The following is a 57,671-nucleotide window of genomic DNA, read 5'->3' on the forward strand; positions in this document are numbered from 1 at the left end:
GAAGGGTTGATGGAATCGGCGAAGATTGATGGCGCAGGCGAGTGGCGCATTTTGTTCCAGATCGTGGTTCCTCTGTCCATGCCGGTTATTGCCGTCATGGTGCTCTACTACGGTGTTGCGCACTGGAATTCCTGGTTTAACGCCATGCTGTTCCTTCATGATCGGGAGAAATTCCCGCTGCAGTTGATTCTTCGCGAGATTCTCGTCCAGAACAGCACGGATTCGATGACCACAGGTACGGGGAACGCGAACGATACGCAAGCGATTGGAGAAAGCATTAAATATGCAACGATCATGGTTGCGACGTTACCGATCCTCATTGCTTATCCATTTTTACAAAAATATTTCGTAAAAGGTGTTATGGTCGGAGCGATTAAAGAATAATACAACCAGAACCTGTTCTCTTTTTGGATGTTCGAAAAGAGGGCGGGCTATTTGGGTTTTCGGCTTAAGGGCAGGAAAACAATAAAAAATGATGATGCTGCAAGAATCGTAGATGTACATTGGGGGAAGAAGATGGGATAATGCGCATACAGCATGAGTAGGGGAGGGGCTTCTTTCATGAAGCGGAGCGTATTTCTTTTTTGGCTTTATTCGAACTTAACCATACTTTGTATCCCCATTGTCATCACGATGTTGGTACTGTTTCAATCGCAGCATTTGTTGAACTCAGAGGTCATCCGCTCCAATAAAGCGCTGTTGAACCAGGTGAAGCAATCTCTGGATAATCAATTTAAGGATATTAAACGGATGGGTCTGCAGCTCTCTCTGGACCCGAAAGTGATTAAATATGTGAATCAAACGGAATTCAACAGCTCGCAAGTGAAAATCGACACGCTCGACCTCATCACATCTCTTCGTTCCTATGCGGCATCCAACGGGGATATCAACGATTTGTATGTGTATATGAAAAAGCAGCATTTCGGTGTGACCACCTCGACGATGAATCAAGACGATCTTCTGTTCCAATTGCTTCACGAGCCTAATAAAGGGATTACCTTTAAAAAGTGGAGCGACAGCATGGAAAAGATCTACTTCGGTAATTTTCTGCAATTAGCCGAAGATGACATGGTGTATATGCAGTCTCTGCCTATTCAGAATGCGGATGAAGCACCGGCGACGCTTGTGGTCATGCTCAATGCGGAGCGTCTGAAATCAGCCATCTCCAACATTCAGCTAGCCCAGGCCGGCATTGTGCTGATTCTGGACTCCAGCAACAAGCCGATTATGATCGCTGGTGAGCCGGGACATGTTTCCGATCTTGATTTGGCGCAGATTTCGTCCTCAGCAGAAGGTTCGTTTAGCCAGCAATGGGACAAGGAAGAAGTAACGGTTTCTTACGTTTCCTCCGTCGAAAATGAGTGGAAATATGTCTCGATCGTGCCTACAAAAATATACGCGGCGAAAGTCAGCCAATTGCGCAGCTGGATTTATGCAGGCTTATTCCTGTGTATTTTCGTCGGCGGTCCGATGTCCATTTGGTTGACGCGAAGGCACTATATGCCGATTCGCCGCATGGTGGACTTGGTGTCTCCCAAGGTTAAATCGAACATGCAAGACAGCAAAGACGAGTTTCTGCTGCTGCAATCTTTCATGTCGGAAAATGCCGCCTTCCAGGATACGGCGAATACGACCATTCGGAAGCAGCAAGACGTGCTGCGCAGTCACTTTCTGGCGCGGCTCCTCAAAGGTAGAGTTGAGAGCGGCTCAGCCCTCGCGCAATCAATGGCCTCGTTTGACCTGCGGTTTGAGACGAACCGTTTCGCGGTCTTGCTTTTTCATATCGGCGATTACTCCGCTTTGTTCAATGACAACGGCTCACGGGATGCGGAATCCAAGCTGCAATATGTGTACTACATTGTGACAAACATTACGGAGGAACTGCTTGGCCGCAAGCATACGGTGTTTACGACCGAAGTGGACGGCATGATTGCCTTCCTCGTTAATATCCAACATGAGGATGAAGCTCAGGCGAAGCAGGATTTAATCGACGCTGCACAAGTGGCGCAGGAAGTTATTCAGGGGAAATTTTACATCCAGCTGACGATTGGCATCAGTGACATTCATCCGACGCTGACTGGAATTCCGCACGGGTTTGATGAGGCGCTAGAGGCGCTAGAGTACAAATTCGTCATTGGCCCGAGCCAAATCATTCCGTTTGACCGGATTAAACGGCCGAAGAATGAGCTGTATTATCCGCTCGATATGGAGCGTCAGCTCATCAATCATATCCGCACGGGGCAATACGAGGAGGCCATGGAGGCGGTCAGCGAGCTGATTGTCACGAATGTGTCAGACGGTACGCTGTCGCTGCAGCTAGGCAAACTTCTTATGTTCGAACTGATCGGTACGATTCTGAAAGCGATAGAGCATCTGGATCAGGGACCGAATGAGCTGGCCGTGGAGAAGCATGCGTTAATTAAACAATTGACCCAGTGTGAATCATTTGCGGAAATTGAAGATGAAATTTATAAATTTTTGAAAACCGTCTGCGATTATGTGGACTCCAAGAAGAAAAGCCATAATACGAATCTGAAGGATCATGTGCTGAGTTATATCGACGAGCATTTGGCAGATATGGATCTGAGTCTGACTTCGCTGTCGTTAAAATTCGAAGTGAATGCGCCCTACTTGTCACGCTTCATCAAAGAGCAGTCGGGTGAAACCTTCATTGATTACGTCAACAAGCAGCGCGTCCAATTGGCTAAGAAATTAATGATGGACACGGATGACACGATTACGGATATTACCCAGAAAGTCGGGTTCTCGAACAGCAATACTTTTATTCGCGTGTTCAAACGGTATGAGGGGATTACACCAGGGCAGTTTAGAAAAGGCGATCAGCTATGATCGTCTTGTTTCTATTGGATAAAATGAAGAAATTGGCAAATACTAACCGCATGGTAAACGGGCGGGAGGGAGAAGCATGGAATTGCCACAAGATTCATTCCAAATCTCTACAGAGATTAAGACGAATATGCGTAAGCTTTTCGATTGCTTCCATTCTTCCGACGATATTCGCACCAGGGAATTTCGCCTGCAGGGCGTTCAAGGTGCGATTCTTTATCTTAACGCTGCCACCAATCGGGACAAGCTGCAGTCGGATGTTTTGAGGCCTTTGCTCGAATCCAAAGAGGGGCTTCTGGAGGACATTCTTCCCATCCTTGATATCGAAATCGTCACCGATTTGGAAATGGCGGCTGCGGGAATGCTGCAGGGGAAATGCGCGATTCTGCTTGATCAGCGAGTGGACATCATTCTGGCTGATGTCAGCGCCAGTATTGAACGCAGCATCGCGGAATCGCAGAATGAACAAGTCATTCGCGGTTCCCATGAAGGCTTTGTCGATGACGCAGAAGTTAATGTGCAGTTGATTCACAGACGGCTCAAGAATCCGAATCTGATTGAGCGAGACTTCACCTTAGGTGCGCAAAGCCCGACGGTCGTTAAGCTGTTATATATGAGCGAGCTTGCAGATCTCCGTGTAGTTGACGAAGTGATTGCCAAACTTCTGATTAATGAAGATGAGTATATTAAATCACCAGGCCAGATTTTGAATCGTCTGGAGAACAGTTGGTGGTCACCTTTTCCGCAAATGTTGTACACCGAAAGACCCGACACCACCGTTTCCCATCTGATGGAGGGTAGAGTCATCCTGCTGGTAGATGGCAGTTCGTTTGCGGTCGTTCTTCCGGTAACGTTTTTTATGTTTTTTCAAATTGCAGACGATTTCAATGTCCGGTGGTGGAACGGGACTTTTTTTCGCTTTCTCCGGTTTATTAGCGTCATGATCGGTTTGGCCCTTCCTTCGGTTTATATTGCCATCGTCTCGAATCATTTCGAAGTGCTGCCGATTGATTTGCTTTTTTCCTTGAAGGCTTCTTTAGAAAATATTCCTTTCAATCCCCTCATTGAAGCACTGTTTATGATTACTGTGCTCGAACTGCTGCGAGAAGCGGCGATCCGGCTTCCGAAGTCTATTGCGTCTACCCTTTCCATTGTCGGCGGTTTGGTTATTGGCAGTGAAGTGGTCAACGCCGGATTAGTGTCCACAACGATGATCGTCGTTATTTCATTGACCGCTGTTGCTTCTTTCAGTCTGCCATCTCATGAAATGCGCCTCGCGGTTCGGTTGGTCAGCTTCCCGATCATGATTGCTTCTTTGCTGCTTGGCTTTGCCGGGATAGCCTTCAGCTTTTCACTGTTGTTCATGCATTTAAGTAAGCTTGAAACGTACGGGGTCCCTTACTTTTACCCATTTACGCCATTCCAACCGCGTAGAATCTTGACTACGCTCGTACAGCTCCCCAAGCGAATCTTTCGCAGGAAAGCTTCGGATAGGAGGGTGTCATGAGCAGAATGCAATTATTTGCTTTCATCCTGCAAACTCAGGTAGGCATCGGCGTGTTGTCTTTCCCTTATGTCTTGCATCAAGCTGCCGGTGAAGACGGCTGGATTTCCGTCATACTAGCAGGGGGATGCGTCAATGTGCTTCTAATCATTTATGCCGCTCTGTGCCGACGATTTCCAAAGAAAAACTTCTATGAGTTTATGCCGCTTATTCTAGGCAAATGGCTGGGGAATGTGGTCAACGCCTTTTACACCTTCCATTTTCTATTTCTTTCCTGTCTGATTTTGCTGATGGAAATGATGTTTGTCGAGCTCTGGATATTGCCGTTTACGAATCCATGGCTCGTTATTGCAGCCAACTTTGTCATATTGATCTATTTTGCTAAAGAACGATTGGCCATCATTGCGCGTTATCACACGATGGTTACCTTTCTGCTCATCTTAATGGTGGCGATGATGCTTACCAGCTTTTATACAATGGATTATCGCTATCTGCTGCCTATCGGACAGAAGGGCTGGACAGCCATCATGGCGGGAGTGAAAAGTTCCGTGATCACTTTCCTCGGTTTTGAGCTTTTCTTGGTGCTTTCCTCCGATGTGCAATCCAAAGAGAAGGGTATATTGGCCCCTGTACTGTGGGCGAACACGATGGCGACCTTGTTCTTTTTGGTTGTCGTTCTGCTGTGCTTCCTGAATTTCAGTCCCGAGTCGATTCCCTTCATCCCGCAGCCTGTTCCTTACTTTTTAAACGGGATTTCCTTGCCTTTTCTGGAACGGATGGATTTGATTTTCCTTTCCGTCTGGTTGGTCAAAGTGACCGCATCGCTCATTAGCTACATGTATGCCGCAGGCAAAGGGTTCGGATATTGGTTTCATAACAATGAACACAGAAAAGCCATATACTATTTAGTTCCCTTAGTCTGTCTGGTCGGTTTCGCGTGGCGTTCGGAAAAAAGGATTGCCCTCTTACAGAAGGTTACGGAATTCGAGAGCTTCATCGCGATCGGCCTACCCGTTCTACTCTTGTTGTTTGTTTGGCTAAAAGGCAAAAAAGGGGGACAGCAGCTGTGATTCGCTTAGCTCTATTCTGGCTGATCGTTGGTTTGTTGTTGTCAGGGTGCAGTTATCATTCCGATTTGAAAAATTTGCAGCTTATTTATGCAACCTCTCTGGATACGAACGAGAAAAATGAAATCGTCACCACCGTCACGATCCAATCTCCCGGAGGCAAGGAAAGAACCGTGCCCATTCATGAGGTATTGACGGCAACAGGTCCGACGCTGCAAGAATCCTTGTATAAAAAAATCGGCCTGCAAATTGCAGGGCCCATCGGCACTTCCAAAAATCAAGTTATGCTCATCTGCGATAAATTGGCGAAATCGGATATTCTGAATCTTCTGGACGCCACATTCCGCAACTCTAACGATCCTATGCTAGCCAAAGTGGCTATCGTCCACGGTGAAGCGGCGAACTTGATTCGCTTGAACCGTATCGGGTCCGCGACATCCGGAGAGTACTTGCGCAAAATCATTAAAAGCGCCCAGTATGAAACGGTCATTCCGTTTGTAACTGTACATTCCATTTACCCTCTTCTTCATGATCGGGGAAAAGATGGTGTCATTCCAATTCTAAGGAGAGAAAACGCCAAAGATGGCGAAACGGACAAAGATAAAGCTGTCATCGAAGGGGTAGGGCTTCTTAGTAAGAGAAAGTATACGGGATATCTGCTCACTCCTGAGCAATCTTCCTTGTTCCTTTTGATGAACGGCAAGAAAGCAGAGGTCTGTATCGTCACGAGAAAGGTGGAAGAAACGAAGGGCAAAAACGATGTGTCGCAGCACGTATCGCTGAACATCATCCAGTCGAGCCGCAGCAAAAAGGTTGCGGTTAGTTCATCCGGACAAGTTCAGGTTCAATTGCATCTGAAGTTGAAAGCGATCATCACCGAACATGCCAAAAACAATCGTATTGACAAGCAGCTTATTGAGCAGTTAAACAAACGATTTTCTGAGCTGCTCACACAAGAGGCGCAAGGGATCTGCAAGCAGCTCCAGAAGGCGCATTCCGATGCACTGGGCATCGGAAGGGATATGATCGCTTTCCATCCGAAGGAGTGGAAAGAGCTTGATTGGGATCACACATACCCCGAAGTGGATTTCAAAGTTTCGGTCAGTATGGATATTGTTTCTCATGGCATTATTAACTAGTTCGTCGAATGATGTCTCGGCTTGAATTCGCTCGGTGACTGGCCGGTCCAACGTCGGAATTGGCGGGAGAAGTGACTGGCCGAGTGGAAACCCAGCTTCTCCGCTATGTCCGTCATCGGCAGATGGGTCGTAACGAGCAGTTCTTTGGCCAGCTTCAGCTTCTGCTGACTGACATACTGGCGGGGGGAAAGGCCGTACACCTTAGAGAACAGCTTGCTGCATTGGCTGCGGCTTAGGTTCATCTCCTTGGCGATCCCCGCTACTGTCGCTTCTTCGCATAGACCGAGCGCGAGCTTCTCTTCAATCATGTGTGCGATATCGGCGGTGAAAAGCGAAGGATCTTTCTCGGCAGCGGTTCCTTGTCCGCGAGAGGAGCCGTGTTCACGAAAAAGCTGGAGCACAACGTGTATGATGAGCAGCGTATACGACTGTAGGAGCAGCTTATCCTCGAAACGCAAAGATGAGGGCTCGGCATCAGTGTGGTTGCGCTGCATTACACCCTCCAGTTCGCCGACGTAGAAGCGGAGCTTGCTTTGTTCCGCTTCTTTGTGCCGGATGAGCCGATAGGGTGCCTGGGAGAGCAGGCTGCGAATCTCGGGGTCATCGAGATCGAAATGTACATTAAAGAAACCGTAATCCGCCTGAGTGGTGTTGGAGGATTGATGCCTGACGCCGGACTTGATCAGCAGCCAGTCTCCTGCTTGCATCGTCACCCTATCACGGTTAATTTCATGCGCGACTTCACCTTCCACGCAGTACAGCAGCTCGAACAAATGGTGATGATGTCTGGGGTAATGCCACCCTGGAGGCTTCAAGCCAAAATGGCAGCCGGTCACCTGAAGCGTATTGATAATATTAGGGAATCGATACAAATCCTCCAACTGTTGTTCCATCCGCCATTCCTCCCATTAGTCCTCTTAGTTGTTCCATCATACCACGCCATTTGGCACATTTGGTATAGAAAATGATCCATTTGGCGATGGAGATTCACGATCCTTTCAGCGAAGATGAGAGTAGGTAAATTTATAAAAATATCCGACAGCACTCATCATCCGGAGGGATCATTGTGGCCATTTTACATGCCAGAGATAAACAATTTTTTTTAGATGGGGAACCCTTTCAAATTTTGTCCGGAGCCATCCATTATTTCCGTGTAGTCCCTGAGTATTGGGAAGATCGGCTGTTGAAGCTCAAAGCGTGCGGCTTTAATACCGTAGAGACGTATGTACCCTGGAATTTGCATGAGCCGCAGGAAAATGCCTATAACTTTGAAGGCATTGCGGACCTTGAGCGATTCATCACACTCGCAGGCGAGCTAGGACTTCACGTGATCGTTCGGCCAAGTCCGTACATCTGTGCGGAGTGGGAATTCGGCGGGTTGCCGGCTTGGCTGCTGCAATACACGTATATGAAGCTTCGCTGCATGGATGCTACATATTTGATGAAAGTAGATCGTTATTATGATGAATTAATTCCTAGGTTAACCCGGTTACAAAGCACCAATGGCGGACCGATCATTGCGATGCAAATCGAAAATGAGTATGGCAGCTACGGCAACGACACGGCATACCTTACGTATTTACGTGATGGTCTGATGAAGCGCGGCGTTGATGTTTTGTTATTTACATCGGATGGTCCGGAAGACGGGATGCTTCAAGGAGGGACGGTTCCCGGCACGCTTGCGACCGTTAACTTCGGCTCCAGACCAGAGGAAGCGTTCGAGAAGTTTCGTGAATACCGTGCGGATGAGCCGCTCATGTGCATGGAGTATTGGAACGGTTGGTTCGATCACTGGCTGAAGCCGCACCACACGCGAGATGCGGGTGAGGTCGCGGATGTCTTTGATCGCATGCTGCGCGCAGGGGCCTCTGTGAATTTCTACATGTTCCATGGCGGAACGAACTTTGGCTTCTACAACGGAGCGAACTTTGGGGAGAAGTACGAGGCGACGATTACCAGCTATGACTACGATTCACCTCTTTCAGAGTGCGGAGATGAAACGGAGAAATTTCGTGCCGTCCGCAGCGTGATTGCTCGCTATCTCGAGATGGATGAAAAAGAGTTCCCTGCATTCCCGGCGCCTATTCCGAAGAAAAGCTACGGCCGCGTAGCCTTAACAGAGAAAGCAGATCTGTTGGGGCAGCTAGCCCAGCTTTCCACACCTGTTAAACGTACGTGCCCGGAGCCGATGGAGATGTTGGGCCAAAGCTATGGCTTCATCGTTTATTCAACACAGGTATCCGGTCCGCGGACCGGAGAAAAGCTGCACCTACAAGAGGTGCACGATCGCGCACAAGTTTTCCTGGACGGTGTCTACCAAGACACAATTGAGCGTTGGGACCCGCGTCCTCTCTCGCTGGACATTCCTGCCGAAGGCGCGAGGCTGGACATCGTGGTTGAGAACATGGGCCGCGTTAATTACGGACCGAAACTGAAGGACTACAAAGGGATTACAGAAGGCGTACGCTTCAACAATCAATTCTTGTTTGATTGGACGATTTATCCACTGCCACTGGACAAAGTAGATGCAATTCCATTTGTGAGTTCAGAGAAAAACGTAAAGCAGGATGACGCGCGGGATCAGGAGCGCCCGACTTTCTATCGTGGGGAATTTCACGTTGAAGAGGCTGGAGACACCTTCGTCCGTTTGGACGGATGGTCCAAAGGCGTTGTGTGGATCAACGGTTTTAATCTTGGACGTTACTGGGAAAAAGGTCCACAGCGTACGTTATATGTACCGGCGCCGTTACTGCGGAAGGGCAGCAATGAAATCATCGTCTTCGAGCTGCATCGTACAGAAGAACCGATAGTTGCACTGACGGATTCACCTGATTTAGGGTAAAGCGGGGAGCGTGAGAACGATGGTATCAAAAAAGGATATCAAACGTGTCATTATTCTAGGTATTGATGGTGCAGGAACATTCATCCGTGAAGCACAGACCCCTTATCTGGATATTTTGCTAGCTGGAGGCGTGCAAACACACCTGGCTCGCACCGTCTATCCTTCCAACAGCGGGGAGTGCTGGGGATCGCTTTTGCATGGTGTAGTGCCGAATCGGCATGAATCTCATGTACATATTCAAAAGAATCGAAGCTTTCCGGTGGATTCTATGGCGCCCTCTATTTTCCGGATATTGCGAAAAGCAAGACCTGACAGTACAATGGCCGCATTCGTTTCATGGAAACCCATTATTACCGGCGTAATTGAAGACATTGATGGCATGAATAAATATGCCGCTCCGGATGAAGAACTGGTTCCCGCCATCGGGGCGTACCTGCGTTCAAATCCGGGGGTAGAGCTCATGTTCGTTCAACTGGATGATGTGGATGCTGCTGGCCATCGCCATGGGTACGGGGAAGGTTCCACGGAATACCTGAAGGCCATTACGCGTGCTGACAAGCAGATCGGCGAGATCAGCAAAGCGCTGCTGGAGGCGGGGATGCTGGAAGACAGCTTGCTGATCATCACAACCGACCACGGTGGCGGTGGTTTGGATGCTTTCAATCATGGGAGTGACGCGCCGCGGGATATAACCATTTTCTGGGGATGCCGGGGTCCTGGTGTTAATCCCGAGGCCAATTTGCTGGGCTTGTCGATTATGGACACGGCGGCGGTCGCGATTCATGCGCTTGGCCTGCCGATTCCGAGAGATTGGGATGCCAAACTGCCGGCGGGATTGCTGAATTAGGGTTGGAATTGGGGACAGTTCGATGGGGAGCATCGGACTGTCTTTTTGCGCTTGTTGCTGTGCCGCCTATTTTACAAGCGTCATCTCCTTTTCTTGAATATTGTGCTCAAGAGAGGAGTGAGGGCGTTGATCCAAGTTACGATTGCCGCTGTCGGAGATTTATTGATGAAAAGTGAAATTATTGCTGCGGCCAAAAGGCCGGAAGGGCATGTGTTTGACCCTATTTTCGAAGAAGTTGCTCCCATTTTGAAAGCGCATGATTTGGCATTAGGCAATTTGGAGACGACCTTCTCCGGCAAAAGACTGCTGGGCTCTCCCGGCGTCCGCCCCAAATGCAACTGTCCCAGAGAACGGAGAAATCCAAGAACAGGGCTTCCTGTTTTCAATTGTCCGGATGAGCTGGCAGGTTCGCTGAAAAAGGTGGGGTTCCATGTTCTGACGACAGCCAACAACCATTGCATGGACGGCGGGCGCAGCGGGGTGAAACGAACGTTGCAGGTGCTGGATGCGCACAAGCTTCAGCATACGGGAACTGCGCGTTCTGCGAAAGAAGCGAAAGGGCCGCTGATCGTGGATGTGAAAGGCGTGCGTATCGGCATAGTAGCCTATACCGAGAAAACCAATGCCATACCGGTACCGCAGAGGTGGCTTGTTAATCGGTTCAATGCGAATCAGATGAAGGCGGATATTCGGGCAATGAAGAATAAAGCAGACTTTATCATAGCTTGTCTTCATTTCGGCAAAGAGTATAGGAACTACCCGGACAGTGGTCAGAAAAAGTGGATGGACTTCCTGTTCAGGCAAGGTGTGAACGTCGTCTTAGGGGCACATCCGCATGTGCTTCATCCGGTCACTCAGGCCGTGATGAAAGATAAATACGGCGTAGAACGAACGCGCGTCGCTGCTTCTTCTTTAGGGAATTTCGTATCTTCGAAATTGACGAAGGGGACGAACACGGTTCGGGGCATGATTCTGTCGCTCACCCTGACGAAGCATGACAATGGTCGAACAGACATCAGCGGCGTTGAACACATCCCTACCCTTGTGGAGCGGAGAAAAGGGGAGACGACTGCGTACACCGTCGTTCCGGAGAGGTGACGCTTGATGCGCCTCGTGTCTGCGTTAACGTCGTAAAACAAGCTTAAACCAGCGGGGAGGGGGCAAAAATCCCCAGCGCCGAGTCATTAACGTTATTTTCATCGCTAACGTATGCTGAATGCGTCTTGTGTCTGCGTTAACGTCGTAAAACAAGCTTAAACCAGCGGGGGTATGGCAAAATACCCCCGGGCTGAGTCATTAACGTTGTTTTTCGTCGCTAACGTATGCTGAATGCGTCTCGTGTCTGCGTTAACGTCGTAAAACAAGCTTAAACCAGCGGGGGTATGGCAAAATACCCCCGGGTCGAGTCATTAACGTTGTTTTTCGTCGCTAACGTTTGCTGAAAGCGTCTCGTGTCTGCGTTAACGTCGTAAAACAAGCTTAACGCAGCGGGGATGGGCAAAAAGTCCCCGCGCCAAGTCTGTAACGTTGCTTTTCCTTTCTAACGTATGCTGAATGCGTCTCGTGTCTGCGTTAACGTCGTAAAACAAGCTTAACCAGCGGGGATGGGGTAAAAAGCCCACGCGCCAAGTCCGTAACGTTGTTTTTCGTCGCTAACGTTTGCTGAAAGCGTCTCGTGTCTGCGTTAACGTCGTAAAACAAGCTTAAACCAGCGGGGATGGGGTAAAAAGCCCCCGCGCCAAGTCGGTAACGTTGTTTTTCGTCGCTAACGTTTGCTGAAAGCGTCTCGTGTCTGCGTTAACGTCGTAAAACAAGCTTAACGCAGCGGGGATGGTCAAAAAGTCCCCGCGCCAAGTCCGTAACGTTGTTTTTCGTCGCTAACGTTTGCTGAAAGCGTCTCGTGTCTGCGTTAACGTCGTAAAACAAGCTTAAACCAGCGGGGATGGGGTAAAAAGCCCCCGCGCCGAGTCAGTAACGCTGTTTTTCATAGCTAACGTATGCCGAGTGCGCCCCTTCACCCCTCTTACATTGCACTTTGTGCAACACAAGAGGTGCTCCGTTCCTTTAATCTCGCAGTTCATTGTACAAAGTACAACGAACTTACCCCAACTGGCTGAATTAATCGACATTTCAGCCCATAACATTGTACTTTGTACAATATAGAGGGGCGCCGGAGTCAAATTCAGCCCATATTGTTGTACTTTGTACAACATAGATAGACCGTCAGGCTGAATGCCTAACGGTCTTTTCTGCCTTTTGCTATAGCTCCCCAGCATAAGGGAACTAAAAGACGATATTTGTTCCAAATCGACTGTTTTTAGCATTTGAGCGGAACTACAGGGTCTTGTCCGCCGCCCCGTCGAATCGCCCGCCCGCGGTTGTCTCGCTCGCCACCCAAGCGGAGCCCCTCGCCCAGTGCCCGCTGCTGTCTCGTTCACCGCCTAGGCGAATTCCTCGCCTTCCGTGTCTCATTCGCCCTCACCCCAAACCCCATGGTTTCACCCGCAGGTGAGACGGTTAAGCATACTATAGGCCAGCACCCCGCCTTAACAAAAATTTCAAATCTTTTTTCTACCTCATGTCGGATTGTATAAGATTCCATAGTTTGACATTAAGATTTAAAGACATCAAGTGTAAGTTAACATGACAAATAGTTTACATGGTTAAGCTTTTAAGTGAAGGGGGGGTTCCATTGATCTCATTCCAGCAAGTAGAGAAGCATTACGGCGATTTTCATGTGCTCAAAGGAATTGATCTTCAGGTCCAGCAGGGGGAAGTTGTCGTTGTCGTCGGTCCGTCAGGTTCAGGCAAAAGTACGCTGCTCAGATGCATCAATCGACTGGAGACGATCACCAGCGGAGAACTAACCGTGAACGAGCGTAAAGTCAGCGACAGAAAGACGGATATCAACAAGCTGCGCCGTGATATTGGGATGGTTTTCCAACATTTTAATCTGTATCCGCATAAAAAAGTCATCGATAACATCACGCTTGCGCCAATGAAAGTACTTGGCCTGCCGAAGAAGGAAGCGGAAGAAACGGCGATGTACTACCTTGAGAAGGTAGGCATTCAGGACAAAGCCGGAAGCTATCCCTCGCAATTATCAGGCGGTCAGCAGCAGCGGGTAGCGATAGCCAGAGGGCTGGCGATGAAGCCGAAAATTATGCTCTTCGACGAACCAACATCGGCGCTGGACCCAGAGATGGTGGGTGAGGTGCTGGACGTCATGAAGGCGCTGGCTCATGAGGGAATGACGATGGTTGTGGTCACGCACGAGATGGGCTTTGCCCGGGAAGTGGCGGATCGGGTTGTTTTTATGGATAAAGGGCAAATCGTCGAAGAATCGCCTCCGGAGGAATTTTTCGTCAATCCGAAAGAAGAGCGGGCACGACTGTTTCTAAACCGCGTTCTGAATCACTAATATTCGTTCTGCATCACTAATCCCGCGATCTGAACCATTAAAAATAAGGAGATGAACTTATATGATAGCTAGAAAGTGGAATTTTATCGTCTTATTAACAGCCGTATTCGCATTGGCAGGGTGTGCTTCAACATCCACAACAGGAGGGGCATCCAGTACGCCAGCAGGTTCACCAGCAGCAAGTGCGAGCGCACCAAGCACAGCCAAGCCGGCAGGCGGGGCATCGGTTCTCGACGAAATCAAGAGCAGAGGCAAGCTGGTCGTTGGCGTCAAATACGATACGAAGCTGTTCGGCTTGAAAAATCCGACAGGCGGCGAAGTCGAAGGCTTCGACGTGGACATCGCCAAAGCGCTGGCCAAGGAAATTCTCGGCGATGAGAAGAAAATCGAGCTGAAAGAAGTAACGTCCAAAACGCGCATCCCGATGCTCGACAACAAGGAGATCGACATGATTGTTGCCACGATGACGATCACGGACGAGCGCAAGAAGCAGGTTGAATTCTCCGATGTTTATTTTAAAGCGGGACAGTCCCTGCTAGTGAAGAAAGGCAGCCCAATCAAATCGGTTGCCGATATTAAAAAGGGCACCAAAGTACTGGCGGTAAAAGGCGCTACGTCCGTTGGAAACATTAAAGCCAAAGCACCGGAGGCAACGGTACTGGAGTTCGATAACTACCAAGATGCCTTCAGCGCCCTAAAAGCGGGGCAAGGGGACACGCTGACCACGGATAATGCGATCCTCTACGGCATGGTGGCACAGGATCCGAACTTTGCCGTTGTCGGTGAACCATTCACGGATGAGCCTTACGGCATCGCGATGAAGAAAGGCGAAACAGCGCTTCAAACCGTGGTTAACGACAGCCTGAAGAAGCTGCAATCAAACGGCGAATACGACAAGCTTTATAAGAAGTGGATCGGCGAGGCGCCATCCAAATAACCAAGATCAGATGGGTGGCCGCAAGCTGCCCATCTTCTGTCTATGAGGGGGGCACAAGCCGATGCCGGATTTCTCAATTTTCACCGACCACATTGATATCTTTATGAAGGGCTTTGTTAACACCATCTGGGCTAGTCTCATTGCCTTAATCGGCAGCTTTATTCTGGGGACGTTAATCGCCATATGCCGGATCTCTTCGGTAAAACCCCTGCAGTGGGTAGGTACGGCTTACGTGGAGTTCATTCGGAACATTCCGCTATTGCTCGTCGTTTTTGTCTTCTTTTATGGTTTGCCTTCCCTTGGCGTTACCTTGAGCGGCTTCGTATGCGGAACATTGGGGCTGACGGTGTACACGGCAGCTTTCATCGCTGAGGCGATCCGCGCCGGCATCATGTCAGTTCCGCTTGGCCAATCGGAAGCCGCAAGGTCCTCCGGGCTGACCTATGGGCAAGCGATGTGGCATGTCGTCCTTCCGCAAGCGATCAAAATTGTTATACCGCCACTGAGCAACCAGTTTATTAACTTGGTTAAGAATTCGTCGGTACTAGGGGTGTTTGCGGGACTTGATCTTATGTATTTTGGGGATATGATAGCAAGCGAGACGTACGCCACATTTGATACGTATATTTTCGTCGCTGTGCTTTATTTGCTCTTAACGCTGCCGCTGAGCTACGGCGCTTTGTATCTAGAACGTAAGCTGGCGAGGGGGTGAATGAATGGATATTTTGCATGCTTTCTCTGTGGATAACATGAGGTTTATTCTTGAAGGATTTTACATGACGCTAAAAGTTGCCCTGATTTCCATCATTCTCAGCTTTCTTGTAGGCTGCGTCGTGGGAACGGTTCGTTATACGAAAATACCCATCGTTTCACCTATTTTAGGTGTAGCTGTAGAGTTGCTGCGTAACTTGCCTTTACTTTTGATCATTTTTTTCGCGCGGTTTGCCCTGCCGGATGTCGGTATTAAGCTGGGCCCGATGAATGCGACGATTGTGGCGCTAACGCTTTTTGAAGGGGCGATGATTGCAGAAATTGTGCGAAGCGGGCTCATTTCCATCGAAAAAGGGCAGATCGAAGCCGCCCGTTCTTCTGGGTTAAGCTATGTCCAAACCCTTTGGCATATCGTGATTCCACAGGGGCTTCGCCGTATGGTTCCTCCGCTGGTCAGCCAGTTTATCTCCTTGCTCAAAGATACATCTCTTGCCATTGTTATTTCCTTGCCTGAACTGATGCATCATGCGAAAATAGTAATTGGACAAAGTTATAGCTATACCTTACCAATTCTGTTTGTCGTGGCTGTGCTTTATTTTGCAGTCAATTATGCATTATCGTTAGCGGCGCGAAGATTTGAAGCGAGAATGGTGTAGAGAATTTGAGCGGAAAGAGGAGTTATTGACATCATGTTACACTTGAGTTGGGAAATGTTATTGTTCGTCATCATTGGAGGGTTTCTGGCCGCCTATGTCGATTCGGTCGTGGGAGGCGGGGGATTGATCGCCTTGCCTGTTCTTCTGGCAACAGGATTGCCACCGGCCATCGCGCTGGGAACGAATAAACTGGCTGGCACGATGTCGTCCCTGACGAGTACCATTTCCTTCATGCGTTCAGGCAATATCGATTTCAAAGCAGTAAAAGGCTTATTTCTTTTATCTTTAACAGGAGCCGTTTGCGGAACGATGGTACTTAGGCAAATTCCTTCGGATTTTCTTAAGCCGTTGGTCGTCGTCATGTTGATCCTGATCACTATCTACACACTTTTTCGGAAAAATTGGGGAAACAACTCGACATTCCGCCAGTACTCGACCAGGACAGCCCTTCTAATGGGAGGCGCCGCTTTCGGCTTAGGCTTCTATGACGGCTTTTTTGGACCGGGCACGGGTTCCTTTCTTATATTCGTTTTTCTTATGTTAGGTTTTGATTTTGTGAAAGCGGCCGGGAACGCCAAAATGCTCAATTTTGGAAGCAATATAGCTAGCTTGGCTACGTTCATGGTGCTGGGGTCCATTAACTACGGAATCGGGATTCCGATGGGGATCGCGATGATTTGCGGCTCCTTATTAGGGTCGCGTATGGCCATTCGCAAAGGTTCAGCGTATGTGCGCCCTTTATTTCTTACCGTATGTATACTTCTAATTAGCAAGCAGATATGGGATTTAATCTAGGGGGTGATCGGCTGGGACGCTTGAAAAATGAAGGGCTACAAATGATTCTCATCGCCATTGTGACGGCCATTGCCGGCGAGTTCAAAATAACGCCCTTCAGCGGCGAAGTGTTTCGGATCGGTCTGGGGAGCAGCACCTTTCTTCTGTGCCTGCTCTTGCTCAAACATTTGCCTTATATCTATACAGGTATTATTACCGGCATTACCGTTTTACTGTTTCGTTCCATCGAGGCGGGGATCATGACACACGGAGCTGTATCGCTTGGCTGGAGCGTGCAGACCCATTTGCCTGCGATGCTGTACTATATGGCTTTTGCGGTGGGCATGAGCTTGATGAAAGAGAAAATGGGGAGATTCCATCCCCTCGTGCTTGGTCTATTCTTATCGCTCATTGATCTCATGTCCAATGAGATTGAGCTGCTGGCGCGCAGCGTCATTTTCGATACCCCCTACAAGTTTTCACAGCAATTAGTGTATATTTCCGTAACTGCCCTTGTAAGAAGCTACTTTGTAGTAGGCATCTACAGCAGCGTGACCATTCATCAGATGAGGGTCCTCCACAGTGAGCAGCAGAAGCGGATGGAGCAAATGCTGAATACGAACAGCGGACTATATGGCGAGGTTTTCTACCTGCGTAAGTCCATGGAAACGATTGAGCAGTTGACGGCCAAAAGCCACAATTTATATGAAAGAGTGAATGGCTCGGGGCTAAAGAGTTATGCCCGCACGATTTTGGAAATCACGCAACAAATCCATGAGGTAAAAAAGGACTCGCAGCGCATCCTTGCCGGCTTATTAAAGCTGTTTGACCGGGAATTCGCCTCGAATATGAGGCTGGCGGAAATCATCGAGTTCGCGATAAAATCCAATCTGGGGTACAGCGCAATGATCGGCAAACGGATTCAATTCACCACTGATCTGCGCATCAATTATGATTCGGATCACTATCTTCCTCTGCTGACGGTTATGAATAATTTGTTGTCCAACAGTGTGGAGGCGATCGAAGATCAGGGTACGATTCACGTAAGTGCATACGGGCGTGGTGCTGAAACGATTTTGATGGTCTCGGATACGGGAACGGGGATTGCTGATCTGGAGAAAGAGATGATTTTCGAGCCTGGCTTCACGACGAAATTCAATCAGGAAGGCTTTGCTGCAACCGGCATCGGGCTTTCTCACGTACGGGATATTGTTCATTCCTTAGGCGGAGATATTCATTTGCGTTCTGATGAGCTTGGCTCTCAGACAACTTTTGTGATCACCTTATTGACCGATACGTTGAAAAAAGGAGCGTAGAGATCATGCTGTCTTTCGGAATTGTGGACGATGATGCGGTAAGCAGGCTGATGCTGCACAAGATTATTGAAAAAGGCGGATTAGGTGAAGTCGTAGGAACGGCAGGCAGCGGGAGCGAAGGGGAAAGAGTGCTGCTCGAAACGACTCCGGACGTCGTTGTCATCGATCTGCTGATGCCGGATCAGGATGGCATTGAGACCATTATTCGGCTCAAGGAGCAAGGTTTTCAGGGCAAGTACGTCATGATTTCGCAGATAGAAAATAAAGAGATGATCGGCAAGGCTTACCAGGCCGGCGTCGAATACTATATCCAAAAGCCGATTAACAAAATCGAAGTGGAAGCGGTGCTTTCCAAGGTTAACGAACAATGGAAGATCAGTCGTTCCTTGAAGGAGATTCAGGACTCTTTGACGAAGCTGAGCCTCTTGAACCTCAGTCCGGAGAGCCCTCGTAAAAAGCGCAGTGTACGCGAAATCGTCCAGCCCATTCTCATGGACATGGGGATTGTCGGGGAGAGCGGAAGCAGGGACGTGACGGACATTATTGAGCATCTGACGAAGCATCATAGAGGTGACGGAATACCGCCACTGAAGGAGCTGTATGAGACGGCGGCACGTTGCCACAAACTGCAAGAAGCTGATGTGGAAAAGGAAGGGAAAGCCGTCGAGCAGCGAATTCGCCGCGCCGTTATGGCTGCTCTGGCCCATATAGCTAGCATAGGTTTGACGGATTACAGCAATCCGAAATTTGAACATTATGCGCCGCTCTATTTTGAGTTTCAGGATGTCCGTTTGAAGATGAAAGAAATCGATGAGAATTTGAAGTCGGAGAAAAGTAAAATTAACATCAAAAAGTTTCTCCAGGTCCTTTATTTGGAAGTCACGGACAAGATGCGAAGCGAGCATTAGGCCCGGAAGGTGGGCGTTTCGCGGTTGCGAATTGACCGACGGTTATGATATGATTTTGTACATAGTGAAGAAAAGGAGGTGAAGGTAGGATGAATCGAGAGTTTGTGAACAACCGTGTGAGCCAGTTACCTATCGCGATGGCTGGCATCGTTCATGCATCTGCATACAACGGGAGAAGTCTGTCCAAATTTGCTCATACGGCATCACAACTCACGAGAAGACACCTACCTTAACCTCAATCGGATGATCCGCTGAAGGTCGTAGGAATATTCCTGCGGCCTTTTTTGCTGCGTTCAGGATGTTCAGGATAGGGTCTTCCATAACCAAGGAGGATCCTTCACGATGTTAATTATAAATGGTCAAAATATAAAGAAATACCATGGCGCTCAGTTGGTGCTGGCGGACGTGACGTTTGAGGTTCACGAAGGCGAACGAATCGGATTGGTCGGACGAAACGGGAGCGGTAAATCGACGCTGCTGCGTCTCATTTCCAAAATGGAAAAGCCGGACGAAGGGCTGTTAACGGTGCGCAAAGATACACGAATCGGCTACTTAGCCCAGATTCCGACGGAGTGGGAGAACGGCACCGTGTACGATGTGCTCGCGGCTAGCTTTGCGGAGCTGTTGGAGTGCCGGGCTGCGATGACGGAGCTGGAACAGCGCATGTCAGAGCCTGCTGCGGACGGTCAGCTTGATCAGCTGCTGGGGCGGTATGCGCAGCTGCAGGAGCGTTTTGAGCGGGAAGGCGGATACGAGCTGGACGCCAGAATCGACCAGGTGGCAAGCGGACTCCGCATTGCCCGCGAGGTATACGAGCGAAGCTTCGCCTCGCTGTCCGGTGGGGAGAAGACGAAGATTGCACTCGCATCCCAACTGATCGGCAAGCCGGATGTACTGCTGCTCGATGAGCCGACGAATCATCTCGATTTATTTGGCGTTGAATGGCTGGAAGAGTACTTGACCCATTATGAAGGCGCGTGCTTCATCGTGTCTCATGATCGCTACTTTTTGGATCGGGTCGTCACCAAAATTGTGGAGTTGGAGGACGGGGAGTCTTCGACGTATCTGACATCTTATACGGGCTACATGAAAGAGAAAGAAGTCCGATTGCTGCAGCAATTCGCGGATTATCAGGAACAGCAGAAGGTCATCAAGAAAATGAAAGAGACGATCAAGCAGCTCATGGAGTGGGGGCGTATCGGAGGGAACGATAAGTTTTTCCGCAGAGCGGCATCGATGCAGAAGGCATTGGACCGCATGGAGAAGCTGAAGCGCCCCGTACTTGATCCGAAGGCCGCTGAATTCGGGCTGAAGGTGGATGATCGCTCCGGCAAGCGAGTTATTGTGTTTGATGACGTAAGCAAGCAGTACGGGGATAAAGTGCTGCTGCGGAAGGCAAGCGGCTTGCTCGAGTATGGCGAGAAAGTGATGCTTCTGGGGCATAACGGTTCAGGGAAAACGACACTGTTGAAAATGCTTTTGGGCGAAGTGCAGCCGGATGGCGGCGACCTGCAAATCGGCGCGCGCGTGGACATCGGTTACTTGGCGCAGCAGGAGTATCCTGAGGACCAGAAGAAGACGGTGCTGGCATACTTTTGCGAGGAAGCGAAGCTGGAAGAAGGGGAAGCTAGAAGCCGACTCGCCGCTTATCTGTTCTATGGCGCAGATGTTTTCAAGCCGGTTTGCTCCCTCTCAGGCGGAGAGTGGACGCGGCTGCGGCTGGCGCTGCTCGTGCTGCGCAAGCCGAATCTGCTCATTTTGGATGAGCCGACGAATCATATGGACATAACCTCAAGGGAGGCGCTGGAGGAAGCGCTTGAGGAGTTTCCGGGCACAGTGCTTGCGGTGACGCACGACCGTTACTTCATAAACCGGCTGTCCCAGAAAATCTGGGAGCTGGATCAAGGGCGCATCACCGTTTATTTGGGCAGCTTTGATGACTACAAAGCGAAAAGCGCACAGCTGCGCGCGGCGCAGGCGCGCAAGGCGGATGCCGCTCCGGTGACGAAGTCCGCCGGAGCAGGGTCCAAGGCAGCGGCGGCCAAGGCGGAGCCGCACGTGGCATCTGCTCCGCGTGGGAAGTCACGCAGCACGGCTGCGTTCGCGCGCGAGCGGCTGGAGCGGGACATCGCGGAAGCGGAGGCACGGCTCGGCGGGCTCGACCAGGCGCTGGAGAATCCGGCGCCTGAGGAGCTGAGCCGCCTCTGGGCAGAGCGCGAAGCGGCCCAGGGGGATCTGGATCGGCTGTATGCGGAGTGGATACAGCTTGAAGAATAGGAGGAGGGGAGCCTGCGGGCTCCTCTTTTTTTGGTGGCGGCGGAGAGACGGAACTACGATACGCTATTTTGATGTAAAGCGCCCCCTAGCCCTGTTAAAGGGAACCAGGGGGCGCTATTTCGCTTGTTTGGGTCGATTTGCAGGTGACTGCTCGCGGATAGGGCCATGTAGTTCCGCTAGGTCAGGGATATCGGCTGATTTAACCGAAATAGGTGATCACTGTTCCGCTAAAGCAAGCTCAAAGTCGCAGCATGGACCTGCAGCCCCACCCCTAAACCTGCACCCAACGCACAGGGATTTCCATGCGATGCGGCGTATACTGGCCGCTGCACTGCTCAAGCAGCAAGCTTACGGCAGAAAGCGCCATTTGCTCCTCATCCTGCAGCACGTGCGAGATTCCCGGGATTTCCGGATCATCGAAGGACACAAGCTCGGTATTAGGATTCAGTCCTTCTTCCTCATGGAGGGCATGATGCGCAAGCCTCGCCATCTCGGCTGTCAGAGCAAAGACAGCTGTAAGGTTGGGATGTTGATGCAGAAATTTAGTGACATAAGCTGAGGTGTCGCCTGTTCTCAGGATGTCGATGGGCACGTGGCACCATAAGTTTTTATCAATGGGAATGTTGCTGTCAATATAAGCCTTTTCGAAGCCGTGGGTGCGGTCCTCAATGCTCGTATTCGTATTATCCGGGGAGATGAGAGCAATTTGTCGATGCCCCACCTTGAGCAGACGGTCTACGGTTTCATAGGCGCCACCCCAATTATCGGATGTAATCCGGTACGTATCGATATTACGCAAGTAGCGGTCGATGAAGACAAAAGGGTACTTGTCTAAAGACAAACGCAGCAGTGATTCGTTATAGCTCTCATCTTCCGTAGGGAAAACAATGATGCCGCGAACGCCCTGCGTGTTCGTAAGCTGTTGGACGGCACGGGACTCTTCGTGAGAAGATTCCCGAGTGATATGCAGGACAAGCTGATAACCAGCTTCCTTAACATAAAACTCGACATAATCAACTAGTCGTTGAATGACCTTTGTTTTCATCGTAGGGATAATCAGACCAATGTAATTGTAATCGTGTGCAGTTGGCGAGATAGGGACAGACCGCGTCGCCGCCGTTTCCATGGTCACGGATACCGGATTTGTCGATACGAAGGTTCCCTTCCCTTGAATGCGCGTGACGAGCCCCTCGTCCACGAGGGCGGCCAGGGCATTTTTCACTGTAATTTTACTGACCCTAAATTCATCCATGAATTCCTGCTCGGAAGGTACGCGATCTTTGGGACGGAGCTCTCCTGAAATAATCTTGTCTTTGATGGATTGGTAAATTTGTCGATAGAGAGGAACTTTATTCATTCGAGCATCACCTGATTCTGTTTAATCTAGCTAGCCTCATTGTACTTAGTAAATCAATAAAAGGGAATATGTTTAATATAATAAATATGATTTTATACTGAATTGGTTATATAAATATGGGATTTTATGTACTATAATTCGATATGTAAAGCGCTTACACGTTGTTAATTCCAATCTAGGGGGAATCATTGTTATGAAAAGGAAGCTTCAAATAACTTCAGCTGTGGTGCTGGCATCGATGCTTTTACTATCTGCTTGCACATCAAGCCCGAGCTCCACGCAAAGTGATAGCGCAACCAAGCCAGGCGAGCCAGTCAAGCTGAGCTTCTGGACGTTTAATGAACTGCATCAGAAATTTTTTGAAAGCATGGCCGAGTCATGGAATAAAAATCATCCTGATCAGTCAATCAAACTAGAAGCGACGACGTTCCCTTATGATGATAACCACAATAAACTGCTTGTTGCGCTGCAATCCGGTACAGGTGCTCCTGATATGGCTGACATTGAAATCAGCAAGATTGGGAATTTCCTGAAAGGTGATGTGCAACTTACCCCTCTAAACGATATTGTTGAGCCGGAAAAAGCAAATCTGGTCATGTCTCGACTCGATAATTATGCCAAAGACGGCAAATATTACGGCATAGACTACCACGTTGGCGCTCAAGTCATCTACTATAACAAGGAAATTCTCGATAAAGCAGGCGTGAATGCGGACAACATTAAGACGTGGGACGATTATGAAAATGCAGGCAAACAGGTTCTCGCAAAGACCGGAAAGCCGATGACGACCGTCGAAACGCAGGATCAGTGGAGCTTTTGGCCACTCGTTGTTCAACATGGTTCAGATTTTCTGGATAAAAGCGGTAACGTGACATTGGGAGATCAGGCGAACACGGATGTGCTGTCTTACCTTCAAAAGCTGGTGAAGGAAAAAGTAGCTATTGTGGCTCCGGGCGGCTTTCACCATGCGGAAGAATACTATGGCTTTATGAATAAAGGCGGAGCGGCTTCGGTCTGGATGCCAATGTGGTATATGGGGCGCTTCACGGACTACATGCCTGACCTCAAAGGCAAAATTATCATTAAACCGATGCCGGTATTTAAGCAAGGCGAAATGCGTTCTTCCGGAATGGGCGGCACGGGTACGGTCATTACGAAGCAGTCGAAGAATCAAGACATTGCGAAGAAATTCCTTTCCTATGCCAAGTTGTCCAAAGAGGGGAACATCCAGATCTGGTCGCAGCTCGGATTTGACCCGATTCGCTCGGATGTTTGGAACGATCCTGCGCTCAAAGCGGATAACAAATTCACCGCATATTTTGGCAAGAATCTGTGGGACGTTCTCATTTCTGTAAAAGGTGAAATTGCGCCTACGAATATTAAGGAGAAGACGCCGGCTGTATCTGATTACCTCAAGACGAAAGCGATTTTCCAAGCGCTGAATGATTTGAAGGATCCGAAACAAGTCCTGGACGATGCCGTGAAAAATATCAAGTAGTTCGAACGCCTCGCGTTCCGTTGCTGGCTTTGCCTGAGCTGAATGATACGGCTTAGATGAAGCCGGCAGCGCTTCTAGAGAGGAGTAGCGATAGTAGATATGAGTAAATTTCTGTATTCCTCCCGGGTAGCTCCCTACGTATTTGTTTTGCCTTTTGTATTGTCTTTCCTCATATTTTTCGCCTATCCGGTAGTGACGACGGTGGTCATGAGTTTCCAAGAGGTGCTTCCGGGTCAAACGCATTTCATTGGGCTGGCCAATTATAAAAATTTATGGAGCGAGTCTTTTTTTACGGCATTGAAAAATAGCAGCAGGTATACATTCTGGACCATTCTGGTGTTAATCCCGCTGCCTCTTGTGCTGGCTGTATTCCTGAACGCTAAGCTCACCAAAGCGAGCGCTTTTTTCCGTTCTGCTTTGTTTATTCCATCGCTCACTTCGGTAGTTGTGGCGGGGACGATATTCCGGCTTGTTTTCGGCAGTTTGGACGAAGCTGTGATGAACGGTTTCCGACATTTGCTAGGCTTGCCGAGCATTAACTGGCTTGCGGGCTCAACGTCCGGCATGCTTGTCATGGTCATCCTGGCGACTTGGCGTTTTACCGGCGTCAATATCATTTATTTCTTGTCAGCGCTGCAAAGCATTCCGCATGAACTATATGAGTCGGCGGAGATTGACGGCGCGAACAAGTGGGACCGCTTCTGGCGCATTACACTGCCTTTATTGAAGCCGGTTGCGATTTATGTCATTACGATTTCCATCTATGGCGGCTATTCCATGTTTACCGAGAGCTTCATTCTGTGGAATGGCAATCGCTCCCCCAATGACATTGGTTTGACGATGATTGGCCTGCTCTACAGGGAAGGTATCGAGCGGAATAATTTGGGATTCGGTTCAGCCATTGGCATTACTTTGTTAGCGATTACGATGGTATTGAATGTCATTCAGTTAAAATTTTTCGGATTATTTAAAAAGGAGGACTAGGACATGCAAATGGAACGAAACAAATTCCTTCAATCCTCCTTATTGTTCTTGCTGTTTGCCGTACTTGCGATTCTCGCTTTGTTCCCGTTCTACAGTCTGGCTTTGGCCTCGTTAAAACCATCGAAAGAGATGCTGCGTTATGGGCTTAATGTGAAGCTGCAACTGGAACTGTTATCTTTACATAACTATTCGTTTCTGTTTTCTGCCTCCGCCAAGAAGTACTTGATATGGTATAAGAACAGTATTGTGATCTCGGTTGTATATACCCTATGTTGTTTACTTTTATCCTCTATGGTGGGTTACGGGCTGGCGATGTACCGTTTTGTCGGGAGAAATCTCATTTTCCTCTTCGTGCTCTTGGTCATGATGGTGCCCGTTGAAATTATTATGCTCCCGCTTTATAAGCAGATGATCAGCTTCCGTTTAATTGATACGTATGCCGGGGTTATTCTGCCATTTGTCGTAGCACCGCTGCCAATCTTCTTCTTCCGGCAATATGCGGCTGGGCTGCCAAAGGATTTCCTCGATGCGGGAAGAATTGACGGCTGCTCGGAGTACGGAATCTTTTTCAAAATTATGATGCCTTTGATGGCTCCGGCCTTTGGGGCAATGGCTATTCTGCAGGCTCTTGCCAGCTGGAACAGCTTTGTTTGGCCGCTCATTGTGCTCAAAACGGGTGAGAAGCTGACACTGCCCATCGGTCTATCTAGCTTAGTCACGCCTTACGGCAACAACTACGATATTCTCATTGCCGGGTCCGTGCTGGCGATCGTACCGATCCTGATTGTTTTTATTTTCTTCCAGCGGTTTTTCGTGTCGGGGCTTACGGTTGGCGGCGTGAAAGGCTGATGAACTGACAAATTGACAAATTGACAAACACAGATAGCGTTAAAGGAGACTAACTTATGAAAAACTTGGAAACCAACGTAATCAAACCTCTTTTGGAGCAGCGTGCTGATCCTTGGGTATATAAGCATACAGATGAATTTTATTACTTTACAGCGTCGGTTCCTGAGTATGATCGCATTGAGCTGCGTCGCTCAGCGACGATTGATGGTTTAAGGGAGGCGAAGCCGGTCGTAGCATGGCGGAAATATAGCGAAGGTCCGCTGAGTGCCAATATTTGGGCGCCGGAGATTCATTTTGTAGCGGGCAAATGGTATATCTATTTTGCTGCGGCTAGAACGACTGAAACGAACGAGGGTCTCTTTGACCACCGAATGTTTGTTCTTGAAAATGATGCAGCCAATCCGCTGGAAGGGGAGTGGGTGGAGAAGGGGCAGCTCCGCACCGAGTGGGAGAGTTTTGCGCTGGACGCGACTTCCTTCGAACATCGCGGAATTCGGTATTTGGTCTGGGCGCAGAAGGATCCTGACATTGTAGGTAATTCGAATCTCTACATCTCCGAAATGAGTAGTCCTTGGACACTCCAAGGTAAGCAGGTGATGATAACGACACCTGAGTATGATTGGGAAATTATCGGTTTTAAGGTCAATGAGGGTGCGGCGGTATTGAAGGCCAATGGACGAATTTTCATCTCTTTTTCCGCAAGCGCAACAGACTTCAATTACTGTATGGGGCTGTTAACGGCAGACGAAGACGCGGATTTGTTGGACCCGCAGTCGTGGTCAAAATCCCAATCGCCGGTTCTCTCAACCGACGAGCACATCGCCCTTTATGGGCCTGGGCATAACAGCTTCACCGTGTCGGAAGATGGTTCACAGGACATTCTCGTGTTCCACGCGAGGAATTACAAAGAGATCGAAGGCGATCCGCTCTACGATCCCAACCGCCATACATTTGTCCGTGTGCTGAAGTGGCATGAGGACGGCACGCCGGACTTTGCAGGTTCCGTGCTTGGCGATTAGTAAGCAGATAAGGGCTGTTCCGAAAGGTCTAAAAAGGCCGGGGGATGGCCTTTTTTGTTCCTTCGGCGCCTCGCCTCTATTTTGCAACCGTTCCGCCACGGTTCCGACATGGAAGTCGATTATCACAATATGATAAGCTTAGAGTACTACATAAAGGAGGCGATAGCTGTGATTCAAGTCTTTCCTGCACATACGCGTAACAGTTCGGATTTAGGCTGGCTTAAGGGGTATAAGAGCTTTTCGTTTGGTGATTATTTTGATGAAAATAATACGGGGTTCGGGGTTATGCGCGTTTGCAATTATGATGAAATTGCCGCGGGTCGCGGTTTTGGACCTCATCCGCATAGTGACATGGAAATTGTCAGCGTCGTTCTCAGCGGAGCGATTAAGCACGAGGATAGTTTAGGAAATGTGGCGATTACGGCAGCAGGCGGCGTTCAGCGCATGTCAGCGGGCAGCGGTGTGATTCATGCTGAGTACAATGCCTCGGATTCGGAGCCGCTTAGCTTGTTCCAACTCTGGTTCATGCCGGCAAAGCGGGGCACAGAGCCGTCCTTCGAGAACGTGACCTATGTGCCAGAAGCCATGACGAATGCCCTGCTGCCGGTCGTAACACCTGAAGGCGGCGAACACAAAGCGAAAATTTACCAGGATATGAGCATCTATCTCAGCAAGTTGGAAGCAGGTAAAGAGCTTGTCTTCAATCAGGGTGAGAATCGACGTATTTTTCTTATGGTCATTAACGGGAAATTAGAGGCCAATCAGGCACAGCTGGAAACCATGGACAGCGCGCGGATGGAGGCGGAGTCAACGCTTGCGCTTCGAGCGACGGAAGATGCGCATTTCATGTTAATCGATCTGCCATAACAAGGAGGCTGCGGAGATGAAGGAACAATTTTTGGTGAAGCATGCGGTAGGCGGCCGGGCATTTATCGATACAGGCAAGCAGCCGGTTGAGTATATGTATAAGCAAGTAGAAGACCGATGGGTTTTTACCGTGAGGATCGATAAGGAGCGTATTGCTGAGCTTTTAAAATGGAAAGATGAACTTAATGTCTTTATTTTTCAAGAGTTTGAGTATCAGCCGACACGGAAAGTATGGTTTTATGTTGGCGATGACGCCGTTCATTATTCAGAGGAGCAGGGCGAGTTGACGATTATTGCCGGCTCTCAGATAGCCTATGTACCGGAGCAATTTAGCGCACAATTGTAAGAGATAAGGAGCCCTGGCGGCTTGAATGGCCGAGGGAGCTTCTATGAATCGGAGTGGAGTTACACCTATGAAAGAAGTTCAGGATTTGCAGGATGTGCAAGATCAACTGTTAGATAAGGCTGTTCCTTTTATTAGAGAATGTTACGCTGAGTTAGGAAAAAGCGAGGGCGAAATGGAAGCTCGCATTGCTGAAATTACCCGTTCCATCGGGTATAAGGGTTCCTATGAGCACACGCTGCAAGAGCTGGAGCATGGGGCCAAAATGGCTTGGCGCAACAGTAATCGCTGCATCGGGCGATTGTTCTGGGAGACGTTGACCGTGCAGGATGCCCGTCATGCGACAACGGAAGATGAGATGGCGGAAGCCCTCTTCCGGCATATTGAGACGGCGACGAATGACGGGAAAATTCGCCCGATGATTACGGTATTTTCACCTATGCAGGGGGCAGAGGCGACGGCAGCTCCGGGGGCCTTTATTCATAATGCACAGCTAATTCGATATGCAGGTTATGAGACGGAGGATGGCATTGTAGGCGATCCTGCTTCTTTGCAGATCACAGCCATGTGTCAATCACTCGGGTGGCAGGGAGCGGGGACGTCTTTCGATGTCCTGCCTCTAGTCCTTCAGATGGGGAATAACACGCCGAAATTCTATGAAATTCCGAGCGGACTGGTTAAGGAAGTCGCTATCACGCATCCGGATATCGCGGCAATGGCGGATTTGCGTCTCCAGTGGTACGCGGTGCCGATCGTTTCTAACATGTACCTGGAGATTGGAGGCATTCATTACTCGGCGGCTCCATTTAACGGTTGGTACATGGGCACAGAAATCGGGGCTCGTAACTTCGCTGACGAAGCGCGATATAACATGCTGCCGCGTGTAGCGGAAGTGATGGGATTAGATACTCGGCGCGACGCTTCCCTCTGGAAGGATCGGGCGCTTGTGGAGTTGAATGTGGCTGTGCTGCATTCTTTCCAGCAGCAGGGCGTAGCCATTGTGGATCATCATACCGCAGCGCGGCAGTTCAAACGGTTCGAGGAAAAAGAGGAGAAGGCAAGCCGTGAGGTCACGGGCGACTGGACGTGGCTGATCCCGCCGCTTTCCCCGGCGACAACGCATATTTTTCACGAGCATTATAGCAATGAAGTGAAGCTTCCCAACTTTTTTTATCGCGATGAAGAGTAGAGAAACAGAGCAGGCGCCTTTGGCGGCCTGCTTTTTTGTTGACTGCGCTGCATGAGCGTGTCGCGTTAAGCAAACATTGCTCGGCTTTTATCCGCCTCGCGCCAAGTAGCCCATCTGCTCAGCCTGATCGCTTCGCACCAAGTAACCCATCTGCTCTGCATGATAGCTTCGCACCAAGTAACCAATTTGCTCAGCATGATCGCCTCGCACCAAGTAACCCATCCGCTCGGCATGCCCGCCTCGCACCAAGTAACCAATTTGCTCAGCATGATCGCCTCGCACCAAGTAACCCATCCGCTCAGCATGATCGCCTCGCACCAAGTAACCCATCTGCCCCGCACGATAGCCCTCGCCCCATGTCTCTGTTGTACTTTCTACAACATAGAACAGCATTAAACCCCACACCCCACTCTTCATTGCACAAAGTACAATCAATTCAATCGAAATAGCGCAAAAATCGCTCTATTCTGCCTTCCACGCTGCACTTTGTACAACGTAGAAGGAGGCAGCGCTCGATCTGAGACCGTAATGCTGCACAAAGTGCAACATAGTGAAGGCGTGAGCCATTATTGGGGGCAGCCATTGGATGAAATCCAATGGCTGCCCATTTTGGCAATAAAATGGCACACTTCATTGGAGTAATTCCAACGAAACAGCAATCTTTTGCCTCAAATACGCAGATTTGACCGGAAGTGATTGGATTTTGTCCAATGAAATCACACATTTGGCTTCTCAGGAAGCCTTTTCATTGGATTTCATCCAATGAAGCACGCACATCTGCAGCGCGCCTGTGGCGCGGGGCAAGCAATTGTGGCAGTTGAACTACCTCAGTTGAACTACTACTCAGCTTTATTTTAATCTAAGAAAGCTGGTAGGCAATTTCACACGTCTGTAGTATGATTTGGCAAGAAACATGTGCATGAATCAGACGGAAAAGGGGAACCCCACATGTGGCAGAAGGTGGCTAATTGGAATACATTGCGCAATCAAATGCTGGCCGGCTTCGTTTTTGTTATGATCATCGTGCTAATTTGCGCTGGAGCCATTACGTTCAACTCGGTATCCACTCTCCTGAACACGAAAGCGGAAACACAGATGAAGCAAATCGCCTCGCAGGCAAACGGCAGGCTAGAAGCGATCCTCACGCAAATTGACATGCTAACGTTGCAGGCCGTCAATGACACCTATTTACAGCAGCTGTTTCTTTCCAATGTGCAAGGTAAAGAGGTGACCTTTAGCGAGCGGCAGGCGTTGTCGAAAATCGCCAATCATATACAAGCTTATAGCGGTGTTAGCAATGTGGAGCTGTACACCACGAGTTTTGTACGGTTGTTCCCACTGGATGATCAAAGGATGTCCGATCGGGTGGACAACCATTGGATTGAGCAGGCGGATAAGGAAAAAGGGAAGCTGGTCTGGATCGGAAATGATCCAAAGGAACCCGGTACGGTTCTGGCGATTCGAAGGATCAACTTAATTGACCGTTGGTTTTCTAATGGCGGTTATTTACTTGTTCGAATAAACAGCAGCTATTTTGATTTTCAGAAACAGTTAACGGATACAGGCAGCCACCGGGAATTGTTAGTGCTTGCAGACAGCTCAGGAACACCGGTCATACCGGATGGTGAAGTCACGGACGAGGTGGGTGAATTAATGCAGACCTCCTCTCAGACGGTAACGATTAAACAGAAACGCTACATTTTGGTGAAGCAGCCATCGGAACAAACCGGATGGACGCTTATGATTTTGTATCCGGTCAGCGATATTACCGATGGGATCTCTGTTCTGCGCTGGGCCATTATCGTATCCGGGGCGATTGGGTCAGTGTTGTTCATTATTCTCTCATTTTTGCTCTCGATGATGATTACGCGGCCCATTTTAAGGCTTATGAGAGCTATGAGAAATACACGGCAAGGCGTGCTGACGCCGAATCTTACGAAAACGTATACAACAGAGCTGAACGATTTGAATATGACCTATAACCAAATGGTAGACAATATCAACGGACTCATTAAACTGGTGTATGAAAAAGAGGTCATCCAAAGCCGCACGGAACTGCAAGCGCTTCAAGCGCAGATTGATCCGCATTTTTTATACAATACACTGGAAGCTTTGTACTGGTCTTTGCAGGATAAAGATGAGGAGGAACTCGCCGATCTTGTTGTCGCGATGTCGGATTTGTTCCGTTATGTCATCGGCAGTCCCAATAAGGATGAATGGGTGTCGATGGGAGAGGAATTGGAGCACATTAAGCGGTATCTGAGCATTATGGGTGTGAGGTTCGGCTCCCGCCTGGTCTGGGAAATCAACATTGATGATGCGTACAATCATGTCCTCATTCCCAAACTGCTGATTCAGCCTCTTGTGGAGAATGCGATCCTACACGGTTTAGAAGGAAAAACGGATCCTGGTCTCATCACAATCCGCGTAGAGCCTTCACCTTTGGGAGCCGCGGAACTGCGGATCACGGTCAGCGATGACGGACCGGGGATGAGCGAGCAGACGCTCCAAGCCGTCAAGGATGCGATGGAACGCGGAGGCGCGCCGTCGGGTAAAGGAAAGGGCATGGCGATTTCCAATGTGCAGCGCCGCATTCAGCTGTATTACCCGGCACTGGCAGAGGGCAGCAGAGGCTTGTCCATCCATAGTATTCTGCGAGAAGGGACAAGCGTCAGCTTCGACATTCCGATTCATAAGGAGGATAACGATGATTCCACCAAGCAAAACCATACTGATCGTTGATGATGAGCCGCTCACGAGAGAAGGCATCCGCAAAACGCTCGAAGCCTGGTCAATCGGCCGCTATCACATCTTAAGCAGCAGCAACGGAACTGAAGCGTTGGAGGTGTTGAATACCCGTCCGGTGCATCTGCTTATCACCGATATTCGCATGCCGGAGATCAGCGGATTGCAAGTCGTAGAGGACTCGCGCAATACAGGGCATAAGCCTGTCGTTATCGTCATTTCGGGACATCCCGATTTCCAATATGCTCAAACTGCAATTCAGCTAGGGGTCGTAAACTATTTGCTAAAGCCGATCAAAAAGAGCAAGCTCCTTGAAGCCGTTGAGCAGGCGCTGCAGATTGAAGAAGAACGCGGGCGCGTGGAAACGATGGAGAAAATGGTCGATTCCCGGCTCATGCAGGCCAAAACCGTCTCCATGAATTATAGCGCTCCCGTCAGGCAAGCGGTGCTTTATGTAGAGGAGCATCTGCAGGAACCTCTCGGTATGAGTGAGGTGGCAGGGCATATTCATTTGAATCCGAGCTATTTTAGCGCTCTTTTTAAGGAGCAGACAGGTGTCACTTTCAGTGAATATGTCACGAGGAGCCGGATTCAGAAAGCGAAGGAACTGCTTTTGCAAACCAGGCTGACGATTGCGGACATTTCCGAACAGGTCGGGTACCAGACATCGAAGTATTTTATTAAACTGTTCAAAGACTATGAAGGCATCAGCCCGAATCAATACCGCAAGCAGGCGAATGAGAACGAAGAGAACATGGAAACCCAAAATTAGAAACCCAAAAATAGTGGTATATTTCCCGATAGCCGTTACTCCCTGCCGTCGCAATGAAAGCGCTACAATAATACTCGTAGCAAACATAGTTTAAGGGGGAAAACAACGCATGGCAAGAAAAACGCTTACATGGACGATGACGACGATGCTTAGTCTCGGTTTAGTTTTATCCGGGTGCTCCAGTTCTACGACAGAGAGCGCCAGCTCACCGCAGCCTGCCAAGGAAACAGCGAAGGCAGCAGGAGAGAGCGCTCAACCAGCTAAGAAAGTAACGATCAAAATGATGCACCTCTGGCCGACCGGTAACTCCGCAACGCAAAACAAAATTGTAAACGATATCATTAAAGAGTATCAAACGGCAAATCCGAATGTGACCATTGAACAAGAAGTGCTTGAGAATGAGCAATATAAAAATAAAATGAAGGTCCTGTCCACTTCCAACGCATTGCCGGATGTAGGCTTCACATGGGCTGCAGGCTACATGGATCCTTATGTCAAGGGTGACATGTTCGCTCCGCTAGACGATCTGCTGCAAGGCGATTTGAAGGATAAATTCGTTAACGGAACGACGAACGCCTATGCTTTTGGCGGCAAAACCTACGGGCTTCCCGTGGAACTGAACATTGTGCCGGTGTACTACAATAAAGCGATTTTCGCGAAATATAACCTGCAAGTGCCGAAAACCTATGATGAATTTAAAAATGTGGTCAAAACGCTTAGCTCAAACGGTGTTGCCCCAATCGCATTGGGGAACAAGGACCGCTGGACCGGCTCCCTGTGGTACATGTATCTAGCGGATCGCATCGGCGGACCGGAAACGTTGAAGAAAGCCATTGACCGCTCCGGTTCATTCAACGATCCTGGTTTGGTTCGTGCAGCATCCGAAATTACCCAATTGGTTGATATGAACGGGTTCAACAAAGGCTTCAACGGACTTTCCAACGATGAGGGCAAAGCGGAATTCATGAACAGCAAAGCAGCTATGTACATGATGGGAACATGGGAACTGCCGAATTACACAACGAATAAAGATGTTCCACAAGCGTTCAAGGATCAAATCGGCTTCTTTAAATTCCCGACCGTCGATGGCGGCAAAGGGAACTTGGACAGCTGGGTTGGCGGTCCGGGCGTAGGTTTGTTCGTTGCCAACAACTCGAAGGTCAAAGAGGAATCCAAGAAATTCGTCTCCTTCTTCGTTCAGAAGTGGGGCGAGCACGCGATTTCCGAAGCGGGTGTGATCCCGGCGACGAAAGTGGATACTTCCAAGGTGAAACTGCCGCAAATGTACATTGACTTATTAAATGAACTTAATAAAGCAAGTAACATCACGTTGTTCGCTGACGTACAGATGAAACCGGCTTCCGCGGAAGTTCACTTGAACATGATTCAAGCGTTATTCGGCAAAGCGGTCACGCCGGAAGAGTTTGCGAAAAAGCATGAAGAAGCATTGGCCAAAGAAGGTAAGTAACCACATGAATCGAGTGGGAAGGACATATCCCGACACGCGGTATGTCCTTTTCCTTTATCGGTAAGGAAGGGAAGTGTCCGTTATGGATAAAGTCATGTCCAATAAATCCATGATCGCTTTGTACGTCATTCCCTCGTTACTTCTGGTTGTGGCCCTGATCTACATGCCGATCGTCATGACGGGCTATTACGGATTAATGAAGTGGGACGGCGTCGGTAAAATGAGCTTTATCGGCTTGCAAAATTATATGGAGCTGCTTCGTGATGAGCTGTTCTGGAGCAGTGCGAAGCATTCTTTTCTGCTTGCTATTTTTTCAGCGTTGAGCTTGCTCGTCTACTTGTTGGTAGCGTTGGTGCTATCGGCCAATCTTCGTGGAGCCAATCTGTTTCGCAAAGTATACTTAATTCCGATGCTGCTGTCCTCAGTGGCAATTGCCCAACTATGGCTGAAAATTTTCCACCCGACGAACGGAATGCTTAATCATATCCTGACGTCGCTGGGGGTCCAGCATACACCTGAATGGCTCTCTAATCCATCGATTGTTCTTTATGCTATTTTTATCCCGATCCTGTGGCAGTACGCGGGATTCTATATTCTAATTTACTATGCTGCATTGAAAAATGTACCCAGTTCGCTGATAGAATCAGCGCGCATTGACGGCGCTAGCCCATGGCGAATTGCCCTATCCATTCGTATTCCTTTGATCGCCGAAGTCATGAAAGTGACCGTAGTTCTAGCGGTTGTAGGGTCGCTGAAATATTTTGACCTGATCTATGTGATGACAGGCGGCGGACCGAATGGTGCCAGCGAAGTTATGGCCTCCTACATGTACCGCAAGGCGTTCAAAGGCTACGATTTCGGCTACGCCAGCGCGATTGGCTTCTTCCTGTTGATCATCTGTCTCGTTGTGACATGGCTGATTCGCAAAGCAACGGCATCCAAAGATAACATCCAATATTCGTAACGAAAGGAGCTTGATTAGGGTGAATATCGAAATGATTGAGCGTCAAGCGCAGCCTCAAATCATGCGGAGCAAGCTGCCGGGACGGATTGGATATGGTGTTCTTTATGCCATTTTGACCATCGTTGCTGTGATTCAGGTCGTTCCTTTGTTGTGGCTTATGCTGTTTTCGTTAAAAAATAACGAAGAAATATTTAATCTGGCGCCAATGGCCTTTCCGGAACGGCTGCGTTGGGAAAATTACGAGAAGGTGTGGACGCAGGGCCATATCAATAATTACTTTTTCAACAGTGTCTGGATGACAGTGGTTTCTGTAGCGATTACGGTGTTGTTGGCCAGCCTGGTCACCTTCGCATTAACGCGGATGAAGTGGAAGCTGCAATCGTTCGTGCTTGGCCTGTTCATGGTCGGATTGATGATCCCCGTGCACTCGACGCTGATCCCGCTGTTCAGTTTTTTCACTAAAACACATCTGACCAACCACCCGTTGTCCATCATCCTGTCGTACATCTCGTTCAATCTGCCGATTACGATTATGATCATGCTAGGATTCTACTACACACTGCCTCGTGAGGTGGAAGAAGCGGCTGTCATGGATGGGTGCTCGGTGAACCGCATGTTCTTCAGCATCACGCTGCCGATGACCGTATCGGTGCTTTCCACGGCTGTTATTATCAATATGATCTACAATTGGAATGAGTTTATTTTCGTCAATACCTTCATTAGTTCCGAGAAATATAAAACGCTAACCGTCGGGGTGCAAAATTTCATCGGTCAATATACGACAGACTGGGGAGCTATCGGCGCTACGTTGATGATCAGTATTTTGCCGATTCTGCTGGCTTTCTTGCTGCTTAGCAATCGTATCGTGGAAGGTATTGCAGCTGGCTCAGTTAAAGGGTAATAAAATCATAGGATGTCCACTTTTGAAACTCTCGTCTATCGGGGGTTTATTTTTTTTGTGAAAAAGTGGACTTAACTAGGTACGGACAGATGTGACACTCTATGTTACAATAGGACAATGCAAAATTGACCCGCGGATGATACAACTAGATTCACAGGGTTCTGTAACTAGACATTGAAAGAAGGATTCGACTATGAAAAAAGGGCTCTGGTACGCCATTATTGCTTATATCGCATGGGGGTTGCTGCCTGTTTATTGGAGATCATTTGAGTCGCTGCTTGCTGGGGAAATCTTGGCACACCGCGTCATCTGGTCATTTGTATTTATGGGTCTGCTTCTATTGGTAGGGCGAGGCAAGATGGCGCAGCTCCGAAATATGTTTACAAACCGCAAGACTTTACTTGTGGTCGCGGCAAGCTCGATTCTGATTTCGTCCAACTGGCTGATTTTCATCTGGGCCGTCAACAACGGCCATGTCATTGAGACGAGTATCGGATATTACATTACCCCGTTGTTTAATGTCATGCTTGCCGTCCTGTTTCTACGTGAAAAGCCGAACTTTAGCCAGTGGATTGCCGTCGCTTTGGCGGGAGCCGGCGTTTTGGTAGCTACGATCGACTACGGTAGATTCCCGTGGGTATCCTTGTCGCTGGCGGCTTCGTTCGGCGTTTACAGCCTGGTGAAAAAGAAGGTGTCCTACGAAGCATCGGTTGGACTGGCTGGGGAAACCGCGTTCGTTTTTCCTATCGCTGTCGCTTATATCGTTTACTTGCATTTTACTCATCATGAAGCGGCTTGGTCGCTTCCTACTGTTTCGTTTGTGCTGCTTTTATTGTCAGGCGCGGTAACGGCTTTGCCTTTGCTGTGGTTTGCCAAAGCAGCGGCGCGGCTTCCGTTATCGATGCTGGGCTTCATCCAATACATCGGACCTTCGATTACGCTGCTGCTCAGCATATTTGTGTTTAAGGAGAAGTTTTCGCCGGTGCTGTTTATCAGCTTCTCGCTGATCTGGGCGGCGCTCATCGTCTACGCCTTGGCGTCGATGCGGGTGGCTAGGACGAACGCTGCTACTACTGCTGCTGCTTCGGCTGCGGAGGCAGGGTAAGCGGATGTTTCAGTAGCAGGAAGATTTGATTACTTGGAGTAGCCAGTTTAGCCGGAGCGTGAAGTAGCGGTTGACGTGCAGTGTTACTTGGAGCAGCCAAAATAGATGGAAATTGTCCAGCTATTTCCTATATTTCGGTTTGACCCGGCGATATAACTGGAAAAACTCCAGTTATATCGGCTGTTTCGCTCGCACGAAAGCAATTTCGAGCGAATTAAATGGAGGTTGTCCACTTATTCACCTGGAAAACGAAGATTTGAATAAATTAGCGGTGGTTTTTCCAGCTAATTTATTAGAGCTCCCTCACCAGCGGTGAGTTGGCCAAGCCAAACCGCCAAAACGGAATAAAGGGCTATCCCACAAGTCTAACAAGAAGACTTGCACGGATAGCCCTTTATTTTTTTCTTTGGAGCAATCAGTTAGATTGGAATTTAATTTTACCGTGGTAAATAAACATTGAAATAAAATTTCTTGATTGGCGCCTAGGAATCCGTTAGGATAGGAGAAGATCATCTTGTATTTTCAAAAAAATATTCGTATGATATTAGTAATTTTAGCTCAGATAATATATGGCGAGTAGGGAAGAGCGATGGCAATTAACGATAACATTTTGATCAAAATTCGGGATATGAAAGAAAGTCTTACGCCTGTAGAGAAACTGGTGGCCGAGTATATCTTAGAGAACTTGGAAGAGATTCCTCACTTATCGATTAAGAGTCTCGCACAGTTGACGAAAACGAGCGACGCATCGGTGCTGCGGTTCTGCAAAACGATGGGTTACAAAGGTTACCGTAATTTTATCGTCAGCATCTCTGCTTCAATTGGCTCTATGGATGATGAGCAGAAGGATCAATATACCGATATCCAGCCTGGGGATGATCTTTCGATTATTATCTCTAATATTTCCCGCAACAATAGTAAATCAATTGAAGATACCTTAAGTGTGATTGATAAAAATGAAATCGCCCGTGCGGTGAAGGTGCTGCGCGAGAGTGGCCGCATTGTTTTCTTTGGGATTGGTGCATCCGGATTGGTGTGCATCGACGCGGAGCAGAAGTTTTCGCGGATTAACAAGATGTGCCATAGCTACACAGACGGACACAGCCAACTCACCAATGCAACACTTCTTGATAAATCAGATGTAGCTATCTTTATTTCAAACTCCGGCAGCACCATTGAAATTATAGAGTCGCTGGACATTGTCAAAAAGAATGGCGCGACCGTCATCGCGATTACGAAATATAATAAAAGCGAGTTAGCCGAAAAGGCGGACATCGTGCTCAGCATATCCACGCCTGAGGTTACGATCCGCAGTGGGGCGATGGGCTCGCGTATTGCCATGCTAACGGTAATTGATATTCTTTTTGCTGGAGTCGCCAGCGCAGAGTACAAAAAAGTGAAGAAATATTTGTCCAAAACACATGATATCATCGCCAGCAGCAAACACCGCAAATGAATAAGAAAGACAATGGCTAAGCATGATAAAGTCGTTGTCTTTTTTTTGTCGTTCACCAAAATAAAAATTCAAATTTTTTTTGTAAAATAAAATAAAATTTCAAAAAGTATTGACCATAGTGAAATTTTTCGCTAGTATGAATTTAGAAACTTAAAGAAACAGGATAGGAGGATGAGACAATGGATGAGTATCTGTCGGGGTTGACTACGGAAGAGATTAATGAGAAAACACAGATGATCGACGAATGTACAACAGAACAAATGTTACGTTTGATGAACGAGCAGGATGCGACAGTTCCCGCAGCCGTAGGAGCGGAGATTCCGCAGATTATGAAAGCGGTTGACATTTTGCATCATGCACTGAAAAATGGTGGCAGAATGTTCTACGTAGGGGCTGGATCTTCTGGCAGACTCGGTGTGCTCGACGCTTCTGAATGTCCTCCTACTTTTGGTGTAGATGCCATGCTGGTGCAAGGTCATATTGCTGGTGGGGATGTGGCCCTAAGATTTGCGGTTGAAGGATTTGAGGATAACGCAGAAGAGGGGGTCGCACTTATTGAGCGTTGCGGAGTGACTGACAAGGATGCGGTTATTGGGATTACAGCTAGTGGAAGTGCACAATTCGTTATTGCTGCTTTGAGAAAAGCGAAGGAAATTGGGGCTGCGACAATCGGTGTTGTAAATAACAAAAACTCAAAACTAGAACCTGTCTGTGACGTATGCATCGCGCCTGTCGTAGGGCCGGAAGTGATTATGGGATCCACCCGTTTGAAAGCGGGGACAGCACAGAAGCTGGTTCTAAATATGCTTACGACTTGTACGATGGTCAAATTAGGGAAGACTTATAACAACCTAATGGTTGACATGAAAGCAAGTAATATCAAATTGCGTGATCGTTCCGTACGGATTATTCGGGCGGCATCAGGCGTTGACGAGGCGACTGCGATGGCCCATTTGGAAGCTGCTTCCATGAACTGTAAACTAGCCATCATGATGATCAAAACAGGCATGAATGCCGCGGACGCTGAACAAGCCCTGCTGCAAAGTGAAGGCAGTTTGAAAAGAGCCATACGTACCTTTGTTCAAGTTGTGTAAATAACTGAAATTATTAGGAGGTCTGTTTTTCATGAAAAGAAAAATGCCCGTATTAGCATCCGTTGTAGCTTTAACAATGGCTTTAACCGCTTGTGGTGGCGCTTCAGGCACGAAAGAGTCGAGTTCACCGGCTGCATCAGCTCCAGCTGCAAGTGCTGGCGCTTCAACAGCTAAAGATACCATTACGGCACTTTTGCCGCCGGTTTCACCGAACTACCAAAAAACTTTCGAACAAATGTCCAAAGATTTTACTGCCTTATATCCAAACCTGACGTTGAAAATCGAACCGGCTAGCTGGGAAGATATGAAGCAGAAATTGGACACACAAGTGAATGCGGGCAGCCCGCCGGATATTGCATTCGGAGGCTCTGACGGTATCCCGAAATACGTGCAGCAAGGTTTGCTCATGGACATCACGGATACAGCAACTCCTGAAATGATTAATGATTATGACAAAGCTCCACTTGATTACATGAAAAATGGTAAAGGTCTTTACGGCTTCCCGGCGTACATGGAAGTACACGCATTGGGCGGAAATAAAGAGTTCCTAGAAAAAGCAGGAATCGACTGGAAAAAAGTACAGACAAACGGCTGGACGTATGACGAATTCCGTCAAGCGATCAAAAAAGGCGTAGTCACTGAAAATGGCAAAACGCGTTACGGTTTTGTGTTTGCGGTGAAAGGCGTTGCTGCTGTTGACTACTTGGGTATTATGGCGAAAAATGCCGGAATGCCGAACGCATTTGATAAAGATTTGAAATATGCATACACTAGCAAAAATTACTTGGGTCTACTTAAAGATCTTCGTCAACTGATTGATGACGGATCCATGCCGAAAGAGCTTAGCTCCGTAGATGCTGGTAAACGTTGGAACATGTTCTTGACAGGTCAAACGATGATCACAGGTAAAGGTCTTGCCGTGTTTGAGAACTCTGCAAAAGCAAACAATGCAAAACTAAAAGCTAATGATGCAAGTGCAGTAAAAGATTCCATCCCTGTTGATTATGTTGTATTGCCGGCTCCGACTTTCCAAGGTGCTAAACAATCCGCTGCTGCTGTCGTTGACGGTTACATGACGTTCCGCGGTAAAAAGGAACCAACTGCTGAGCACAAAGCAAACGTTGTAAAAGCAGCTTACTTCCTAGCTAGCGGTAAAAATGCGGCTACAACAAATAATGATTTGTTCTCCGCACATATCACACAAAGCGCTAAAAAAGCGGCTGAAAGCATGAAAATTGAGAGAAGCCCAGAGAACGTGGCAGCTGTTGACTATATGCTTAAAAATGCAACGCCAGCTCGTTCCGATATTCCAAGTGAACTAGGCGCTAAAGCGATTAAATTGGAAACGGAAGTTATCGTTCCTAAGTTCCAGGGTCTAATCGCAGGCGAAGTTACACCTGAAGCGATGTACGAAGCTGTGAAAACTGCCGCAATTGCTGCATTTGGTGCAGACGGCGTTGTTAAAGACTAATTAAAAACCGTACATTTCGGATAGTCGTGAAAGCAACTCACACGACTATCCGAACTATTTTAATCCGGGTTTTCTGAAACGGGGTTTGGGGGTTAGAGGAAATGGCAACGAATATCGCTAAACCGATAAAAAGAAGAGGAATCAAAGGAGAAGGTGTCTGGGGATATGCATTTATTGCCGTCGCTTTGGTTGTTTTTGCGATGTTCACCGCATACCCGGTTGTAAGTGCATTTATCATCAGTCTCCAGGAATACAAACCTCTTGGTTCCACTTATGTTGGATTCGCCAATTACGCTTCTTCATTAAAAGATCCTTTGTTCTGGCAAGCAATGCGCAATACGGTCGTCTATACGATACTGACCGTGCCAGTTAACTTGATCTTATCCATGGTGATCGCGATCTTGATTCTTCCGCTGAGGAAGAAAACACAAGGATTCTTCAAAGGTATTTATTATTTGCCTGTCGTAGCGTCCGGTGTTGCTTTATCTGTCGTATGGCTTTGGATCTTCGATCCGCTTGAGGGCGGGATTCTCAATCAACTGATTCATTTCTTCGGATTCAGCAATCAGAACTGGTTGGGGTCAAGTAAAACAGCCATGTTTTCTTTGGTCCTGATGTCTTGGCTATCCAGTCACGGCACAAGCATTATCATTTACCTGGCAGGACTTCTTGGCATTGATGATACGTTCTATGAAGCAGCGGAAATGGATGGCGCGAACTTCTTCCAGAAGCTGTGGTACATTGTTGTTCCTGCTTTGAAACCAGCTACGTTATTCCTTCTGGTAACGGGTGTTATCGGTTCTTTCCAAGTGTTCCAGAACGCTTACCTGATGACCGGCGGTGGCCCGAACAATGCGACAACGATGGTTGGCCTACTGATTTTCAATAATGCGTTTACTTATTTTGAATTCGGTAAAGCCGCGGCACAATCGCTGATTCTAGCTGTTATTATTGCAGGGATTTCCGTTATTCAGTTCAAATTCGCAGGAAAAGATGTCGACTATTAAGAGAGGGGATGGATAAATAATGGCTTTATACAGCAATCATGCAGGCAAACCTAGAGTAAAAACCATTCGCAATTCAATCATTTTTATCGCCCTTCTCCTTTTTGCTTTGGCGACGATATTTCCAATCTATTTCATGGTCATTTCATCCTTTGCAGATCCGGTTGAGGCAGGAGCGGTGAACTACTCCATTTTACCAAGCAAGTTCACATTCGCTTCCTTCAAATATTTCTTTGATTATAGCGAGTATTCGTATCGGTGGATTCTGAACTCCCTGATCGTAGCAACTACAGTAATGGTATCCAACGTGATTTTCGCCAGTATGGCTGGATATGCATTTTCCAAACTTCGTTTTAAAGGGAGAGGCGTGCTGTTTGCGGTATTGCTTGTCTCCATGATGATTCCTTACCAAGTTACACAAGTTCCTTTGTATATTCTTGTTGTGAATGTGTTCAATCTGCAAAACACGTACAGCGCATTAATTATGCCGGGTATCGTTACGGTCTATAATATTTTTCTTGCTAAACAGTTTATGAGCAGCATCCCGAACGAGATTATGGAAAGTGCCAAAATCGAAGGGTGCAGCCAGTTCACGATCTATTGGAGAATTATTCTTCCTTTGTCCAAAACGGTACTTGCCGTCATGGCGATTCTAACGTTTATGGATAGCTGGAACACGTTCTTCTGGCCGCTTCTGGTCACCAATACGATGGATATGCAGACGATTCAACTGGGGCTCAAAAACTTCCGCTTCGCCAACACGACGTTTATCGCACCGATGATGGCAGGGGCTACGATCTCAGCACTACCGATGTTTATTCTTTTCTTCAGCTTGCAAAAGTACTTCTTAGAAGGTGTAACGGTTGGAGCGGTAAAAGGCTAATACAAGCCGGGCGTGGGGGAGGTATCACTTCAGCATGATTGTGTCTTGGGATCAACAGTATCGTCAGGCCGTTATTGATTTATGGAATGAAGAAGCCGTGAAGGATGGCTATAAGGAACTGACGGAAGAAACCTTTGAGCGTATTTTCACGGCCAATCCTTATTTTGATAGCGAAAATACCTTTGTGTTACTGGATCAAAATGAGGTCAAAGGCTTCGCCTGTGGCTGTACAGGGGATGATCTGCCGCTTGGGGAAGTGGGTGGATACATCACCTGCATCGTTTTGGCCGAAGGCTTCCAAACGAATCAGAATTATCAAGGCATGCTGGACGCTTTGGAACGTCGTTTCCAGCAATTGGGGAAAAAGCAAGGCGAGGTCTTATTTTTTAATCCGATGTTATTGCCATGGTATATACCTGGGACTCCAAAGCATGAGCATAACAATGCGCCAGGTGTGCCGATCGAGAGTAAATTGTATGCGTTTTTGCTGGAAGCAGGATATGTAGAACGCGCGAAAGAATGCGCGATGTATTTGAAGTTGGACGGTTTCACCATACCGGAGGATGTAAGAGCTAAGGAGCATAAGGCGTCAGCTGAAGGATACACGGTGGAATTGTTCGATTCGGAAAAGCATAACGGCGTTAAGGAAATGCTTAATGGCTTTAACAATCTTTTGTGGCAAAGGGAAATCGGGCAGTGCACGGCAGATGGTGTGCCAGTGGTCATTGCTGCATATAAAGACAAAGTCATCGGATTTGCAGGCCCGGTCATTCGTCAGGACAACGGACGCGGCTACTTTGCGGGCATCGGCGTGCTTCCTGAGCATGAGGGTCATGGGCTGGGCAGCCTGCTTTTTTTTAAGCTGTGCGAAGCATTCCGTTCAATTGGTACGGACTACATGTCGCTCTACACAGGCAGTACGAATCCGGCCATTCGCATTTATGAGAAGGCAGGTTTTACAACCGTCAAACAATTTTCTGTGATGAGAAGGGAGTTTGTGTAAATGAGCGAGCAAAAGTTAACGATATTAGCGATCGGCGGTCATGTTGGGGATGCCGAATTAACGGCTGGAGGCGTATTGGCAAGCCACTTCCTGAAAGGTGATCGCATTGCGACACTGGCGCTGACAGCAGGCGAACGCGGTGTTCCTGCAGGACAAGATATGGCGGAATATCGCGTGCAGAAAGTGAAAGAGGCGAAAACATTTGCCGAAATGCTGGGCGGGGAAGCTTTCGTCTTCGACGATATTCCAGACGGCGAGCTGCAGGATAACCAAGAGATGCGCTTCCGTGTATGCGATGTCATTCGTCAAGTTCGTCCAAACGTGATTATCACCCATTGGAAAAACAGCATGCACAAGGATCACATGACTACGCACCGCATCGTGAACGATGCCCGTTTTTTTGCTGCCTTGCCGACATTTGAACGGGAGCTTCCAGCCCATTTTGCTCAGAGATTGTATTATGCCGAGAACTGGGAAGATGCGGTCGACTACCGTCCGTACGTCTATGTCGATTATGATCAGGAAGCTTTCGATCTATGGGTCAAAGCCGTTTCCACGCATTGGTTCGTAACCGGCAGCAAGTCGTTCAAGTACTTGGAATACTACAAGCATTTGATGAGAGTCCGCGGGCTTGAGGCCAGAAAAGAATATGCACAAACGTTCATGATTCCAGAAGAAAATATGCGTGTGCTCAAAACTGAATTATAGAAAATCATCCGACCTCTACACGCAGCCGCTTATCACGAATATGGCTTGGGTAGAGGTTTTGTTCAATAAAAAGAAGCGAGCGAGGGGAAAGCTATGATTCTTAACGGGATTGATTGTATCGGGCAGTATGCTCATCTATTCAAAGGGAAACGGCTGGGGCTGATTACGGCGCCAACGGGATTGAACAAGGATTTTGTTTCTACGATTCAAATTTTGCACGAGAATTTCAACCTCACGGCCTTATTCTCTCCGGAGCATGGGGTGCGGGGAGATCAAGCCGCTGGCGCACTGGTAGAAACTTATTTGGACCCGATTACACAGGTGCCTGTACACAGCTTGTATCGCAAAGATTCCAAACGTTTGAGCCAAGAGATGCTGGATGAAGTCGATATGGTCGTCTATGATATTCAGGATGTAGGAACCCGCTATTATACGTTTATATATACAATGTTATATGCTTTGGAAGATTGTGCGAAAGCAGGGAAACCTTTTGTTATTCTCGACCGGATTAATCCTTTGGATGGCGTGACGGTGGAAGGTAATATTTTAAAACCGGAATATCAATCTTTTGTAGGCAATTACCCGCTTGCAGTCCGTTACGGGATGACCGTCGGAGAACTCGCCATGATGGCAAATGATCAGATGAACTGGCAGTGTGAGCTGCATGTGGTCCGCTGTGAAGGTTGGGAGCGAAACATGCTATTCCCCGAGACGGGTCAAGAGTGGATCATGCCTTCCCTAGGTCTTCCGCGATTTAGATCAGCTTTGCTATATCCGGGAACTTGCATCTTTGAAGGCACGAACTTGTCGGAAGGACGCGGGACAACAGTTCCGTTTGAAGCCATAGGGGCTCCGTTCATCGATGGGCAGAAGCTGGCGGATGAAATGAATGCCAAGAAACTGCCAGGCGTTGTTTTCCGGCCGGTCTATTTTAAACCGAGTTTCTCGAAGCATCAAGGAGAGTCCTGCAGCGGCGTTCAAATTCATGTATTGGATACTCGCGCTGTCCAGCCTCTTGAAACGGGGATTACCCTGCTCTACACGATCAAAAACAATTATGAAGAGTTTGCCTTCCTGCCTCCTTTCCGAGAAGGCTCCAGACCTTTCATGGATTTGTTATGCGGAGACAATGTGTATCGACAAGACCATGTGAACGTTTCGGATCTGCTTCAGCAATTTGGTGAAGAGAGCAAGACGTTTGCGCAGATGAAACAACAGTATCATTTGTACAAATAGAATAAACGGAAGAAGTGATAAGTGACCCAATGACAAGATATGTAGCGGGGCTAGATGGCGGAGGTACCAAAACAGCGGTAAAAATAGCTGACGAGAGCGGCCAAGTGGTGCATAGCTTTGCATCTGGAGCGATTAACTATAATGGGCAAGATGCGGAGAGCATCAAGCGGAGTTTTCAGGACATTTTTCAAGGCATTAGCGATGCCTGCGGGGGACTGGAGCACTGTGAACATATCGTAATTGGTGCAGCAGGGGTTAGCAATCCTAGTGTTACGTCCCGTTTGGAAGCGAATGTTAGAGAATGCGGCTATCAAGGGAACGTATACATCACAGGTGATCAGGAAACGGCGCTTTGCGGAGCGCATGATCGCGAGTACGGCATCATTTTAATTGCGGGAACAGGGTCTATTTGTTATGGCAAAAAAGAGGACGGGACGATTCACCGTGCCGGCGGGCTGGGACACCTCATCGATGATGAGGGCAGCGGTTACAGCATCGGCCGCGACCTGTTGTCTGCGCTCGTTCGAGCTAATGATGGAAGAATCGGGGAGACTGTCATTACTGGAATGGTCTACGAACAGCTTCAACTGACGAATGTTCAGCAGATCGTTGGTTTTGTCTATAACAAAGAGACAAACAAGAAGGATATCGCAGCCTTGGCGCCTATCCTGTCTAAGGCTTGCGAACAAGGGGACGAAACGGCGCTGGCTATTGCGGCTAAAAACGCTGCATCGCTTTTCGAGACGGTCGTTCCTGTCGTGGAAAAGCTGTCCATGCAGCAAGGAAACCTTGCGATGGCCGGAAGTGTATTGCTGAATAATAGCCATGTGCGGGACGCATTTGTTCAGCTATTGTGTGAAAAATATCCGGATTTGACTTGTATTACGGCTAAAAAGGATGCGGCGAGCGGTGCCGTTTTGATGGCGCTGAATCGTTTGAAGAAATAGGCTGCGATAGAGATTGAGATAGACCGAGATAGACCGAGATAGACCAAGACAGAGAAAGACATAAAGAGTTAATTTTGAGGATAGAAGTTTTTTTAGCGAGGGAGAGGGATAGAGAATGAAAAAGATTCAGGACATGACGCTAAGAGAGAAAATCGGGCAGATGCTTCTTTGCGGGTTTGAAGGCACGGAAGCGACAGATCAGCTCAAAGCGCTGATTGCTGAACACCATATTGGCGGTGTTATTTATTTTGCGCGTAACGTAGAACAAACTGGACAGGTGGCAGAGTTATCCGAGCAGCTGCAGCAAATCGCCGAGCAGTCGGACACGTTACCGCTATGGGTTTCCATCGACCAAGAGGGCGGAATGGTTGCCCGTATTACCGAAGGCGTTGCCTTGATGCCTGGGCAGATGGCGCTTGCGGCTGGAGCGATTGGGCCGGTAGAGGGAGCGAGAGTTGGCGTAAAAGATGCAGGCGACGCCGCTTATGAAGCTGCGTTCATTTCGGGGAAAGAGCTCAGAGAGCTTGGAATTAACTTGAACTTTGCTCCTGTGCTCGATGTGAATAATAATCCGGATAACCCGGTTATTGGTGTACGGTCATTCGGCGAGTCTGCAGAGCTTGTCGCTGAATTTGGACGACGTTCGGTGCAAGGCTTTCAGGACGCTAACGTTGTCGCGACAGCGAAACATTTCCCGGGACATGGCGATACGAGCGTTGACTCCCATTTGGATTTGCCTACGATCAAGCATGATCAAGAACGGATTCGTTCTTTGGAGCTTGTGCCGTTCATTCAAGCTATCGATGGCGGTGTCGATGCGATTATGTCATCGCACATTTATTTCCCGGCTTTTGAGTCCGAGAAGCTGCCTGCGACGCTTTCCAAGTCTGTGTTAACCGGACTGCTGCGAGAGGAGCTGGGCTACGAGGGCGTCGTGATGACAGACTGCATGGAGATGAATGCCATTGCCGAACATTATGGCACAGTTGCCGCCAGTGTTATGGCGATCGAAGCTGGGGCTGATCTTGTGCTCATCAGCCATAGGCTTGACCGCCAGATCGGCGCTATTGATGCGATCGAACAGGCTGTTAAAGAGGGGCGTCTGAGTGAAACGCGCATTGACGCGTCCGTGGAAAGGCTGCTCGCGCTCAAGGAGCGCCGCGGGTTGTTTGCACCGCAGACGGGCTCGGCGGCTGAAGTAGGGACCGCGGAGCATTGCGCGGTCGCCCAACGTCTCAGCGAAGCGAGCATCACGCTCGTCAAGGACGAGCAGGGATTACTGCCGCTGAAGCGTGTAAGAACGCTAGCGGTCACCGTGGCCGCAGCGGTATCGTCCGGCGTCGACGAAGCGTACGCCGGACCGGCAAGTCTGGGCGCAGCGCTTGCTGAGCGCGGCCTTGACGTGCTCGACCGTGTGCTGCCGCTGGCAGAGGTCGGTGGGTTGACGGGATCGGTGCTGGCCGCAGCGGAAGAAGCGGAGCAGATCGTCATCGGGACGTACAACGCCCGATTCCATCCGGCGCAGGTCGAGCTGGTGCGCGCCCTGCAAGCACTCGGCAAGCCAGTAATCGTCGTCGCGCTGCGCGTGCCGTACGATTTGCTTGAGCTGCCGGAGGTTTCCACCTTCATCGCGGCTTACGAAAGCCGCCCGCTAGCGCTGCAAAGCACAGCCAAAGCTTTGCTGGGTGAGCTGGAGATGAAAGGCCGTCTGCCCGTCACGCTGGGCTTCGGATATCCAGCAGGTTGGAAATGGGAGGGCGGACTGTGATGCTCCGTTCCCTTTTGAATCAGACTTCGCTAACCGTAGCGGGCATCATGTCAGGCACTTCCCTGGACGGCATCGACGTTGCCATCGTCCGGATCGATGGCAGCGGGATTGATGCCAAAGTCAAACTGCTTCACTTCGAAAGCTTCTCCTATGAAGAGGAAGTACGCGAAAAGCTGAAGCAGTTGTGCTCCATCGATCACTCGAATGTTGCCCTATTGTGCGGCATGAACTTTGCCATTGCCGAGCGATTTGCTGACGCGGTGGTGCAGACGGCTAAGGCCGCGGGAATGAACATGGAGGAGATCGATCTCATCTCCACCCATGGACAAACCGTGTGGCACATTCCGGTTGCGGATGAAGCCGATCCTTATCTGCCCAAATCAACGCTGCAAATCGGTGATTTGTCTGTCATCGCCAAACGGACCGGCCGTGTGGTTGTCGGCGACTTCCGCACCGCCGATATGGCGGTAGGAGGGCAAGGCGCTCCACTTGCGCCTTATGGGGATTTCATTATGTTCCGCGATGCGGCCAAAGGGCGCATCCTGCAAAACATCGGCGGCATAGGCAATTGCACCGCAATTCCGGCTCAGGGAACGACTGCGACGATGTCCGATGCCAGCAAACTCATTGCTTTCGATACGGGTCCGGGAAACATGATCATGGATCAAGTCGTCTACGAGTTGTCCGAAGGCCGGCTAACCTATGATGCTGATGGCGCATGGGCGGCTCGCGGTCATGTCCACACCGAGCTGCTGGAGGAGATGCTGGCGCATCCTTACTTTGCGCAGCTTCCTCCGAAGACCACGGGACGTGAGCTGTTCGGCAAAGCGTACACGGCTGCATGGCTCAAAATCGCATTGGATCGCGGACTCGCTCACGAAGATATTGTCGCTACAGCGACGGCGTTCACCGCGCATTCCATTGCTCGCGCTTATAAAGATTTTGTTCTGCCGCACTGCGCCATAGCGGAAGTTATCGTAAGCGGCGGCGGTGCGCGCAATCATACGCTGCTTAACATGATGCAGGAGCTGCTCCCTGAGCAAGCGATTCTCACCTCCGACGAGCTGGGCATCTCTGGCGACGCTAAGGAAGCCATCTTGTTCGCCCTGCTGGGGAACGATTTCATCCACGGCGTGCCGAACAATTTGCCGTCAGCGACAGGTGCAGAGCGCCTGACTGTCATGGGCAAGTTGGCTTTGCCTTAGGGCGGAGATGAAGCAGAGAAGATGCAAAAAGTACAGTAAATCCGAATCGATTTCCCTATAAAGAATGAAAACCTGCAAAACATACATCAAATATCGCGATTTCACGCCACTTTGGGCTGTGACGTGCATTTTTGATGTATCAAATGCAGGTTTTTATGTTTATGGCTATTTTTTTGTGGAATTGCTGTACTTTATGCAGTAAAGACGTTGCTGACTTTGTACCAAGTCGTGAAAAAGGGATGCATTTTAAGACCGAGCCTAACGGATAAAGCCAAGTCTAACGGACTGAGCTGCTTCTATTTGAGCGATTTAAGCTCAATATGAAATTTAGCGGACATGAGAGACGCTAATGAGCGTGAGATGGCCAGAATCGGCCAATAATCAAGTAAATAAAGGCTCTCAGGTCTGATAGCCTCTTGATATTGGTCGGAATAGCCAAATTAAGGGCTTAGGTGTCCGTTGCTATAGTACATAGTTTAGGCGGTAGGTGAGATGGTGGAGTGAGGCTTATTTTCCTATATTGTAGATAGCTCAGAATTTGCATTACTCGGGGATATTGGTTGGAGTGGACGAGGGGGCATGTGCGATATGGAGTCAGTCTGATGCTGATGCGGACGGAAGATTGTGCGTGAGAGTAAGGAGTAGTGGAGAAGAAGGAATTGGTTGGAGTAGCTAGGGTAGTGAGGTTTAGTTTACTTTATTGTAGATAGCTCAGAATTTACGTTGCTCGGGGATATTAGTTGCGGTGGACGAGGGGGCATGTGCGATATGGAGTCAGTCTGATGCTGAAGCGGACGGAATATTGTGCGTGAGAGTAAGGAGTAGTGGAGAAGAAGGAATTGGTTGGAGTAGCTAGGGTAGTGAGGTTTAGTTTACTTTATTGTAGATAGCTCAGAATTTACGTTGCTCGGGGATATTAGTTGCGGTGGACGAGGGGCCATGTGCGATATGGTGTCAGTATGATGGTGATGCGGACGGAAGATTGTGCGTAAGAGTAAGGAGTAGTGGAGAAGAAGGAATGGGTTAGAGCAGCTAGGGTAGTGAGGTTTTGATTACTTTTTTGTAGATATCTCAGAATTTGCATTACTAAGGGATACTAGTCACATTGGAGCCCACAAAAAAACAGCCGGGAGAGCCCAATAGAGCGTCTCCCGGCTATTGCTATTTCACAGAGCTCACCTGCAGTAGGTGGGCTTCTTTGGTTTTATCAAAATGCGTCAAGGTGAAGAGGTAATCCCCCTTGTAATAGCTGTTCGTGTAGGTGCCATTCCCGGCACCGACCTCGGTTTCCATCACGACGTAGCCGGCTTCGTTAGGCTCGCCGCGTTTTTTGATGGTCTCGATGGCTGGCTGCAGCAGCGCCAAAGGCTTCGAGCCCCAAATGCTAAGCGAAGTAACAACCGCTTCCTTCGGGTTGCCCTTCGCTGGCTCTACCAGTAACGACAGCTGGTAGGCCGGATAGCTCAGCAGCAGCTTCACACCTGCCGTTGCTGCTGCCGCATCGCCCACCCCAGCGCCTACGGCAGCTGGCGTGGAAGCCCCAACGGCTGCTTCACCTGCACCGGCACTAGCACTAGCGCCAGTGTCAGCTGCAGCCGCAGCCCCCACGGAGGCGTCAACCGCCGCCTCCTGGCCCGCAAGCATGACGCTGGCATCCTGCAGCGTCACCTCCGCCGGTTTGCCCAGCAAGTCTTCGACTTTCTTGCTGGACAAACCGAGGAAGCCCTGCAGGCTAGCCTGGCCGCCTGCAAAAAAGCTCCGCAGAAGCGGCGCGCCGTCTGCATCAAACACAGTGCCAAGGCCGTCATAGACGCCGACCTTGAAATCGCCCTTGTAGACGAGTTTGCCCAGCTCGTCATACGCTTCTCCGGCGCCGTTCAAGGCGCCGCTCACATACGTGCCCTTGAAACGGGGCACGCCTTTCTCATCAAAGGCGGTGCCCTCGCCGCCGTACGTGCCGGCCAGGAACTGGCCTTTAAACTTCATCAGGCCGTTAGCGTAGTACTCGGCTCCGTCGCCGGAGTAGCTGCCGTTCTTAAAGCCGCCTTCATAAACGAGAAGGCCTTTGGTATCGAACAGCTTGCCAGCTCCGCTATACTGACCGGCTGCAAATTCCCCTTCATATTGGGCGATGCCGCCCGAAGAGAACAGCTTGCCCGCCCCATTGTAAAGGCCGCCGTTAAACGCGCCTTCGTAAAGCAGATCGCCGCTTGGGGCAAACAATTTTCCGGCCCCGCCGTACTTGCCATTTTGAAATTCCCCGATATACAGGACTTTCTGATTGGGAGTATATAAGGTGCCGGCCCCGTTGTAGGCATCTCCCGCAAAAGCTCCTTTATACAGCAATGTACCTTGTTCGTCATAGAGAGAGCCGGCGCCTGATTTCTGCCCCTTTTCAAAATCGCCTTCGTAAGCGAGAACGCCGTTCTTGTGATAAAGCTTGCCTTTCCCCGCGTACAGCCCGTCAACTAGACCGCCTTCATAACGCGCCGCTTTCTCGGCACCCACTACTTTGCCATTCCCCGAGAAGCTAGTCAGCTTCGTGGTGTTCTCCTGCAGAACAGGAACCCGGTTCAACCATTTATTCACGATCGCAGGAGGGCGGATGAAGATAAAAAAGATCAGGACGAGAATCAACAAGGTGATGAAAAGCAGGAGCCTTTTGGAGACGTAGTAGGAGCCGATCAAAATATAGTTTTTTAACGAGGTCTCACGCGTTTGCAGCATGACTCTAAGAATCTGTTGAAACTTAATAATCGCTAGTTTGGGCAGTCTTCCAATGGTTTGAAAGGCTTTCATGACATGTCCGATGAAAGGTGCTACGACGGGCTTTAGCACTTTTTCAATGGTTTTGACCGGCTGAATCTCCAAATGATTTCACTCCTAAAAGGACGCTCGATTTTTTTATAAAAATGCGTTAAGGCACCTGAATGGTCATTTGTCCAGGCTGCTGAACTTGGATGACACCGCCCCAATTGCACATGCATTTGGAGGAGTTGTTCAGAGCTGGCATGTTAGCGACGAGCACCGTTGGTGATCCAGGAACCCAAGGAGCTGCCGTCACCGGTACGCAGGGCATGGGCGTCAGGACGCCGAATGCCGCCGCTGTTGCTGCGGCAACCATGGGATTGGCCATGGAATTACACATGCCGAACGGCAAAATGTTCACCATAGGCTTATTATCCATAATGTTTGCGATGGGCATTGCGGTCATTACCATATTCGCTGGCAGCACCATTAACGAACTGGGCGCAGCGCCGAAAGAACATTGCAGCATGGCACCGCCGCAGACAAGGTTCCCCATGGGATACCTCCTTTTATGTAACAAGTTATTTATGTAGCAGGATCCGATGCAGTTGTAGTTTCTGTTACTTTTATACTACTAGAAAAGCAGATAACCATCAATCTATTACTATATTCGATTCTTTTCGCTAAGTTTCTCCAAAAGATGGGTGCGAGAGTGAAAGAGATATTGTACTATAAAGGAAGAGTTGCAAGCGAGCGGAGGGATTCAGAGTGGCAGGGTTAAAAGCAGTAAGGCTGGGACTTGTAGTGCTGCTGTCGGCAGCGCCGGTTCTGGCAGCAGGGCCAAGCGTGGAAGCTGTGTCGGTAAAAGCTTTAACCATGAAAGAAGCGATGGATCAAGGTGTGAAAATAAGTTCTGTACTGCGGGACGCCAGAACGGATATTTCAAAGAAAAAGCTGGAGCTGGAGCAAGCGCAGCATGCTGTGAAAAGTGAGGAAGCGAAGGCTTCCGGCCTTTTTGCCAAACCCCGGAATTTAAGTCAGGACCTAACGATACGTTTGAAGGTGCCTGAGGCCAGCAAGCAGCTGTATCTCGCACAGGAAACACTTCGACAATCGATGAATACGGTTCGGTTTGATGTGCAAAAAGCGTATTTAACGGCATATCAGGATGAAGCAGCGGAAGAGAACGCACGCAAGAAATGGGAGGACGCCAAAACGGCGTTGGATACGGTTAAAAAGAAGCGGAAATTCGGGCTTGCTGACAGTGCCGAGCAGGAGCAGGCGGAGAAGGCGCTGGAGAAGGCCGCATCCGTTTATAAACAAGCGCAATTGACGGCCAAAGCAAGTCGTTTGGCGCTGGGCAAGCTGCTTCAATTGGATATGGAAAATAAAGTTCAGCTTTCTTTTGAACCGGATTACGCGAATCTGGATCAGAAGCAGCTGCCGGCCTACATAACTAGCGGGCTCAAATCGACGGTCAGTCTGCTGAAAGATACGGAGGATCGGCGTTTGGCCGATCATAAACTAAGCACGACACGTGATCTGTACAGTTCCAAATTTGGCAGCAGCCGCATGAAGGTTATGGATGGTCTGTATAAGGCTAAGGATATCGACATGGATATGTTTCTGGCCAGCTATGAAACGACGTTGTCACAGGTGAAGAAAGATTGGGAAGGGTTTTTCCTTTTGCTCGGATTCATTCCGATTCCCAAATCTTTGCTTCAGGGGGAGTTTGATGGACTGCGTTACCTTGACGACCTGCGGGATGCGTTACCTATTGCTACCATGGAACAAAACAAAGCGGTTCTGCAGGAGAAGGAGAGCCGATCAGCGGTTATAGCAGCAGTGAGAGCTTCCTATATGGAAGCGAAGGGTGCGGAGGAAGGTTACGCGCAAGCTTTACGCGATAAGGATAGTGCCGTAAGCGCGCTGGATAAAGCAACTCAGAAGGTGAAACTCAGCTTGATGAAAACCGACGAGCTTGCGGCTTATAAAGAAGCGGTGAGCAAGGCAGACGAGCAAATTTTAATGGCGCAAATGAGCTATGAAACAGCGCTTGGCAAGCTGGACATCGACACGGGTGGGGCTGTTGCAAAAACGTTGAAGAAAGGCATCCTGCCTTATCAAAACCTGGATGACGGGCTCGCCGCCGTCAAGACGCAAAATCCAAAGGCGCCTGCGGGCTCTTGGAAATTGAAGCCGGCCGTTGGTCCGCTGCTCAGTGATTTTAGCGTGACCGTGAATAAAAAGCTCGGCGCCACCGATTATGCGTTGTTTACCAAAGATGGCCGAGCGATCGGTAAACGTACCAAGATGAATAAGGCTGTGCGACAATTAACGCTTAAACTTAGTCAGCTTGAGAACTTGAAGGTTGTGCTCTACGCGAAGGGGAAACCGATTGGGGAGCTGCTGCTGGAGGGCAAAGGAAATGCCGGACAGTTGGCGGCGGCAGATGAAGCCAAGGATGGCCCTGAAAATGGTGGAAATGGCGGAAGTTCGGTGGGAGACGGAACTACAAACGGCGAGAGCGCTTCTGGTGCTGACGAGGAAAAAGGGCTCGGTACCGTTATCATCGGTTCCTACAAGGTGCAGCTGGATGCGCTGACTCCTGAAGCCTATAATGCAGCTTCGGCAACGATGTCTTCATCGGGACAGGGGATCTTCTATAAAGCGGATGAGCCTGGAGCGGTCTGGTTCGGCATGGATAATGCCGTAGACCCGAGCGCGATAGCCGATCCGACGAGTTCCGCAGCGCTTTCACAGAAGGACGCGGAGGCTCTAAAAGTCACCGTGGAAATTGCGAAGCCTGGTGCTATCGCTTCTTTGCAAACGCCCGAACAGCTGCAGCAGCAGATTGACACGCTGAAGAAAGATATTGTGAAGCTGGAGGCGGCCAAGGAAGCGGCCGTTACGGATATGAAGCTGAGCGAGATCGCCGATTTGGCGGTCGAGATCAAGGATGCACAGGCCCAGCTCGGGATGCTGGAGGCGCTGCAGAAAGGCGACAGCCAGGCAGCTCTTCAGCAGATGGAGCTGGTGAACAACCCGGACGCGCTGATCGCAGCGCTGTCCGAGGAGACCGAGACACCACCGGGCTCGCCTGGTGGTGAAGTCCCCCCAGGCGGCACGACGCCTGGGAAGGAAGCGGCCAGCGAGGATGCGCTGGCCGAGCAGGCTGAGCTCCAGCAGACGAAGCTGGAGCAAGCCCTTGCCGCCGGCGAGCCGGTAGCTGCTGCAGCGGTGCTGCAGCAGCTTCTGGCAACGCAGGCGCAGCTCGCGGATGCGCAAACGGGCGCATCCGAAGGACAGGCTTCACTCGCAGAGGCGAAGCAGAAGCTGGAGGCTGCGCTGAAGCTGGCGCAGGCGCAGGGGGACACGGAGCGGGTCGCGACGCTGACCCGCTCGCTCGAAGCCGTCGCCGAGGCGGTGGCGACGGCGAAGAAGGACGCGCTGTTCGCGCAGCTTGACGCCGTGCAGGTGCTTGCGGCAGCGTTGCCGCAAGAGGCAGGCGTGCAGACGCAGCTTGAACAGCAGGTCACGAAGCTGCTGAAGGAGCTGCAGCAGCAAGAAAAGGCCAAGTATACGCCTGAGGAGCAGGCGGCCTTGGCCGATGTTTCAGCTGCATTGGCAGCCAGTGTTTCCGTTCAGCCGCTTCCGGCAGAAAACGTGCTTTCTCCCAATATTTTCATCAAATTTGATGCTCCGCCTGTTATAATAAACGGGCAGGCATATTTACCTATAAGATCCGTATCAGAGTCGTTCGGTGCTGCTGTAGATTGGGACCAAGATACTCTCACGGTTACGGTCAGCACGGAATATAAGACGATCACGAGCCGTATCAGTGAAGACAAAGCTTATGTTGATGGGGATCCTGTGCAAATCGACGGACCGGCCTATCTGCTTGAGGGAAAGACTTATGTCCCATTAAGGTTCATAGCAGAATCCTTGGGTCTGCAAGTGGATTGGAACGCACCGACGCAAATCATTCAGATTTCAAATTAAGAGGAGATTAAAGAGCGATGAAGAAATCGATTGCGGCATTGCTGCTCGTACTGCTGCTTCTGGGTGCTGCTGGAACCTACCTTGGAATAAACAGGGAAAGCTTCACACTATGGCCTTTTCACAAGAGCATGCCTTTCGACGGTTTATCGAAGGCGATCTCGGATGGGCATAACAATTTGTTTGTCATTGACAACGCGAAGAAGACGATTCACAAGCTGGACGGGGATGGTGTTCTTCAGTACTCCATTACGAGTGAGACGGGAAAAAACGGAGAAGTGTACCGTTTTAACGATATGGCTGTCGATGATTTGGGGTATCTCTACACGATTCGGACGTTGCTTGATCCGTATGGGATTGCAGTTAAGTCCGAGCAGATCGTTCGTTATACGCCGGATGGACAGTTCGACCGCAGCTTGTTCTCACAGGAATACAATGACGCGCAACCCCAAAGGTACAGACTGGGATCTTTGCGGAATGTTCAGGTTCACGATGGAATGGTCTACTTTTTCAATGACGAAGTACAGCAGTTAACTCTCTACCAAGCTCCAGTTGGCAAAGAGGAGACGTCTGCGCCCAAGTCGGTCTATACGATAAAGCTCCCGCAAAATAAGTTTGTCGCTGAGGCAGATGGCTTTAAGCCTGGCGAAATCTACTATTCAACGCGCAGCGGAGAGATCTATCGCGCTTTTGGCGACGGGCATTCCGAGCTTGTTTATCCGCTTCCCGGGCTTGATCGCACAAGACGCAATTTCCCTGAAAGCCTGCATCTTGATAATCAAGGCCGTCTGATCTTCATCGATTTTAACAACAAAATGATTTCACGGCTTGATCCTGCACAG

Annotated in this window: 48 protein-coding genes (2 of these 48 running past the window's edge); 43 read left to right on the forward strand and 5 right to left on the reverse strand. The window is 49.2% G+C overall.

Annotated features, from left to right (window positions below; all coding sequences use genetic code 11):
• From ACUN27_RS03460 to ACUN27_RS03480, 5 genes are all read left to right on the forward strand, one after another.
• On the forward strand, positions 1-384 hold the final stretch of the coding sequence (locus ACUN27_RS03460) for a carbohydrate ABC transporter permease (protein ID WP_315952968.1). Its footprint begins 495 nt before the window's first position; the window shows 384 of its 879 coding nt (coding positions 496-879); the start codon falls outside the window, past its left edge; its stop codon occupies positions 382-384.
• A gap of 177 nt (positions 385-561) precedes the next feature.
• Positions 562-2,850 (forward strand): helix-turn-helix domain-containing protein, encoded by a 2,289-nt coding sequence (locus tag ACUN27_RS03465; protein ID WP_326059069.1) that lies wholly within the window; start codon positions 562-564, stop codon positions 2,848-2,850.
• Positions 2,851-2,926: 76 nt separating this feature from the next.
• Positions 2,927-4,354, forward strand: coding sequence for a spore germination protein (locus tag ACUN27_RS03470; protein WP_315952970.1), 1,428 nt, complete (start codon positions 2,927-2,929; stop codon positions 4,352-4,354).
• Positions 4,351-5,421, forward strand: coding sequence for a GerAB/ArcD/ProY family transporter (locus ACUN27_RS03475; RefSeq protein ID WP_445558380.1), 1,071 nt, complete (start codon positions 4,351-4,353; stop codon positions 5,419-5,421). Before ACUN27_RS03470 ends, ACUN27_RS03475 begins: the two co-directional genes overlap by 4 nt.
• The gene (locus tag ACUN27_RS03480) at positions 5,418-6,557 is read left to right on the forward strand and encodes a Ger(x)C family spore germination protein (protein WP_445558381.1); all 1,140 of its coding nucleotides are present in this window, start codon (positions 5,418-5,420) and stop codon (positions 6,555-6,557) included. Before ACUN27_RS03475 ends, ACUN27_RS03480 begins: the two co-directional genes overlap by 4 nt.
• Here the strand turns inward: ACUN27_RS03480 and ACUN27_RS03485 are convergent.
• Entirely contained in the window at positions 6,554-7,450 is an 897-nt protein-coding gene (locus tag ACUN27_RS03485) for an AraC family transcriptional regulator (protein WP_326059074.1), read from the reverse strand. The genes ACUN27_RS03480 and ACUN27_RS03485 overlap by 4 nt on opposite strands.
• A 173-nt stretch (positions 7,451-7,623) precedes the next feature.
• Here ACUN27_RS03485 and ACUN27_RS03490 point away from each other — a divergent pair, with 173 nt between their 5' ends.
• From ACUN27_RS03490 to abc-f, 12 genes are all read left to right on the forward strand, one after another.
• Positions 7,624-9,399, forward strand: coding sequence for a beta-galactosidase (locus ACUN27_RS03490; RefSeq protein WP_445558382.1), 1,776 nt, complete (start codon positions 7,624-7,626; stop codon positions 9,397-9,399).
• 19 nt (positions 9,400-9,418) lie between these two features.
• Entirely contained in the window at positions 9,419-10,246 is an 828-nt protein-coding gene (locus tag ACUN27_RS03495; RefSeq protein WP_315952974.1) for an alkaline phosphatase family protein, read from the forward strand.
• A 117-nt stretch (positions 10,247-10,363) separates the two neighbouring features.
• Positions 10,364-11,344, forward strand: coding sequence for a CapA family protein (locus ACUN27_RS03500; protein ID WP_445560591.1), 981 nt, complete (start codon positions 10,364-10,366; stop codon positions 11,342-11,344).
• A 1,594-nt stretch (positions 11,345-12,938) separates the two neighbouring features.
• On the forward strand, positions 12,939-13,667 hold the full coding sequence (locus ACUN27_RS03505) for an amino acid ABC transporter ATP-binding protein (protein ID WP_445558383.1): 729 nt from the start codon (positions 12,939-12,941) through the stop codon (positions 13,665-13,667).
• A 61-nt stretch (positions 13,668-13,728) separates the two neighbouring features.
• A complete protein-coding gene (locus ACUN27_RS03510) occupies positions 13,729-14,604 on the forward strand; it encodes a glutamate ABC transporter substrate-binding protein (protein WP_445558384.1) in 876 nt (291 codons plus the stop codon).
• Between the two features lie 61 nt (positions 14,605-14,665).
• Entirely contained in the window at positions 14,666-15,316 is a 651-nt protein-coding gene (locus ACUN27_RS03515) for an amino acid ABC transporter permease (protein WP_315952979.1), read from the forward strand.
• A 4-nt stretch (positions 15,317-15,320) separates the two neighbouring features.
• Positions 15,321-15,971 carry an amino acid ABC transporter permease gene (locus tag ACUN27_RS03520; RefSeq protein ID WP_445558385.1) on the forward strand — a complete coding sequence of 217 codons (651 nt, stop codon included), beginning with the start codon at positions 15,321-15,323 and terminating at the stop codon, positions 15,969-15,971.
• A 33-nt stretch (positions 15,972-16,004) separates the two neighbouring features.
• On the forward strand, positions 16,005-16,766 hold the full coding sequence (locus ACUN27_RS03525) for a TSUP family transporter (protein WP_315952981.1): 762 nt from the start codon (positions 16,005-16,007) through the stop codon (positions 16,764-16,766).
• The gene (locus ACUN27_RS03530) at positions 16,751-18,061 is read left to right on the forward strand and encodes a sensor histidine kinase (RefSeq protein ID WP_315952982.1); all 1,311 of its coding nucleotides are present in this window, start codon (positions 16,751-16,753) and stop codon (positions 18,059-18,061) included. Before ACUN27_RS03525 ends, ACUN27_RS03530 begins: the two co-directional genes overlap by 16 nt.
• A 5-nt stretch (positions 18,062-18,066) precedes the next feature.
• Positions 18,067-18,969, forward strand: a complete 903-nt coding sequence (locus ACUN27_RS03535) for a response regulator (protein ID WP_315952983.1) — start codon at positions 18,067-18,069, stop codon at positions 18,967-18,969.
• Between the two features lie 89 nt (positions 18,970-19,058).
• Complete coding sequence (locus ACUN27_RS03540; protein WP_315952984.1) at positions 19,059-19,202, forward strand: hypothetical protein; 144 nt, start codon at positions 19,059-19,061, stop codon at positions 19,200-19,202.
• Between the two features lie 109 nt (positions 19,203-19,311).
• Positions 19,312-21,246, forward strand: coding sequence for a ribosomal protection-like ABC-F family protein (abc-f, locus tag ACUN27_RS03545; RefSeq protein ID WP_445558386.1), 1,935 nt, complete (start codon positions 19,312-19,314; stop codon positions 21,244-21,246).
• A gap of 271 nt (positions 21,247-21,517) precedes the next feature.
• Here abc-f and ACUN27_RS03550 read toward each other — a convergent pair whose 3' ends face one another.
• Positions 21,518-22,603: a GntR family transcriptional regulator gene (locus tag ACUN27_RS03550; protein ID WP_315952986.1), complete on the reverse strand. Its 1,086-nt coding sequence runs from the start codon at positions 22,601-22,603 to the stop codon at positions 21,518-21,520.
• Positions 22,604-22,796: 193 nt separating this feature from the next.
• Between ACUN27_RS03550 and ACUN27_RS03555 the strand changes: the two genes are divergently transcribed.
• From ACUN27_RS03555 to ACUN27_RS03585, 7 genes are all read left to right on the forward strand, one after another.
• Positions 22,797-24,101 carry an ABC transporter substrate-binding protein gene (locus ACUN27_RS03555; RefSeq protein WP_326059090.1) on the forward strand — a complete coding sequence of 435 codons (1,305 nt, stop codon included), beginning with the start codon at positions 22,797-22,799 and terminating at the stop codon, positions 24,099-24,101.
• Between the two features lie 99 nt (positions 24,102-24,200).
• Positions 24,201-25,085: a carbohydrate ABC transporter permease gene (locus tag ACUN27_RS03560; protein ID WP_326059091.1), complete on the forward strand. Its 885-nt coding sequence runs from the start codon at positions 24,201-24,203 to the stop codon at positions 25,083-25,085.
• A gap of 9 nt (positions 25,086-25,094) precedes the next feature.
• Positions 25,095-25,934, forward strand: coding sequence for a carbohydrate ABC transporter permease (locus tag ACUN27_RS03565; protein WP_418936882.1), 840 nt, complete (start codon positions 25,095-25,097; stop codon positions 25,932-25,934).
• Positions 25,935-25,990: 56 nt separating this feature from the next.
• Positions 25,991-26,953, forward strand: coding sequence for a glycoside hydrolase family 43 protein (locus tag ACUN27_RS03570; protein WP_315952990.1), 963 nt, complete (start codon positions 25,991-25,993; stop codon positions 26,951-26,953).
• A gap of 168 nt (positions 26,954-27,121) precedes the next feature.
• On the forward strand, positions 27,122-27,820 hold the full coding sequence (locus tag ACUN27_RS03575) for a pirin family protein (RefSeq protein ID WP_315952991.1): 699 nt from the start codon (positions 27,122-27,124) through the stop codon (positions 27,818-27,820).
• 16 nt (positions 27,821-27,836) lie between these two features.
• Complete coding sequence (locus ACUN27_RS03580; protein ID WP_326059094.1) at positions 27,837-28,166, forward strand: hypothetical protein; 330 nt, start codon at positions 27,837-27,839, stop codon at positions 28,164-28,166.
• 67 nt (positions 28,167-28,233) lie between these two features.
• Positions 28,234-29,352, forward strand: coding sequence for a nitric oxide synthase oxygenase (locus ACUN27_RS03585; protein ID WP_326059095.1), 1,119 nt, complete (start codon positions 28,234-28,236; stop codon positions 29,350-29,352).
• Between the two features lie 87 nt (positions 29,353-29,439).
• Here the strand turns inward: ACUN27_RS03585 and ACUN27_RS03590 are convergent, their stop codons facing one another.
• Entirely contained in the window at positions 29,440-29,745 is a 306-nt protein-coding gene (locus ACUN27_RS03590) for a hypothetical protein (protein WP_445558387.1), read from the reverse strand.
• A 555-nt stretch (positions 29,746-30,300) separates the two neighbouring features.
• Here ACUN27_RS03590 and ACUN27_RS03595 point away from each other — a divergent pair.
• From ACUN27_RS03595 to ACUN27_RS03675, 17 genes are all read left to right on the forward strand, one after another.
• The gene (locus tag ACUN27_RS03595; RefSeq protein ID WP_326059098.1) at positions 30,301-32,094 is read left to right on the forward strand and encodes a sensor histidine kinase; all 1,794 of its coding nucleotides are present in this window, start codon (positions 30,301-30,303) and stop codon (positions 32,092-32,094) included.
• Positions 32,060-32,869 carry a response regulator transcription factor gene (locus tag ACUN27_RS03600; RefSeq protein WP_315952996.1) on the forward strand — a complete coding sequence of 270 codons (810 nt, stop codon included), beginning with the start codon at positions 32,060-32,062 and terminating at the stop codon, positions 32,867-32,869. Before ACUN27_RS03595 ends, ACUN27_RS03600 begins: the two co-directional genes overlap by 35 nt.
• Before the next feature lie 109 nt (positions 32,870-32,978).
• Positions 32,979-34,337 carry an extracellular solute-binding protein gene (locus ACUN27_RS03605; protein ID WP_315952997.1) on the forward strand — a complete coding sequence of 453 codons (1,359 nt, stop codon included), beginning with the start codon at positions 32,979-32,981 and terminating at the stop codon, positions 34,335-34,337.
• 82 nt (positions 34,338-34,419) lie between these two features.
• A complete protein-coding gene (locus ACUN27_RS03610) occupies positions 34,420-35,301 on the forward strand; it encodes a carbohydrate ABC transporter permease (RefSeq protein ID WP_127457874.1) in 882 nt (293 codons plus the stop codon).
• A 31-nt stretch (positions 35,302-35,332) separates the two neighbouring features.
• The gene (locus ACUN27_RS03615; RefSeq protein WP_315953121.1) at positions 35,333-36,202 is read left to right on the forward strand and encodes a carbohydrate ABC transporter permease; all 870 of its coding nucleotides are present in this window, start codon (positions 35,333-35,335) and stop codon (positions 36,200-36,202) included.
• Positions 36,203-36,395: 193 nt separating this feature from the next.
• Positions 36,396-37,307, forward strand: a complete 912-nt coding sequence (rarD, locus tag ACUN27_RS03620) for an EamA family transporter RarD (RefSeq protein WP_315952998.1) — start codon at positions 36,396-36,398, stop codon at positions 37,305-37,307.
• 589 nt (positions 37,308-37,896) lie between these two features.
• Positions 37,897-38,763: a MurR/RpiR family transcriptional regulator gene (locus ACUN27_RS03625; protein ID WP_315952999.1), complete on the forward strand. Its 867-nt coding sequence runs from the start codon at positions 37,897-37,899 to the stop codon at positions 38,761-38,763.
• 179 nt (positions 38,764-38,942) lie between these two features.
• Positions 38,943-39,857 (forward strand): N-acetylmuramic acid 6-phosphate etherase, encoded by a 915-nt coding sequence (gene murQ, locus ACUN27_RS03630; RefSeq protein WP_315953000.1) that lies wholly within the window; start codon positions 38,943-38,945, stop codon positions 39,855-39,857.
• Between the two features lie 31 nt (positions 39,858-39,888).
• Entirely contained in the window at positions 39,889-41,328 is a 1,440-nt protein-coding gene (locus ACUN27_RS03635) for an ABC transporter substrate-binding protein (RefSeq protein WP_315953001.1), read from the forward strand.
• 101 nt (positions 41,329-41,429) lie between these two features.
• On the forward strand, positions 41,430-42,335 hold the full coding sequence (locus ACUN27_RS03640) for a carbohydrate ABC transporter permease (RefSeq protein WP_157317659.1): 906 nt from the start codon (positions 41,430-41,432) through the stop codon (positions 42,333-42,335).
• A gap of 19 nt (positions 42,336-42,354) precedes the next feature.
• Positions 42,355-43,215 carry a carbohydrate ABC transporter permease gene (locus tag ACUN27_RS03645; protein ID WP_315953002.1) on the forward strand — a complete coding sequence of 287 codons (861 nt, stop codon included), beginning with the start codon at positions 42,355-42,357 and terminating at the stop codon, positions 43,213-43,215.
• A 34-nt stretch (positions 43,216-43,249) separates the two neighbouring features.
• On the forward strand, positions 43,250-44,218 hold the full coding sequence (locus tag ACUN27_RS03650; RefSeq protein ID WP_315953003.1) for a GNAT family N-acetyltransferase: 969 nt from the start codon (positions 43,250-43,252) through the stop codon (positions 44,216-44,218).
• A complete protein-coding gene (locus tag ACUN27_RS03655) occupies positions 44,219-44,926 on the forward strand; it encodes a PIG-L deacetylase family protein (protein ID WP_315953004.1) in 708 nt (235 codons plus the stop codon). It abuts the gene before it with no gap.
• A gap of 93 nt (positions 44,927-45,019) precedes the next feature.
• Entirely contained in the window at positions 45,020-46,162 is a 1,143-nt protein-coding gene (locus ACUN27_RS03660; protein WP_315953005.1) for an exo-beta-N-acetylmuramidase NamZ family protein, read from the forward strand.
• A 29-nt stretch (positions 46,163-46,191) separates the two neighbouring features.
• On the forward strand, positions 46,192-47,109 hold the full coding sequence (locus ACUN27_RS03665) for an N-acetylglucosamine kinase (protein ID WP_326061097.1): 918 nt from the start codon (positions 46,192-46,194) through the stop codon (positions 47,107-47,109).
• Between the two features lie 115 nt (positions 47,110-47,224).
• Complete coding sequence (gene nagZ, locus ACUN27_RS03670) at positions 47,225-48,877, forward strand: beta-N-acetylhexosaminidase (RefSeq protein ID WP_326061099.1); 1,653 nt, start codon at positions 47,225-47,227, stop codon at positions 48,875-48,877.
• Complete coding sequence (locus tag ACUN27_RS03675) at positions 48,877-50,082, forward strand: anhydro-N-acetylmuramic acid kinase (protein ID WP_326061134.1); 1,206 nt, start codon at positions 48,877-48,879, stop codon at positions 50,080-50,082. The genes nagZ and ACUN27_RS03675 overlap by 1 nt, the downstream gene beginning before the upstream one ends.
• A gap of 1,161 nt (positions 50,083-51,243) precedes the next feature.
• Here the strand turns inward: ACUN27_RS03675 and ACUN27_RS03680 are convergent.
• Together ACUN27_RS03680 and ACUN27_RS03685 are read right to left on the reverse strand one after the other, a co-directional pair.
• On the reverse strand, positions 51,244-52,953 hold the full coding sequence (locus ACUN27_RS03680; protein WP_445558388.1) for a hypothetical protein: 1,710 nt from the start codon (positions 52,951-52,953) through the stop codon (positions 51,244-51,246).
• Between the two features lie 46 nt (positions 52,954-52,999).
• Positions 53,000-53,386, reverse strand: coding sequence for a DUF4280 domain-containing protein (locus ACUN27_RS03685; protein WP_315953009.1), 387 nt, complete (start codon positions 53,384-53,386; stop codon positions 53,000-53,002).
• Between the two features lie 212 nt (positions 53,387-53,598).
• On the opposite strand from ACUN27_RS03685, the gene ACUN27_RS03690 reads away from it, so the two are divergent.
• Both ACUN27_RS03690 and ACUN27_RS03695 read left to right on the forward strand, forming a co-directional pair.
• Positions 53,599-56,832 (forward strand): stalk domain-containing protein, encoded by a 3,234-nt coding sequence (locus ACUN27_RS03690; RefSeq protein WP_445558389.1) that lies wholly within the window; start codon positions 53,599-53,601, stop codon positions 56,830-56,832.
• Positions 56,833-56,849: 17 nt separating this feature from the next.
• Positions 56,850-57,671, forward strand: partial view of an adenylate/guanylate cyclase domain-containing protein gene (locus tag ACUN27_RS03695; RefSeq protein WP_326061104.1) — the 5' end (the start) only. The gene runs 1,947 nt beyond the window's last position; 822 of the gene's 2,769 nt are visible here — the first part of the coding sequence; the start codon lies at positions 56,850-56,852; the stop codon falls past the right edge of the window.

The organism is Paenibacillus sp. WC2504 (assembly GCF_052682475.1).

Bases quoted from the DNA above. Each gene is read 5' to 3' on its own strand.
- ACUN27_RS03465 (WP_326059069.1), top strand. From the start codon at position 562: ATGAAGCGGAGCGTATTTCTTTTTTGGCTTTATTCGAACTTAACCATA.
- ACUN27_RS03470 (WP_315952970.1), top strand. From the start codon at position 2,927: ATGGAATTGCCACAAGATTCATTCCAAATCTCTACAGAGATTAAGACG.
- ACUN27_RS03475 (WP_445558380.1), top strand. From the start codon at position 4,351: ATGAGCAGAATGCAATTATTTGCTTTCATCCTGCAAACTCAGGTAGGC.
- ACUN27_RS03485 (WP_326059074.1), bottom strand. From the start codon at position 7,450: ATGGAACAACAGTTGGAGGATTTGTATCGATTCCCTAATATTATCAAT.
- ACUN27_RS03495 (WP_315952974.1), top strand. From the start codon at position 9,419: ATGGTATCAAAAAAGGATATCAAACGTGTCATTATTCTAGGTATTGAT.
- ACUN27_RS03510 (WP_445558384.1), top strand. From the start codon at position 13,729: ATGATAGCTAGAAAGTGGAATTTTATCGTCTTATTAACAGCCGTATTC.
- ACUN27_RS03515 (WP_315952979.1), top strand. From the start codon at position 14,666: ATGCCGGATTTCTCAATTTTCACCGACCACATTGATATCTTTATGAAG.
- ACUN27_RS03520 (WP_445558385.1), top strand. From the start codon at position 15,321: ATGGATATTTTGCATGCTTTCTCTGTGGATAACATGAGGTTTATTCTT.
- ACUN27_RS03525 (WP_315952981.1), top strand. From the start codon at position 16,005: ATGTTACACTTGAGTTGGGAAATGTTATTGTTCGTCATCATTGGAGGG.
- ACUN27_RS03530 (WP_315952982.1), top strand. From the start codon at position 16,751: ATGGGATTTAATCTAGGGGGTGATCGGCTGGGACGCTTGAAAAATGAA.
- ACUN27_RS03535 (WP_315952983.1), top strand. From the start codon at position 18,067: ATGCTGTCTTTCGGAATTGTGGACGATGATGCGGTAAGCAGGCTGATG.
- ACUN27_RS03540 (WP_315952984.1), top strand. From the start codon at position 19,059: ATGAATCGAGAGTTTGTGAACAACCGTGTGAGCCAGTTACCTATCGCG.
- abc-f (WP_445558386.1), top strand. From the start codon at position 19,312: ATGTTAATTATAAATGGTCAAAATATAAAGAAATACCATGGCGCTCAG.
- ACUN27_RS03550 (WP_315952986.1), bottom strand. From the start codon at position 22,603: ATGAATAAAGTTCCTCTCTATCGACAAATTTACCAATCCATCAAAGAC.
- ACUN27_RS03555 (WP_326059090.1), top strand. From the start codon at position 22,797: ATGAAAAGGAAGCTTCAAATAACTTCAGCTGTGGTGCTGGCATCGATG.
- ACUN27_RS03560 (WP_326059091.1), top strand. From the start codon at position 24,201: ATGAGTAAATTTCTGTATTCCTCCCGGGTAGCTCCCTACGTATTTGTT.
- ACUN27_RS03565 (WP_418936882.1), top strand. From the start codon at position 25,095: ATGGAACGAAACAAATTCCTTCAATCCTCCTTATTGTTCTTGCTGTTT.
- ACUN27_RS03570 (WP_315952990.1), top strand. From the start codon at position 25,991: ATGAAAAACTTGGAAACCAACGTAATCAAACCTCTTTTGGAGCAGCGT.
- ACUN27_RS03580 (WP_326059094.1), top strand. From the start codon at position 27,837: ATGAAGGAACAATTTTTGGTGAAGCATGCGGTAGGCGGCCGGGCATTT.
- ACUN27_RS03585 (WP_326059095.1), top strand. From the start codon at position 28,234: ATGAAAGAAGTTCAGGATTTGCAGGATGTGCAAGATCAACTGTTAGAT.
- ACUN27_RS03590 (WP_445558387.1), bottom strand. From the start codon at position 29,745: ATGCTGTTCTATGTTGTAGAAAGTACAACAGAGACATGGGGCGAGGGC.
- ACUN27_RS03595 (WP_326059098.1), top strand. From the start codon at position 30,301: ATGTGGCAGAAGGTGGCTAATTGGAATACATTGCGCAATCAAATGCTG.
- ACUN27_RS03600 (WP_315952996.1), top strand. From the start codon at position 32,060: ATGATTCCACCAAGCAAAACCATACTGATCGTTGATGATGAGCCGCTC.
- ACUN27_RS03605 (WP_315952997.1), top strand. From the start codon at position 32,979: ATGGCAAGAAAAACGCTTACATGGACGATGACGACGATGCTTAGTCTC.
- ACUN27_RS03610 (WP_127457874.1), top strand. From the start codon at position 34,420: ATGGATAAAGTCATGTCCAATAAATCCATGATCGCTTTGTACGTCATT.
- ACUN27_RS03615 (WP_315953121.1), top strand. From the start codon at position 35,333: ATGATTGAGCGTCAAGCGCAGCCTCAAATCATGCGGAGCAAGCTGCCG.
- rarD (WP_315952998.1), top strand. From the start codon at position 36,396: ATGAAAAAAGGGCTCTGGTACGCCATTATTGCTTATATCGCATGGGGG.
- ACUN27_RS03625 (WP_315952999.1), top strand. From the start codon at position 37,897: ATGGCAATTAACGATAACATTTTGATCAAAATTCGGGATATGAAAGAA.
- murQ (WP_315953000.1), top strand. From the start codon at position 38,943: ATGGATGAGTATCTGTCGGGGTTGACTACGGAAGAGATTAATGAGAAA.
- ACUN27_RS03635 (WP_315953001.1), top strand. From the start codon at position 39,889: ATGAAAAGAAAAATGCCCGTATTAGCATCCGTTGTAGCTTTAACAATG.
- ACUN27_RS03640 (WP_157317659.1), top strand. From the start codon at position 41,430: ATGGCAACGAATATCGCTAAACCGATAAAAAGAAGAGGAATCAAAGGA.
- ACUN27_RS03645 (WP_315953002.1), top strand. From the start codon at position 42,355: ATGGCTTTATACAGCAATCATGCAGGCAAACCTAGAGTAAAAACCATT.
- ACUN27_RS03650 (WP_315953003.1), top strand. From the start codon at position 43,250: ATGATTGTGTCTTGGGATCAACAGTATCGTCAGGCCGTTATTGATTTA.
- ACUN27_RS03655 (WP_315953004.1), top strand. From the start codon at position 44,219: ATGAGCGAGCAAAAGTTAACGATATTAGCGATCGGCGGTCATGTTGGG.
- ACUN27_RS03660 (WP_315953005.1), top strand. From the start codon at position 45,020: ATGATTCTTAACGGGATTGATTGTATCGGGCAGTATGCTCATCTATTC.
- ACUN27_RS03665 (WP_326061097.1), top strand. From the start codon at position 46,192: ATGACAAGATATGTAGCGGGGCTAGATGGCGGAGGTACCAAAACAGCG.
- nagZ (WP_326061099.1), top strand. From the start codon at position 47,225: ATGAAAAAGATTCAGGACATGACGCTAAGAGAGAAAATCGGGCAGATG.
- ACUN27_RS03675 (WP_326061134.1), top strand. From the start codon at position 48,877: ATGCTCCGTTCCCTTTTGAATCAGACTTCGCTAACCGTAGCGGGCATC.
- ACUN27_RS03685 (WP_315953009.1), bottom strand. From the start codon at position 53,386: ATGGGGAACCTTGTCTGCGGCGGTGCCATGCTGCAATGTTCTTTCGGC.